Origin of the sequence: Streptomyces sp. NBC_00223 (assembly GCF_036199905.1) — a bacterium.
Classification (GTDB): domain Bacteria; phylum Actinomycetota; class Actinomycetes; order Streptomycetales; family Streptomycetaceae; genus Actinacidiphila.
The window spans coordinates 6,877,844-6,933,436 of sequence record NZ_CP108109.1 but is presented as its reverse complement, the minus strand read 5'-3'; the positions used below and the strand labels follow the sequence as shown (position 1 = coordinate 6,933,436).

Below are 55,593 nucleotides of genomic sequence, written 5' to 3'. Positions count from 1 at the left end.
CGACGACTCCGGCGATCCGGCCGCCCGACTGCTCCGCCAGCTCCAGCAGTTCACGCGTCTCGTCCAGGGAGGAGCTGGACTGGACGACGACGGTCGCGTGGATGTCGTGCGCGGCCAGGTCGGGTTCGAGCTCAGCGAAGCGGAAAGTGCGGGCGATCGGGTCGAGCGCGTCGCCGACGAGCCAGGGCTGCGGCCGCCGTTCCAGATCCCACAGATGGTGATGGGCGTCGATGCGCATCGCTCACTCCCCCACGACGGGACCGGCCCCGCCCTCGGACAGCGGCTCGCCGGACAGCCCGGCCCCGGCCGACGCCACCGGCAGCGGCACGTCCTCGTCCAGCAGCCCGCGCTCGACCAGCGCATGCCACATGGCGTCCGGGATGTCGTGCCCGAACATCTCGGCGTTGTCCCGCACTTCGGCCGGGCTCGCGGCGCCGACCACCGCCGAGACCACCGAGGGATGGGCGAACGGGAAGCGCAGCGCGGCCGCCCGCAGCGGCACCCCGAACTCCGCGCAGACGCCCGCCATGTCCTGGGCACGCCGCAGCAACTCCTCGGGCGCGGCCACGTAGTTGTAGTGCGCTCCGGGCTTGGGGTCGGCCAGCAGCCCGGAGTTGTAGACACCGCCGACGACGACCTGCGTACCGCGCCGCTCGCACTCGGGCAGCAGGTCGTCGAACGCCGTGCGTTCCAGCAGGGTCCAGCGGCCCGCGCACAGCACCACGTCGACATCGAGGTCGGCGACCAGCCGGGCCATGACGCCGCTGTAGTTCATACCGAAGCCGATGGCCTTGACCAGCCCCTGGTCGCGGAGCGCGGCGAGCGCGGGGAAGCCGGACGCGTACACCTCGCGCAGATGGTCCTCGACGTCGTGCAGGTACACGATGTCGACATGGTCCACGCCGAGGCGTTCCAGTGAGCTTTCGAGCGTGGCGCGGATGCCGTCGGCGGTGAAGTCCCAGACCCTGGCCCGGTCGGGGGTGTCGGTGAAGCCCTGGCCGTCGGGGACTTCGCCGGGTTCGAGGTCGCGCAGCCTGCGCCCGACCTTGGTGGACAGTACGTACGAGGCACGGTCCCGGCCGGCCAGCGCCCGGCCCAGCCGCTCCTCCGAGCGGCCGAGGCCGTAGTGCGGCGCGGTGTCGAGATACGTGGTGCCCGCGTCGAACGCGGCCGCCACGGTGGCCTCGGCCTCCTCGTCGGTGATGGCCTGGTAGAGGTTGGCCAGCGGCGCGCAGCCGAGGCCGAGCCGGGGCAGTGCCGGTACGGGCATGGTGAGGTGTCTCTCCTGGTTGCTCGTCGGACAGGGCAAGGGGCGTACGGGCGGCGGACCGCCGAGGGTGACGGGCCGCCGTAAGCGGACCGCCGGGGGGCGGGCCGCCGGGGGGCGGGCCGCCGGGGGGCGGGCCGCCGAAGGTGACGGCCCGCCGGCTGCGGGCCGCCGGGTGTTCAGTCCTGCTTCTCGCCGCTGGCGAAGCGGGAGATGATCAGCGCGACGATGATGATGGCACCGTAGAGGAACTTGTCCCACAGCGGCGGCACCCCGCCCAGCGTGGTCACGTTCACCACGAGTTGGAGGGCCACGACACCGGTGAGGGCGCCGAAGAGCGTGCCCCGGCCGCCGTTGAGGCTGACTCCGCCGATCACGGTGGCGGCGAAGACCTGGAAGATCCAGCCGTCGCCCTGGGTGGAGGAGACGGCGCCGTAGTGGCCGACGTAGAGGACGCCCGCGAAGGCCGCGAGCAGGCTGCCGACGGCCAGCACGATCCACGTGATGCGGTTGACCCTGATGCCCGCCGCCCGGGCGGCCTCGCTGTTGCCGCCGATGGCGTAGAGCGCGCGGCCGTGCCGCAGATAGCCGAGCGCGAGGCCGCCGAGGACGAAGAGCACCAGGCAGATCCACACCGCGGCGGGCGCCCCGAACCAGGACGCCTTGCCGAGGTAGGAGAAGGATCCGGGCACCTCGACGATGGACTTGCCCTGCGAGATGCCGTCCTGGAGGCCGCGGAGCATGGTGAGCATGCCGAGGGTGGCGATGAACCCGTTGACCCGCAGCTTGAGGATCATGAAGCCGTTGAAGCCGCCGATCAGCAGACCGACCGCCAGACAGGCCGGTATCGACATCCACCCGGGCAGCACCCCGATGCCGTGGTACGTGGCGCTGCCGCTGCTCGGCATGACCAGCCACATGGCGATCACCGGGGCCACCCCGATGGTCGACTCCAGTGACAGGTCCATCCGGCCGCAGATCAGGATCATGGCCTCGCCGAGCACCAGCAGACTCAGCTCGCTGCACTGCTGGAGCACACCGATCAGATTGTCCGAGGTCAGGAAGGCGGGCGAGACGATGAAGCCGATCACGCCCAGGACGAAGATCACCGGGAGCAGGGACAGGTCCCGGTAGCGGGCGAGCTGGAAGCGCCCGGCGGCGGTGCCCGGTGGACCCGGTACGGCCAGGTCGGCGGCGGTCAACTGGCTGGTGTCACTCATTCCTCGGCTCCCTCGTCGCCGCCCGCGGGCAGCCCTTCCATCGCCGAGACCAGGTCCCGGTCGGTCCATCCGCTGCCGAACTCGGCGATCACCCGTCCGTGGAAGAGCGCGATCACCCGGTCGCAGACCCGCAGGTCGTCCAGTTCGTCCGAGACGATGACGGCCGCGTCCCCCCGGTCGGCGACCCCCCGGACGACGCCGAGCAGCGCGTCCTTTGACTTCACGTCCACGCCCGCGGTGGGTCGGATCGCCACCAGCACCCGGGGTTCGCGGGCCAGCGCCCGGGCGATGACGACCTTCTGCTGATTGCCGCCTGACAGGTCGGCGACCGGCTGGGCGGGCCCCGAGGTCTTGATGTCCAGCGCGCTGATCATGCGCTGGGCGAACGCCCGGGTCCGTGACGGCAGGACGGTGCCGTACGGGCCGAGCTGGTCGGTCACGGAGAGGGTGGCGTTCTCCGCGACACTGCGGCCCAGCACGAGGCCCTGGCGGTGCCGGTCCTCCGGCACGTAGCCGATTCCGGCGCCCAGCGCGTGCGGGACGCTGCCCGGGCGTACCGGCCGGCCCGCCACCGAGGTACGGCCCGCGGTGGCCTTGCGCAGGCCCACCAGGGTCTCGCCGAGCGCGGTGTTGCCGCTGGCGGTGGCCCCGGCCAGGCCCAGTACCTCGCCGGGGCGCACGGCGAAGTCGATGGGCTGGAAGACGCCGTCCAGGGCGAGCCCTTCGGCGCGCAGGACGGCCTCGGCGCCTGTGCCGGGTTTCCCGGGCCCGGCTTCCGCGCCCTTGGCGTGCCAGGCGGTCGTCCCGTGCGTGGCCTCGCCGGTCATGGCCTCGACGAGTTCGGTCTTCCCGAGGTCGGCGACGGGCGCGGTCAGCACATGGCGGGCGTCACGGTAGACCGTGACGGTGCTGCACAGGTCGTAGACCTCCTGGAGGTGGTGGGAGATGAACAGGAAGGCGACGCCCTGCCGTTGCAGCTCGCGCAGCTTGGTGAAGAGCCGGTCGATGCCGGCCGCGTCGAGCTGCGCGGTGGGTTCGTCGAGGATGATGAAGCGGGCGCCGAAGGACAGGGCGCGCGCGATCTCCACGAACTGCCCCTGCTCGACGGTGAGATCACCGGCCCGCGCGGCGGGGTCCACGTCGACCCCGTACTCGGCCAGCAGATCGCGGGCCCGGGTGCGCAGCGCGGACCAGCGGATCCGGCCGTACGAGCCGCGCCGCCCGCCCCCGGCACCCGGCGCCTTGACCGGCGCCTTGCCCGCTGCCGGGTCGGCCGTCGGGCCGGCCGTCGGGCCCGCGGAGAACCTGTTGAGGAACAGGTTCTCCGCGACGGTCAGATCGGGCACCACCATCGACTTCTGGTAGACGCAGGCCACCTTGGTCTGCCACGCGGCGGTGTCACCGGCCGTGGGCGCCGGGACGCCCTGGAAGGAGACCCGGCCCGCGTCCGGGGTGTGCAGCCCGGTCAGCACGGACACCAGGGTGGACTTGCCCGCTCCGTTGCGGCCGACCAGCGCGTGCGAGTCGCCGGCCGCGACGGTGATGCCCACCCGGTCGAGCGCGACGGTCGGCCCGAACCGTTTGACGATGCCCTCGGCGTGGACCGCCGGTGGCGATGGAGCCTCGCCCATGGGTCAGCTCTTCCCGAGCTGATTGGCCCACAGACCGGCGTCGTCCACGTTGTCCTTGGTCACCAGCGGCGCGGGCAGCTGGTCCTCAAGGCCGTTGGGGATCGTGATGATCGTGGAGTCGTGGTCGGTGGGTCCGGGCGCGAACTTCTTCCCGGCCAGGGCTTCCTTCGCGTAGTAGAGGGCGTACTTGGCGTAGAGGTCGGCGGGCTGGGAGATGGTCGCGTCGATCTGACCGGCCTTGATCGCCTTGAACTCCTCGGGGATGCCGTCGTTGGAGATGATCGTGATGTGACCGGCCGTGCCCGGCGGCTTGAGCAGGTGCTTCTGCTCCAGGAGGGCGAGGGTGGGCTGGAGGAACACCCCGCCGGCCTGCATGTAGATGCCGTTGACGTCCGGGTCGGAGGCGAGCGTCGTCTGTAGCTTGGCCGAGGCGACATCGCCCTTCCAGTCGGTGGCCAGCGCGATGACCTTGATGTTCGGGTACTTGGTCTTCATACAGGACGCGAACGCCTCGGAGCGGTCACGGCCGTTGATGGAGTCGAGCGCGCCCTCGAACTCGACGACCTTGCCCTGTCCCTTGAGCTGCTCGCCCAGGTACTCGCACGCCTTCTGGCCGTACGCCTTGTTGTCGGCCCGGACCACCATGTACACCTGCCCCTTGTCCGGGCGGGTGTCCACGCTGATCACCGGGATGTTCTTCTTGGCGAGCGTGTCCAGGGTGGAGGCGATGGCGCCGGTGTCCTGCGGGGCCATCACGATGGCCTTGGCACCCTGGTTGGCGAAGTTCGTCACATTGGCGACGAGCTTGCCGATGTCGTTCTGCGAGTTGCTGCGCGGCAGCGCGGAGACCTCGCCCGCCTTGACACCCTTCTCTATGTAGCTGTTGTAGGAGTTCCAGAAGTCGCTGTCCGAGCGCGGCAGGTCGATACCGACCTTGCCGGAGGTGCCGGCCTTGCTGTCGCTGCCTCTGTTGCAGCCCGCGAGCGCGGTGACCGCGAGCAGAGTGGCACAGGCGGCCACGGTCGTCGTGCGCAGTCTCATCGTCGAGTCCTGCCCTTTCAGTTGGTTGGGTGGTCGGCGCGGTGGGGGGATGACGTGCGGTGGTACGAGATGGTGCGGCTCAGAAGTGATGCGTTCTGCCAGGTGGTCTCAGTTGCCGGCGGGTCGCAGGCGGAGTCCCTGCATTCCGCCGTCGACGGCGAGCGCGGTGCCGGTGACGCTCGCCGCCGCGGGGCTCGCCAGGTAGGCGATCGCCGCGGCGACCTCGTCGGCGCTGACCAGCCGACCCAGCGGCTGGCGGGCGTTGAGGGCCGCTCGCTCGGCGGCCGGGTCCTCGGCCTGGTCGAGGAGGCGGCCGATCCAGGGGGTGTCGGCGGTTCCGGGGTTGACGCAGTTGACGCGGACGCCTTCGCGTACGTGGTCGGCCGCCATCGCCAGGGTGAGGGAGAGTACGGCGCCCTTGGTCGCGCTGTACAGGGCCCGCTGAGGGAGCCCCGCGGTGGCGGCGATGGAACAGGTGTGGGTGATCGAGGCGCAGCCGGGCCGCGCGGCGGCGGCCTCGCGCAGGTGGGGAAGGGCCGCGCGGGCGGCCCTGACCATGCCGAGGACATTGATGTCGATGACCCGCCGCCACTCGTCGTCGGGGTTGTCCTCGACGGTGCCGATGGCGCCGATGCCGGCGTTGCTCACCAGGATGTGCAGGCCGCCGAGTTCGGCCGCCGCCAGGCCCACGGCGGCCCGTACGGCCTGGTCGGAGGTGACGTCGGCGGTCACCGGGAAGGTGCCCTCGGGCGCGCCGGCCGTGTCGCGGTCCAGGACGGCGACGCGGGCGCCGCGGGCGGTCAGCAGCGCGGCGGTGGCGGCGCCGATGCCGGAGGCGCCGCCGGTGACCAGGGCGCTCAGGCCGGCGAAGTCCTGGACGGGAGCGGCGAGAGTGGCGGGGGCGGCGGTCTGCTCGGGCTCACGGGTCTGCTCGGTCATCGGGAGAGCTCCTGTCGGGCCACCCAGACCGGGCCGTCGGGGTAGCGGTAGTCGGTGAGGGTGTCATCGGCCATGCGGGCGGAGAAGCCGGGCGCGCTGGGAGCCTGGTAGCGGCCGTTCTCCATCACCACCGGGTCGGTGAAGTGCTCGTGCAGGTGGGGAACGTACTCGATCACCCGGTCGTCCCAACTGCCGGAGACGGCCACGTAGTCGAACATCGACAGATGCTGGACGAGTTCGCACAGGCCCACACCGCCCGCGTGCGGGCAGACCGGGACGCCGAACTTGGCGGCGAGCAGCAGGATCGCGACATTCTCGTTGACCCCGCCGACCCGGGCGGCGTCGATCTGCACGAAGTCGACCGCCTCGGCCTGGAGCAGCTGCTTGAACACCACGCGGTTGGCGACGTGTTCGCCGGTGGCGACCGGGACCGGCTGCTGGGCGCGTACGGCGGCGTGCGCGAGGACGTCGTCGGGGCTGGTGGGCTCCTCGATCCAGTACGGGTCGTACGGTGCCAGGGCCTTCATCCAGTCGACGGCCTCGGCCACGTCCCAGCGCTGGTTGGCGTCCACGGCGATCCGGATGTCGGGGCCGACCGCCTCGCGGGCCAGCCGCATCCGGCGCAGGTCGTCGTCCAGGTCGCCGCCGACCTTGAGCTTGATCTGCCCGAAGCCCGCGGCGACGGCCTCCTTGGCCAGCCGGGTCAGCTTCTCGTCGGAGTAGCCGAGCCAGCCGGGCTCGGTGGTGTAGGCGGGGTAGCCGCGGGCGCGCAGCAGCGCGGCGCGCTCGGCCCGGCCGGGCTCGGCGCGGCGCAGGATCTCCAGCGCCTCGTCACGGGTGAGGGCGTCGCTGAGGTAGCGGAAGTCGACCAGGTCGACCAGTTCCTCGGGGGTCATACCGGCCAGCAGTTCCCAGACCGGGCGGCCGGCCCGGCGGGCGGCCAGGTCCCAGGCGGCGTTGACGACCGCGCCGGCCGCCATGTGCATCACGCCCTTCTCCGGGCCCAGCCAGCGCAGTTGGGAGTCGTGGGTGAGCAGCCGGTAGAAGGCGCCGAGATCACCGGTCACACTGTCCACCCCGCGCCCGACGACATAGGGTCGGAGGGTCCTGATCGCGGCGGCGACGACGTCGTTGCCGCGGCCGATCGTGAAGCAGAAGCCGTACCCCGCCAGGTCGCCGGGCGCATCCGTACGGAGTACGACATAGGCGGCGGAGTAGTCGGGGTCGGGATTCATGGCGTCCGAGCCGTCGAGCTGCTCCGAGGTCGGAAAGCGGATGTCGTAGACCTCGACCTCGGTGATGGTCGGACTCATGCACACTCCCGTCGGAAGACATCGGATCTTTTTTCGATGGTCCGATGTATAGCGGCGAAACCCGCCGTTCGTCCAGGGGGAAGTCAGAACTTTGTGGATTACAGATCGGATGTCTCGACCGTTTCGACCGTCTCCCCCTGTGGTGCGCCCGCAGACCCTGCGGTGGATCCGACGCGCGGTGATCGCCGGGACCGTGCTGTGCCTGCTGGCCGTGCTGGGGGTCGCGGCGGCGCTGCGGGCGGAGTACGCGGGCAATCCCGCCGCCGCCGGGCGCAGCCGGGGGCACGACGCGGTCTGGCTCGGCCACGCCTGGGTCGACGGCCGCGGCACCGCCGCCGACCTGGACCAACTGCGGGACCGGGTGCGGGGCACCGGTATCCACGACCTGTATGTGCACGCGGGCCCGCTGGAGCACGACGGCAGCCTCGACCCCGCGCTCTACCCGACCGCCGCGCGCTTCGTCGCCGATGTGCACCGGGTGCTGCCCGGGGTCCGCGTCCAGGCGTGGCTGGGTGACACCGTCGCCCACGGCGGCAAGCCGGGACTGCACCTCGGCGACAGCGCGGTACGCGACCGGATCCGGGCATCGTCCGGGCAGATCCTCGACGCGGGTTTCGAGGGCGTCCACCTCGATCTGGAGCCGGTCGCCGCGGGCGACGCCGGCTTTCTGCGGGTGCTGGAGTCCGTGCGCGCGCTCACCTCGGCCCGGGGCGTACCGCTGTCGGTCGCCGTTCCGCAGATCGACCCGCTGCCGGGGCTGCACAGCGTGGCCCACCTGCCGTTCAGCCATCCCAAGTGGTGGCCCCAGTCGTACTTCGCCAAGGTGGCAGAGCGCTGCGACCAGATCGCCGTGATGGCCTACGACACCGCGATGCCCGCCGAATCGCTCTTCGGCGGCTATGTCGCCCAGCAGACCGCGCTCGCGCTGGAGGTGACACCGGCCACGACCGATCTGATCATCGGACTGCCCGGCTATCACACGGACAATATGGGCCATCATGCCTACGCCGAGACCGTCGCCGCCGCCGTCCGCGGCGCCCGCGTGTCGCTGGCCCGCCACGCCCGTGACCGCGTCGCCTTCGGGCTGGCCCTCTATGTGGACTTCCACGCCACCGCCGCCGACTGGGCCGCGTACCGGACCGGTTGGGGCATCGGCTGAATCCAGGTGCGTACGGGCCACCGCCTTGGGGATCATCCTCCTGTGAACACTGCGGAAGCGCGCGCCGTACGCCGTAGGCTGGTGCCGCACGTCATGGAACAGCAGTCGGGGCGGGGACGGCACAGCCCCCTCCGGCCGGAAGGAGGCGCTGGGTGATCGAGCTCGAGGGGGTACCCGAGCTGATCGACCCGGTCATGGTGGCCGCGTTCGAGGGCTGGAACGACGCCGGGGACGCAGCCTCCACGGCGGTCGGCCACATGGACCGGGAGTTCAAGGGGGAGGTCTTCGCCGCGCTCGACGCCGAGGACTACTACGACTTCCAGGTCAACCGGCCCAGCGTGTGGATGGACGGCGGGGTACGTCGGATCACCTGGCCGACGACCCGGCTGTCCGTGGTCCGCATCCAGTCGCCCAAGCCGCGCGATCTGGTGCTGGTACGGGGGATCGAGCCCAGCATGCGGTGGCGGTCGTTCTGCAACGAGATCCTGGGGTTCGCGCACGAGCTGGGCGTCGAGATGGTCGTCGTGCTCGGGGCGCTGCTCGGCGACACCCCGCACACCCGTCCGGTTCCGGTCTCCGGGGTGACGTCCGATCCCGATCTGGCGACGGCGCTCAGTCTGGAGGAGTCGCGCTACGAGGGGCCGACGGGCATCGTCGGCATCCTCCAGGAGGCGTGCACGCACGCGGGCATCCCGGCGGTGAGTCTGTGGGCCGCCGTGCCGCACTACGTCTCGCAGCCGCCGAACCCCAAGGCGACGCTGGCGCTGCTCAACCGGCTGGAGGACCTGCTCGACCTGCGCATTCCGCAGGGCGAGCTGCCGGAGGACGCGCGGGCCTGGCAGGTCGGCGTGGACCAGCTGGCGGCGGAGGACAGCGAGGTCGCGGAGTACGTGCAGACGCTGGAGGAAGCGCGGGACACGGCGGAGCTGCCCGAGGCGTCGGGCGAGGCGATCGCGAAGGAGTTCGAACGGTATCTGCGGCGGCGTGATCCGCAGGGCGGGGGCTACGCGAGTGAGGGCGGGGACGGGGTGCCGGGCTTCCCCCACCTCCGTGACCGCCCACCGGGGCGGTCCGCCCCCTCCGACGAGACGCCGCCGTCCGGCGAGGACGACGACGACGCGCCGGACGACAACACGTAGCCCTAGTCGGGCGGCCCCCGACGACCCGCCGCCGCGCCGGCTCGGCACCGCCGGACCACGCCATCCCGCGTCCCACCGTCGCGGCGGAATGGGGGTGCCCGGCACCCAGCCGCCAGCCCGGTTGGGCACCGCCGAACCGCGTCGTCCCGCGTCCCGCCGCGGCGGCGGGAAGAGGTTGGCGTGGCCGCCAACGACCGCGTCAAGCCCCGGTCCATCGCCCACACCGACCGCCCGCCGGCTCGGCACCGCCGGGCCACGCCGTCCCGCGTCCCGCCATCGCGGCGGGAATGGGGGTGCCCGGCACCCAACCGCCATCGCGGAAAGCACCGCGCGAGTGCGCCGCCGCGCAGCGGGGCCCCGGCGGCAGCCGGTTCGGCACCGCCGGACCAGACCGTCCCGCGGCCCGCCATCGCGGCGGCGGGAAAGGGGGTGCCCGGCACCCAGCCGCCGTCGCGGACAGCGACATGCGAGGGCGGCGCGCTCGGTCACTCAACCCCCGGCGGCAGCCAGCTCGGCACCGCCGGGACACGCCGTCCCGCGTCCCGCCATCGCGGCGGAATGGGGTGGGGTGTGCTTGGACGTCCTTCCGCGGCGGGAGGGGGCGCCCGACGGTGGGGCGCCCCCGGTGGTGCGGCTAGAGGGCTACGCCCAGGAGGGCGTTGATGGCGCGGGAGGCGAGGCCCGGGGCGGCCGTGTCCGGGCCGCCGGAGGCGGACTGGGCCGCCGCCCAGCGGTCCACCGCGACCAGCGCTCGCGGCGCGTCCAGATCGTCGGCGAGCGCCTCACGGATCTCCTCGACCAGCGCCTCCGCGTCCGGCCCGTCAGGCCGCGACACCGCGGCCCGCCAGCGCCCGAGCCGGGCCACCGCCTCCGCCAGCACCCCGTCCGTCCACTCCCAGTCCGACCGGTAGTGGTGGGCGAGCAGCGCCAGCCGGATCGCCGCCGGGTCGACCCCGTCCCGCCGCAACGCCGAGACGAAGACCAGATTCCCCTTGGACTTCGACATCTTCTCGCCGTTGAGCGCGACCATCCCCGCGTGCACGTACGCCTTGGCGTACGGATGCTCCCCGGTGAGCGCCTGCGCGTGCGACGCGCCCATCTCGTGGTGCGGGAAGGCCAGGTCGGACCCGCCGCCCTGGACGTCGAACCCCATCCCCAGATGGTCCAGCGCGATGGCCACACACTCGATGTGCCAGCCGGGGCGCCCCCGGCCGAGCGACCCGCCGTCCCAGCTGGGCTCCCCCTCGCGGGCGGCCAGCCACAGCATCGGGTCCAGCGGGTTCTTCTTGCCCGGGCGGTCCGGGTCCCCGCCGCGCTCGGCGGAAAGGATGCGCATCGTGGTCGCGTCGAGATTCGCGACCTTGCCGAAGTCCGGGTCGGCCTCGACGGAGAAGTAGATGTCGCCGCCGAGCTCGTACGCCGCGCCGGCGTCCCGAAGACGTTCGATCAGCGGGACGATGCCGGGTATGGCCTCCACCGCGCCGATGTAGTGGGTGGGCGGCAGCATCCGCAGCGCGGTCATGTCCTCGCGGAACAGAGCGGTCTCGCGCTCGGCGAGCGCGGTCCAGTCCTCGCCGGTGGCGACGGCGCGCTCCAGCAGCGGGTCGTCGACGTCCGTGACGTTCTGCACGTAGTGGACCTGTCGCTTCGTGTCGAGCCACACGCGCTGGACGAGATCGAACGCGTTGTAGGTGGCCGCGTGTCCCATGTGGGTGGCGTCGTAGGGAGTGATCCCGCAGACGTAGATACGGGCCACGGGGCCGGGGTCGACGGTGACCGGTGCACCGGTCGACGTGTCGTGGAGACGAAGTGGGCGTCCGGTGCCCGGAAGGGCGGGGACGTCGGAAGCGGGCCAGGCATGCATGTCTTGAGGTTAACCGGGCGGCTCACCGTCAAAACGACCGGGAGCAGGGCAGATGCCCTCCCCCGGCGCTCCGGCGTGCTCCGGAGCCCCTCGCGTCACACCGGGCAGAGGCGTCCCGCGCGGGCGCTCACACCGGCGGCCAGGGGATCGAGGGCCACCGCCCGCCCGGCGCCGGGTGCACGCCGGTCTCCAACAGCCGGTCCACCCTGGCCCGCAGCGCGGCCGTCTCCGCGGCCGTCAGCAGCCCGCCAAGGCGCTCCCCCAGCTCCCCCGTCAGATCGGCCGAGAGCTTCCCCAGTACGGTCACCGCCTCGGCCGGCAGCGGCTCCCCGACCCACCCCCACAGCAGCGTGCGCAGCTTGTCCTCGGTGTGGAAGGTCACTCCGTGGTCGATGCCGTAGATCCGCCCGTCGGCCGCCGGGAGCAGATGGCCGCCCTTGCGGTCGGCGTTGTTGATCACGGCGTCCAGGACGGCGATCCGCCGCAGCCGTATGTCGTCGGCGTGCACGAGCAGCGCGGTGCGGCCCTCCGCGACCTCGGCCTCGACCACGGCCTTCCAGCCGGGCGCGGGCTCCAGTTCCTCGGTGAGCGCGAGCAGCGCGTTCTCCTCGTCGCCCGCCGCCTCGATCCACAGCTGCACCATGCCCTCGCCGTACGGCCCGTCGCGCAGCACGGTGGGCGGGACCAGTCCCCAGCCGGTGGCCTCGGAGACCAGATACGCGGCGACCTCGCGCTGGGCGAGGGTGCCGTCGGGGAAGTCCCAGAGGGGTCGCTCGCCCCTGACGGGTTTGTAGACGCACGCCACGGTCCGCCCCTCGTGGGCGGCCTCGCAGTACAGCACGGCGTTGGACGCGTCACGCACCTGGCCGCGTACGGTCAGCTCGCCATGGGCGAGCGGGGCCGTCCCGGAGGTCAGGCCGACCTCCGGTACCCGTTCTGACGCGGGCATACGTGTCCTTCCGGGTCCAGGGGGAGGCTGCACAGCGGGCAGGGCGGGCGTCCGGCGGAGACCACGTCGAGGGCGCGCTTGGCGAAGGAGCGGGCCTGGGCGCCGGTCAGCAGCACACGCAGCAGCGGGGGGCCGTTCTCGTCGTCCTGGAGCAGCTCTTCCTCGGCCGCCTCCAGGTCGTCGTCGTCCTCGCCGACGAGTTCGACCAGGGCCTGCGCCTCGATGACCATGCGCTCATGGGCGCCGTCCCAGGCCAGCGCCATGGTGCCGACCCGGAACTCCTCCTCGACGGGCACGTCGAGCGGCGCGGAGTCGGCGAGTTCGGTCGGGGCGACGGCGGGCACGGGGGCGTTGCCTCCGGTACGTCGCACCACTTCGTCGAGCAGCTCGTCGATCCGCTCGGCGAGGGCGGCCACCTGGGTCTTCTCCAGCGCGACGCTGGTGGTCCGGCCCGCGGCCGTGGCCTGCAGAAAGAACGTCCGCTGACCCGGCTGACCGACTGTTCCGGCCACGAAACGGTCGGGGTGTTCGTAGAAGAAGACCTGACGGGGCACGCCTTGCTCCGTTTACTCGTCTGAACGGCTGTTTGCCTGTGCGGTGGTGTGGTTCTCAGCGGATGAGCTGCCGGTCACCCACCCTACTGCGGAAGCTGATCACACCGTGCCGGTGGAGCCGCCCACCACCGCGTCGCCGGAGGCCGCGGCGGTGTCCTTGCCGGGGGGCGGCAGCAGCCCGGTGAGGTCGCCGGTGTCGCCGAGCCTCAGCAGGAAGGGGCGGTGCGGGGTGTAGCGGACCACGGTGACCGAGCAGGGGTCGGTGCCGATCCGCTGGAAGAGGTCGAGATGCAGCCCGAGGGCGTCGGCGACCAGGGACTTGATGACGTCTCCGTGCGAGCAGACCAGGTAGGTGGCGTCGGGGCCGTGCTCCGCCTCGATCCGCGCGTTCCAGTCGCGTACGGCGTCGACCGCGCGGGACTGCATCGCCCGCATCGACTCGCCCTCCTCGCCGGGGAAGACGGCGGCGGAGGCGTGCCGCTGGACGGTGGCCCACAGCGGTTCCTCGGCCAGTTCGGAGATCTTGCGGCCGGTCCAGTCGCCGTAGTGGCACTCGCCGACCCGTTCGTCGGTGTGCAGCGGCAGTTCGGGACGGGTGTCGAGCAGCGGGCCGACCGTCTCCCGGCAGCGCTGGAGCGGGCTGCTGACGACGGCGGCGAGCGGCAGGGCGGCGAGCCGGGCGGCGAGCGCGGTCGCCTGGGCCCGGCCGGTGTCGTCCAGGGCGACGCCAGGACTCCAGCCGGCCAGCACTCCGTCGGCGTTGGCGGTCGACCGGCCGTGCCGGACGAGGATCACGGTGGGCATGCCCGCCACCGTAACCCTTCCCGGGCGCGGGCGTTGTGCTGGGTGACGGCCGTGGCGGGGAAGATCCCCCCGAGCCCCCACCACGGCCGCGGAATTCGCGCGATCCGCCGTCTCCGGCGGCTCCTTGCTGTCTTGCCCCCTGGGTAAGGTGCACACGGGGTCGAGGGAGACCTCGGGAGTTGGGATCGCGAAGCAGGTGGAGATGTTCAGCAAGGCGACGAGGAGCCGTCCGCCGGCCGAGGCCGGAGCGGGCCCCGCGGGGGCGGACTGGTCTCCGTACGGACGCCTGGAGGACGCCGCCAGGGTGTATTTCCTCCATCCCCAGGTCGCGCTCGACGCGATCGGAGGGGTGCTCGGGCGGCGCCGGGTGCGCGGCTTCACCCTGGAGCGGGTGGTGGACCTCACGGAGGCCGGCGCCTCGGTGTGGCAGGAGGCGGCGGTCTGCGACGGACGGCGGCTGATCCTGTGGCACAGCGAGGAGTTGGCGGACGACAAGGCGCCGGGCGGGACCGTACTCGACTCCTCGGTCCAGGTGCTGCCGCTGAACTCCATCGGGCATGTGGGGATGCGGACGCTGGTCGGGCGGGACGAGCGCGGGCGGCGGGTGGACCGCGGGGTGTATCTGGTGCTGGCCACGGCGATGCCGCACGAGCTGAGCGCGGTGGCCGCCGATCCGGACTCGCCGCTGCCGGTGGCCTCGGCGCGGTTCCGCCCGGAGGCGTTCAGGTTCAGCAAGTCGCTGGACGACGGCGGGGCAGGGCAGATAGCCCGGCTCATCGATTTCGGGCGGCTGCTGGGGCGGTTGATCCCCAGCGGGTGAGAGGGCCGATCCTCTGCGGGTGAGGGGGCCCGGGCGCCGGGCCGTGGTGCCCGGCCGGAGCCGGGGGTGCCGGGCCGGGGCCAGACGCCGGGGTGCCGGCCAAGGCCGAGGCGGGGTGCCGGGGTGCCGGCCGAGGCGGGGCGCCGGGGTGCCGGCCGAGGCGGGGCGCCGGCCAAGGCCGAGGCGGGGTGCCGAGGCGCCGGGCCCGGGCCGGGGCCGGGTGTCGTGCGAGCCCGCCGGGCGCCCGTGTCCGGGCCGCCGCTGTACGGGCCCGCGACCGGCCCCGCCGTACGTCCGCGCGGGTGTCGGGCGTTGCTACGCCAGTCCGGCCTGCTCCAGGGCCTCGACGCCCGCCCGCAGGCCCGCCACCCGCTCGTCCAGGGTGAAGCCCGCCGGGGCGAGCGTGAGGGTGGTGACCCCGGCGGCCGCGTACTCCCGCATCCGGTCGGCGATCCGCTCGACCGGGCCGAGCAGGCAGGTGGAGTCGATGAGTTCCTCGGGCACGGCGGCCGCGGCGCCCGCCTTGTCGCCGTCCAGGTACTTGTCCTGGATCTCCGCGGCCTGCCGCTCGTAACCCATGCGCTGGGCCAGCTGGTTGTAGAAGTTCTGCTTGCGGCTGCCCATGCCGCCGACGTAGAGCGCGGTGTACGGGCGGAAGAGGTCGGCCAGCGCGGAGACGTCCTCGCCCAGCGCCAGCGGCAGCGTCGGGCAGATGTCGAAGCCGTCCAGGGTCAGGCCCGCCTTCTCGCGGCCGGTCCTGATGTGACGGACCGCGGTGTCCTCCAGATGCGCGGCGGAGGGGAAGATCAGCAGGGCGCCGTCGGCGATCTCGCCGGTCTGCTCCAGGTTCTTGGGGCCGATCGCGGCGATGTAGAGCGGGATGTGCTCGCGTTCGGGGTGCACGGTCAGCTTGATCGGCTTGCCCGGGCCGCCGGGCAGCGGCAGCGTCCAGTGCTCGCCCGCGTAGCTCAGCCGTTCGCGTGACATCGCCCTGCGGACGATCTCGACGTACTCGCGGGTGCGGGAGAGCGGCTTGTCAAACTTGACGCCGTACCAGCCCTCCGAGACCTGCGGCCCCGACACGCCGAGGCCCAGCCGGAACCGGCCGCCGGACAGCGAGTCGAGGGTGGCGGCGGTCATCGCGGTCATCGCGGGGGTACGGGCGGGGATCTGGAAGATGGCCGAGCCGACGTCGATCCGCTCGGTCTGCGCGGCCACCCAGGCCAGCACGGTGGGGGCGTCCGAGCCGTACGCCTCGGCGGCCCAGCAGACCGCGTAGCCGAGCCGGTCCGCCTCCCGCGCGACGGCCAGGTTGTCGCCGTCCATGCCCGCGCCCCAGTAGCCGAGGTTGATCCCGAGCCGCATACCGCTCCCCTTTGTCGAGTCCGCCGGTTCTGCCGGTTCTCACGATTTACTGACGAGTAACGTCGCTGTCCCTCCGGACTGTAGCGCTCCCGCGCGGCGCGGGCCCCTGTCACGTACGTCACTGCTGCCCATGAGGCGGTGCGGGCAGTAACCTCAGCGCCCATGGAGCATAGGCACCTCGGCCGCACCGGGTTGCGCGTGTCCCGCCTCGGGCTCGGCACGCTCACCTGGGGACGGAACACCGGCGAACGCGACGCCGCCGACCAGCTGAAGGCGTTCTGGGACGTCGGCGGCACGCTGATCGACACGGCCGACGTCTACGCCGACGGGGGCGCCGAGTATCTGCTCGGGCGGCTGATCGAGGATCTTGTGCCGCGCTCCGATCTGGTGATCGCGACGAAGGCGGGCAGTGTGCCCGACCCGTACCGGCGGTTCGACACCTCGCGCGGGCATCTGCTCTCCGCTCTGGACGCGTCCTTGCAGCGGCTCGGCACGGATTACGTCGACCTGTGGCAGGTGCACGCCTTCGATCCGGGTACGCCGATGGACGAGACGCTTCAGGCGCTGGACATCGCGGTCGCCTCGGGCCGGGCGCGGTACGTGGGGGTCTCCAACTTCTGCGGCTGGCAGCTGGCGAAGGCGGCGGCCTGGCAGCTGGCCGGGCCGGGGCGTACGCCGCTGGCCAGTACGCAGATGGAGTACTCGCTGCTCCAGCGCGGCGTCGAGCGGGAGGTGCTGCCCGCGGCCGTCGACCTCGGGGTCGGGCTGCTGCCGTCCTCACCGCTGGGGCGCGGGGTGCTGACCGGCAAGTACCGCAACGGGACGCCGGCGGACTCGCGCGGCGGCTCGGAGGACATGGCGGCGTTCGTCGCGCCCTATCTCGACGAGACGGCCCGCCACATCGTGGACGCGCTGGCCATAGCGGCCGACGGCCTGGCCGTCTCCCCGCTGCAGGTCGCCCTGGCGTGGGTGCGGGACCGGCCCGGCGTCACCTCGCCTATCATCGGCGCGCGCAACGCGCAGCAGTTGACGGCGGCGTTGTCAGTGGAGGCGCTTACGCTTCCCGAAGAGATCTGCCTGGCGCTGGACGATGTCTCGGCGCCGCTGCACCGCTATCCGGACCACGACTGGAGCACGCTCTGAGCCGTGGCCGGCCGCTCCACGGAGGCTCCGCTGTGACCGACATGTCCTCGCCGGACGGCGCATCGACCGCGCGTACGGGGGTCCCTGCGGGGGCTTCTGTGTCCGGGGACGCGCCCGAGGCCGCGTCTGCGCCCGGGTCCGTGTCCGCGTCCGCGCGGAAGCAGGTGGACCTGGCCGGTCTGGCGGCGGCGATGCGCTCGATCGAGCGCGGGGAGAACCCTGTGGCGCCCGCGCCGCGGGGCGACCCGGCGGAGGCGCGGCGCAAGCGCCGCGAGGCGATGGCGGCGGAGGCCGCGACCCTCCAGGCCGCGGAAGCGGCCGAGGCCGCCGGCCTCCCCGCCCCGGGAACGAACCCGAACTCCGCCGACGGCGAGCCCGGCTCGGGTACCGACACCACGCCCGTCGGCGGCGACGGAACCGACTCCGCGCCGAACCCCACCGACGACCCTGCCCAGTCGGCCGACGCTGGCCGCACGGCGGGCGCGGGGGCGGGAGACACCGTCGCGGCCGACGCGGGCCCGGACGCGACACCCGGGGCAGCCCCCGACGGCGACCCCGCGCAGGCAGCGGGCATCGGCCCCGCAACGGATGCACGTACGGGGGACATCCAGTCGGCCGACCTCAACGGGCGTACGGCGCAGCCGGCGGACGCCGGTGATGCCGAATCGCGCGCTGGCGACGGACCCACAAGCGGCGGATCCGGAACGGATCCGGACGGCGGACCCGAAGTTGAGGCGGGCGGGGCCGACCCCCGGGCAGACCTCTACGGCGACCCCGCTCGGGCGGCGAGTGCCGGAAACGGGACAGGCACGCGTACTGGGGACAGCCATGCGGCTGGGGCCGGCGAGCAGACGGCGCAGTCGGCGAGCGCCGGCCATGAGGCCGAATCGAGCGCGGACAGCACGCCCCCCCGCCTCAGCGGAACCGGTTCGGGGACGGAAGCTGACAGCGGACGTGGGGCCGGCCCCAAGACAGACCCCGACGTCCACCCCGCGCAGGCGGCGGGTGCCGACGGCGCGGCGGGCGCGCGTACAGGAGACGGACGGGTAGCCGGACTCAATGGGCGGGCAGGGCAGTCGGCGAGCGCCGACCGCGGTGCCGGGTTGGACGCGGGCGACCCGCATGCGAGTGGCGGCCGGGCCGGGGCCGACCCCCGGGCAGACCTCGACGGCGACCCCGCGCGGGCGGCGAGTGCCGAAAACGGGACAGGCACGCGTACTGGGGACAGCCATGCGGCTGGGGCCGGCGAGCAGACGGCGCAGTCGGCGAGCGCCGGCCATGAGGCCGAATCGAGCGCGGACAGCACGCCCTCCCGCCTCAGCGGAACCGGTTCGGGGACGGAGGCTGACAGCGGACGTGGGGCCGGCCCCGGGACAGACCCCGACGTCAACGCCGCGCGGGCGGCTGGGGCCGGTGGCCTTGCGCAGGCGGCTGGGGGCGGGGGCGGCGGGCGGAGGGGCGGCCCCGGGGATGTGCGGGCCGTTGAGGAGGCGCGGGGGGTGCTCGCGGGGGGCGGGGCGCCCGGCGAGCTCGCGGAAGCGGCCGTGCGGCTCCTCGGCGAGCGCGCGGCCGACGCGCTGCGCGCCGACCCGTGGCTGGTCCTCGGCCTGGACGGCGTACGGCCCGAGCAGGCCGACGCCTTCGCGCGGGCCGTACTCGGCGCGCAGTGCGGCCCCGGCGACGAGCGGCGCGGACGCGCACTGGTCGCCCACCTGATGGAGAGGGCCGCCGAGCAGGGCCACACCGCGCTGACCACCGACGCGCTCAAGGCCGCCCTGACCCGGCACTCCGTGCCCGACCCGGACGCCGCCGTCGCCGCCGCCGTCGAGGACGGCCGGGTGCTCGTCTTCCGCGCGGAGGGCGACCTGCCGGACGTACCCGAGGACTCACCGGAGGAAGCCGCCGTACCGCTGCTGCTGGGCCTGGACCGTTACGCGCTCGCCGAGGAGAGCCTGGCCGACGGCTGCGTACGGCTGCTGCGCACCCTCGAAGACCCCTCCGACTGGGCGGGGGCCGCCGCACCCTCGCCCTCCGCCGCGGAGCTGATCCGGGCCGCCGCGGGCAGCGGCCTGGTGCTGCACACCGGCGGCGAGGCGGCCCGCGCAGAACCGGCCGCGCTGGTGACCGCGGCGCGGGCCGCGGGCCTGCGGGCGTACGCGGCGGCGTACACCGAGAACGGGCGCCGGCGCCTGGCCGCGGCCGTCGGCGAGGACGCCGCGCTGACCGTCGAGGGCCTGCTGTCCGCCGACGGAGGCCCCGGCCGGGCCGGGGACGGCAGCCTCGCGCTCGACCTGCTGGCCGTGCTGGACGCGCCGCAGCTGTCCGTGGAGGAGGCCGCGACCCTCGTGGAGGCCGTGCCGGACGGCGCCCGGCTGGTGCTGAGCGGTGACCCGTACACGATGTGGTCCGCGGGCGCGGGCCGCGCCTTCGCCGACCTGCTGGCCAGCGGGGCCTTCCCCCGGGTCACCTCCCGCACCCCCGACCCGGGCCCGATCGGCGAACTCGTCTCGTGCGTCGGCGAGGGCGAGCTGACGCCGGTCGACGCCCCGGGCAAGGAGGTCGTGGTCGTCCCGGTGCGCGACCCGCGCGAGGCCGTGCACCGTACGGTCCAGCTCGTCGCCGACTCGGTACCGCGGGCGTTCGGCGTGCCGCCGGGGCAGGCCCAGGTGATCACCCCGGCGCACGGCGGCCCGGTCGGCACCCGCGCGCTCAACGCGGCGCTCAAGGAACGGCTCAACCCGGGCCCCGGCCGGTTCGGCGGCTTCGACCCGGGCGACCGGGTGGTCCATGTCCCGGCCCCCGGCCGTACGTTCCCGGGGGTGGTGGTCGGCGCGGAGGCCGGCGGGCTGCGGCTGGAGTGCGAGCGGGGACCCGTACTGGTCCCGCGCGAGGACGTGGCGGCGACCGTACGGCACGGCTGGGCGGTCACCGGCCACCAGGCGGCGGGCATCCGCTGGCCCGCGGTGGTCGTGGTCGTCCCCGGCGACGCGGGCCCGCTGCTGACCCGCTCCTGGGTCTACACGGCCTTCTCCCGGGGTGAACGGCATCTGTCGGTGGTGCAGGGCGCTGACCAGGGTCTGGCGGCCGCGGTGGCGGATCCGGCGGCCAAGGGGCGTACGACGAGGCTGAGTTCGGTGCTGCGGGAGCTGGCCGCGGAGTCCTGAGCGTGGTGCGGGGGGACGTCCTCCCCCCGCACCACGGACACGGCCGGACCGCCGGGCCGTACGGCCCCGCCCTCGGGGCTCAGTCCGGGTCGAGCACACCCAGCTCGTCGTCGAAGACCGCGCTCACGTCGAAGCGGCAGATCACCTGTTCCGGATCGGCCTGGTCGAAGGGCGCGTCGAGCCACTCCCCCGCGTCCGCGGGCTCGGCCGCGCAGACCCACATCGTGGAGTCGCCCTCCTCCAGCCCGAACTCCTTGTGCCGCTGGGCGATCTCATCGGGTTCGTACTCCCCGAAGACCACGCCGACGGCCGCGGTGACCGTCGAGCTCACCGGGGCATCGGCCTCGGCGGCCCTTCTGGCCTGGGCGATGAGCCGGTCGGGGTCGACGACGGTGTAGTCGCGGCGGATCAGCACGCTGATCGCCTCCGGGTCCTCGGACCCGGTGTACTCCGGCATCGTGTCGCCGCCGGGCACCTCGAACGGGGTCACCTCGTCGTAGGTGTCGTACAGCAACTCGTCATAGGTCTCGGCGGCCAGCGCCAGCGAGTTGAAGGCCGCGAGGACGGCGGGGTCGGCGTCGTCGGTACGGTTCTCGATCGCGTCGAGGTGACGGTCGAGCGCGGCCTTGACCGCCTCGACTGCGGCACGGACCTCGGCCACGGTGGGCTGCACGTCATCAGACATGGAGCAGACGCTATCCGCACCGGGGCGTTGCCCGCACAATAGATGCGATGCCGGAATACGAATTCAGAGAGATGTACGTGCCGCGCGGGGTCTCCCGCAAGGACGCGACGCGGCTGTTGACGGACGAAGCCGAGTACGGGCACTGGGAGTTGGACCGGGTCCGGCTGTTCCCGGACGGGAGCCGGCGGGTGCGGCTGCGGCGCCGGATCATCCGCCAGGTGCGGGCCACTTGGTGAGACCACCGTGACCGGACGGCCTTCCGGCCGCCCGGTCACGATCATCCGATTACCGCTACCGCTACCGCACGACTACGGTCGTCGGCCGCTACCCGGCGTGCCGCCGGGGTGACGCGGCCGACCCGTAGGTGCTGTGTGCCGCGTCAGCGCTGTGCGGCGCGGCCGCGACGGTAGAGCACCGTGCCACCGAGCAGTAGACCGCCGGCGGAGGCGGCGGCGAGGCCGAGGCCGTCCGCGCCCGTGTGGGCGAGGGTGGGGGTGCCGGGGCCGGTGTGCGAGACCGGGGTTCCGGGCGTGGCCGGGGTGCCGGGGTTGGCGGGCGTACCAGGCGTACCGGGAGTTCCCGGGGTGCCGGGCGTACCCGGGGTTCCCGGAGTCCCGGGGGTGCCGGGCGTACCCGGAGTCCCGGGGGTACCGGGCGTACCCGGAGTCCCGGGGGTACCGGGCTGGCCCGGGTGACCGGGGTGCCCTGGGTGTCCCGGGTGGCCGGGCCAGCCGGGGTGCCCGGGGTGGCCCGGATGTCCGGGGTGACCCGGCGTACCGGGGTTGCCCGGGGTGACCGGCGTGACCGGTGTGCCCCCGTGCTCCTCGTTCCCGCACGAGTTGCCGAACGCCGGGTTGAGCAGCGCCACGACGTCGACGCTGTTGCCGCACGCGTTGACCGGCACGTCCACCGGGGCCTGCACGTTGTTGCCGGACCCGACGCCCGGCGACGAGGACGTAACCCCGGCGGCGGTGGAGCCGCCCCCGAACGTACCGCCGCCGCCCGAGGACGTGTTGGCGCACTCGTTGCCGAAGGCGGGGTTGAGCAGACCGATCACATTGATCGTGTTGCCGCACAGGTTCACCGGAATGTGTACCGGGACCTGGACGACATTGCCGGACAGCACACCCGGCGAACCGGCGGCCACACCCGCGGCGCCGGCGTCGGCGTAGGCCAGACCTCCCGTCGCGGCGAGCACACCTCCCGTGGCCACCACGGTGAGCAGGCCCTTCTTCGCGACCTGTCGCATAGCTTTCCTACCTTCGATTTCGACCGGAGTGGCCCGTCACACCTGTGCATGCAAGTCCCCCGGAGATGGCGAGCGGCCCCGGAGCGCGGCGAAGCGCCCGGGGCCCGCCCGGCTTCGGCCGGCGAGCGGCCGGCGCGGGACTACTGGTTGACGCAGACGTTGCCGAAAGCGGGGTTGAGCAGACCGACGACGTCGATCGTGTTGCCGCAGAGGTTGATCGGCACGTGCACCGGGATCTGGACGACATTGCCGGAGAGCACACCGGGGGACTTCACCGCGGCGCCCTGGGCTCCGGCGTCGGCGACGGCCATACCGGCGCCCGCGAGCACCAGACCGCCCGTGGCAGCCGCAGCCGCGACGACCTTCTTCATCATGGGATTTCCTCCTCGTGGGGCACCTGTGTGATCCCGACCGCGGACCACACACGTCGTAACGACCCGGAGGAAATAGAGCTACGAAAGCATTGGATCATTCACCCGTACCGACGAAAAATGCCACCGATACGGGTACATATGGACGAACGGTCAGCTGTTGTCGATGAAGCGATCGAGTACGCGCACCCCGAAGCGCAGCCCCTCGACCGGGACCCGCTCGTCCACGCCGTGGAACATCCCGGCGAAGTCCAGCTCGGGCGGGAGCTGGAGCGGCGCGAAGCCGAAGCAGCGGATGCCCAGGTCGTCGAAGGACTTGGCGTCGGTGCCGCCGGAGAGCATGTACGGGACCGCGCGCGCGATCGGGTCCTCGGCCTTGAGCGCGGACTGCATCGCGTCGACCAGCGAGCCGTCGAAGTCGGTCTCGACCGCCTTGTCGCTGTGCAGCGACTCGCGCTTGACCCGCGGGCCGAGGATGCGGTCGAGGTCGGCCAGGAACTCCTCCTCGTACCCGGGCAGGAAGCGGCCGTCGACGTGCGCGGTGGCCTGGCCGGGGATGACGTTCACCTTGTAGCCGGCGCCGAGCATGGTCGGGGCGGCGGTGTTGCGCAGCGTGGTGCCGATCATCTTGGCGATGCCGCCGAGCCGGGCGAGGGTGGACTCCATGTCCTCCGGGTCCAGCTCGGTGCCGAAGGCGTCGGACAGCTCGTCCAGGAAGCCGCGGACCGACTTGGTGACCCGGACCGGGAACTCGTGCCTGCCGAGCCGCCCGACGGCCTCGCACAGCTCGGTGATCGCGTTGTCCTTGTTGGTCATGGACCCGTGCCCGGCGGTGCCGTCCACGGTGAGCCGCATCCAGTGCATGCCCTTCTCGGCGGTCTCGATCAGATAGAGCCGCAGATTCTCGTTGACGGTGAAGGAGAAGCCGCCGACCTCGCCGATCGCCTCGGTGACGCCCTCGAAGAGGTCGGGGTGCTTGTCGACGAGGTGCCGGGCGCCGTACGTGCCGCCGGCCTCCTCGTCGGCGAGGAAGGCCAGCACGATGTCCCGGGGCGGCTTGCGGCCGCTGCGCAGCCGGTCGCGGACGACCGCGAGGGTCATCGCGTCCATGTCCTTCATGTCGACCGCGCCGCGGCCCCAGACGCAGCCGTCGGTGACCTCGCCGGAGAAGGGGTGGTGGGTCCAGTCGTCGGGGTTGGCGGGCACGACGTCGGTGTGCCCGTGGATCAGCAGCGCGGGACGGGACCGGTCCTCGCCCTCGATCCGCGCGACGGTGGAGGCACGGCCCTTGTGCGACTCGAAGATCCGCGGTTCGAGGCCGACCTCGGCCAGCTTCTCCGCGACGTACTCCGCGGCGGCCCGCTCACCCGGGCCCGAGTGGTCGCCGTAGTTGCTGGTGTCGATCCGGATGAGTTCGCTGCACAGGTCGACGACTTCGTCCTGACCTGTGACCCTCGCGGTGTCCGTCCTGTCCGGCGCCGACTCGCTCACGCTGTCTCCTCGTTTGTTCCCTGCTGGTTCCGTGCCGTGCCCGCGCACCGAGGTGGCGGCGGCCGATACCCTGCCCATCCTCCCCCGGGACCCCCGCGACCCCCAAGACCCGCCACCCCCTATCCCGCGCGGGCCCGGTCCCGGGGGCCGGCCGGGGAGCCGGTCGCAGGGGAGCCGACCGCCGGAAACCGGTCGCGGCGGCCTGTCGCGGAGCCCGCCCGCTGGACCCGGTCCCGGGGCTCGCTCCCGGGGCCGGGCGGACCGTCCCCGGCCACTTCGGCGGCGTGATCGAGCCCTCAGGATCTTTGCTATGGTTTACCTCGTCGCCACGGCCCAGAGGCCGCGGTGACACACCCGGTCCGGGTGGCGGAATGGCAGACGCGCTAGCTTGAGGTGCTAGTGCCCTTTATCGGGCGTGGGGGTTCAAGTCCCCCCTCGGACACAGTGAGAAACCCCGGCGATGCCGGGGTTTTCTGCTTTTCCGGCCGCTTCCGCTCCCCCGCCGGGGCCGACCCGGGTGGGCCGGGCGACCCGGGTGGGCCGGGCGAGCCGGGTGGGCCCCTCCGGCGGCAGGATCAGGCGGCCAGGCCCGCGCGTTTGGCCATCGCGGTCAGCTCGGGCCTGGAGCGCTGGTGGAGGACGAAGAGGACCCGGAGCACTTCCCGGCTCATCGGATGGATCTCCGACATCTGCGGAGCGACGTCGAAGGCCCGCTTGAGCGCTTCCTCCGCGCCCGTCAGGTCCTTCGTCGCCAGCCGGGCCCGTGCCACGTCGATGTACAGCCGACCGACGCGGTTCGGCTTGAGGTCGGCGGGGGGCGTGTCCACCAGCGGGGCCGACATCTCCGCGGCCTTGTCCGGCTGGCCCAGTTCGACGTAGGCGGCGAGTTCGTAGAGCGCCGTGTTCGCGGCCCCGAAGGTCAGATGGTGGGCCAGTACGTCGCCCCGGAGCCGGGCGGCCAGCGCGCGCGCCTTGCGCAGGTGGTCGTCGGTGGCGTTGCGGTCCTTGTTCCGTGAGGCCAGCACGACGCCGCGCAGATGCAGGGAGCCGAGGTGGACGATCCGGGTCAGGCCCTCGGACTTGGCGGCCTCGTAGCGCGCGATGGCCCGCTCCACGATGGCGAGGCCGTCCTCGTACTGGCCGGCCGACTGGTACGTACCGGCCTCGTTCCAGGCCGCGGCCGCCTCCGCCTGCGGGTTCCAGGTCTGCTCGGCGGCCCAGAACTGCCGGGAGACGATCATGTCCGCCAAGTCGGGCTGGCCCAGCCGGTGGACGACCGCGTAGGCGGCGCTGTAGACGTCGGCGACATGGCCCCAGGCCGTCGCGTCCCCGTCCGAGGCAAGGGCGTTGGCGGTCGCCCGGCCCAGGAGCGCGGGCAGCATTCTGAGGAGTTCCAGATAGCGCGCGTCGGAGCGCAGCGTGGCGGCCTGCTTCAACTCCTCGGCGAGGGCCGCGGGCGAGGGCTGGTCCTCGCGCGGGAGGGTGTGCCGCCGTACGGCGCCGCGCAGGTCGTTCAGCAGATCCGACTGCTCGGAGGGGCCCAGGAAGGGCTGGCCGTAGATACGGGCGGTGGTGACGTGCATCGCCCGCGCGATCGCGGCCACGACCGGTGGAGTGGCGGGCCGTTCCCCCACCTCGATCTTGCTGAGGTAGGACAGGGAGATGCCCGCTTCACGAGCGAGCTTGGCCTGGCCCATCTGGCGCGCCTTGCGCAGTACGGCGATGTTCTCACCGGCCGCAGGTGTGCTCTCCATGCCCTCACTCTTCCATGACCACACCTGTCGCTGCATCAACTGATCGTCCGTACGAAGGGGTTGTGCAAATCTTGTGTCAACTGATCTTGGTTAGGGGGAGTTGTCTGGGTACGAGCAGTGAACCATGCCGAGGGAGGGCCAGTGCCCGAACCACACCAAAGCAGGCTGAACCTCGCCTGTGAACCCTCCGCCACCCGGTACGCCCGTGAACACGCGAAGGACATACTGCTGCGCTGGGGTGTGCCGCGTACCGTAACGGACGACGCGCTGCTCATCGTTGACGAGCTGGTCACCAACGCCGTACGGCACGCCGGGTCCGCCGCCGAGCCGTTCGACCCGCGGCGCGGTCAGCCGAAGGTCCGCGGGTGCGCGCTGTCGCTGTGGATCGTCAACGGCGAACTGCTGATCTCGGTCTACGACCAGAACAACCAGCGGCCTGTGCTGCGGGAGTTCTCGCTCGACGCCGAGAACGGTCGCGGTCTCCAACTGGTCGCCGGACTCAGCGGCGGCGCCTGGGGATACACCTTTCTGCCCGCCGAGCCCGGCAAGCTGATCTGGGCGAAGCTGACGATCCCGGGCGGCACGCCCCCGTACGGGACATCGGTCGACGCGGGCCAACCCGCGCCCGATCCGGGGGCGTTCGGACACGACGTCCCGCAGCCGCGCCGCGCTCGCGGGACGTCCGCCGAGGCCCGCCACGTCGGCGGGGTCGGCCTCCGCCTCCCGGTCCCGCACTGAACCCCGGGCCGGGCGGACCGTCACCACCGAGCTGGACGACGACGGCATTCCCGACCAGCGGACGGCCGACGCGGCGGACTCCGTCTCCTACGCCACGGCCGGCTGGTCGGCGGCCTCGGCCGCGGTGAGCGGCGCCGCAGGTGCGGCGGCGACCACGCCGGTCGTACTGCGCCGCCGTCGGCCGCAGTCCTGAGCCCGGCCTCGGGTCCAGGTCTGCCGGGGCGGACGCCCGTACGTCCGACCCTTTCGGCGCGGGGCCCGCTCGGGCGCGCCGCCCCCGCCCAGGAGGGGTCAGGTGGGATCAGGCCGGCGGCGTCTCGTCGCGCTCGATCGCGAGGATGGCCAGCAGGTCGGCCACGGTGGAACCGGAGTCCGCGGGGTGGCGAAGGGCCGTCCCGGAGGGAATCTCGTAGCGGTTGGACCGGCCGACGCGGGTGTGGGTGAGATACCCGTCCGTCTCCAGATCGGTGATGATCTTCTGAACGGCACGCTCGGTGAGCAGGCACCGTACGGCGATGTCGCGGACCCGGATGCCGGGGTCCTGGGCGATCGCGGCGAGCACGCGGGCGTGGTTGGTCAGGAACGTCCAGCCGGAACGGGGTGGTGGCTCGGATTGATCCATGGCCTCATCGTACGGTCAGCTGTTCAGGAATGACCAAGGGTGAATCAGAATTCATGTATCCCTTGACGTGTACGGCGGTAGCGACCAGTCTGGAACGGTCAGCGCGCTCCGAACACGAGGGACCTCGACATGACCGGACCGGACGGCCACACCCGCGGCGGCATCTGCGACGGCCCCGGCGCGTCGTGTCGCCCGGAGCCGTCGGCCCGGCCCGGGAGCGTGGTCTACGACCCCAGCGGCGCGCTCTTCGTCCGGCTGATCCGGGCGGGCGACCGTACCCGGGCCGTCGTGGTCGGCGAGGTCGACCTCGCGAGCGCGCCGACGCTGGAGGGCGCGCTCCACGACGCGCTCCGACGGTGTCCCGGCGCGCTGTACCTCGATCTGGAGCGGGTCGCCTTCTTCGACTGCGCGGGACTGAACGTCCTGCTGCGGACCCGCGCGCTCGCCCGGCGGACGGGGGCGGCGCTCACGGTCTCGGCGGCGGGCCCCGCGGTGGAACGCGTCCTCTCCCTGACGGGCACGCGCCCCCTCTTCGCCCCGCCGGACACCTCGCCCGCCGAGGACGCCCCCGTCCCCGGCCGCTTCACCCCGCCCTTCTCCACCTTCGAACACCACCTCCACACGGTCCCCCACCACCCCCCAGCCGCCTGACCCCCTCCCCCCACTCCGCCCAGCCCTCCCACGCGGCGACGAGGCGGGGCTTCACGTCGTGGTCGGGGGAACGACGGCGACGGAGGTGCGGGAGTCGGGGCCGAGCCGAGAACGACGTGGGCGGTCGTGGCCGGGACTGGTTCTTACGCGGCCGGGTCGTCCAGGTTGACCGGGGTGAAGTCGGTCAGGGTCATGAGGAGTTGCGTGGCGCGGACCCAGGGCAGGTACGGGTCGCCAAGGCGGAACTTCGAGGCGTCGACCGCGACGGGTGCGGGACGGCCGGGTACGTACAGGGCACCGGTCACGCCGTAGCGGGTGAACGCCCGTACCCGCAGGGTGGTGAACGCAGGCCGCAGATGCGGGCACGCCGTGGTGGAACGGATGGCGCACGGCCGGCACACCGGCGGGTGAGCGGTGCGCTCGTCCCCGGGCCGTAGCTCACTGGGGTCGGCGTCAATGAGCCACAGCACGCCGTCGGTGGTGCGGTCGGCGGGTCCGCCGCAGATCTGGCACCGCAACTCGGCCATGCACAACCGCTGCCGCAGCGTGTGCACCTTCCCGAACTCCGGGGTCCCCTTCCCCGGCTGCGACGGCGTCCGCGTCCACAACACCCCCTCTCCATCCCGGTCGAACGACCGCTCATCGGCGTACCCGACCCCCCGCCCGCCCTTCCGCACCACCATCGGCATGCGCGCATCCCGCTCCCCACTCCACCGCACAACAAACGGCACCGCGTCCCGCCGTTGCGCGGAGGATCGGGAGCTGCTGCGGGCTACTGTGCGTTCACTTGCCCGATTTCGGGCATGCTGCTTCGCGCTCATGGCATTTCTTTCTCAGGGAAGTACATCCGAAATGGGGCAAGGGGGGGTGCCGTGCTACGCATCCCCCGCCCGCAGAAGAGTCGACCGGCTGACCGCCGCGCTGGCCCAGTCGACGGGCACTGGCTCGATCAACCAGGAGACCCGACTCTCTCCTCGTCCGGTGGACCGTCGAGCCGTATCGGATTTGTCAGATCGATGCCGGTCACCTCGACCCGTATCGGCGCCCCCGTCCGCCGGACGGCCACCCCTCACGGGGCCCGGCCCTGCCGGACCGCATTGATGATCAACCGGCCGGACAGCAGTGCCAGGTCACCTAGCGCGTCCTCGGAGTGCGGTACACCCCAGACACTGACCACGACGACGTTCCGGCGCTGAGCTGCGGAGTCCGCGCCTCCGGCATCGGCTCGGAATCCGCAGGCACGCGAAAGGGCAGGCGTCATCGCAGCCGGCCTCTCGTGAGGGGTAGACGGCGGCAGGTTCTCGCTTGCCGGAATCACCGTTTCAGATCGGCCGAGAACTGTCCGCTGTGGGTGTCGGAGAAGAGGAGGGTGGACTCGGCGAGGATGTCTCGGCCGGCCTCGCTCTTGTAGATCACGTCGACGCTTCCGAAACGGGCTTCGTGGTAGTCGAGACCGAGTCGGGCGGCCGCCTGGCGGACCGAGGGCTCGTCAGGCCCCTCGATTTCCAGGAAGGTGGGCAGGTCGGGCCAGGTGTCGAAGTCGAAGGCGACATCGCCCAGTTGCCATTCCTCGCGGAAGTTCTCCTGGTAGCGGATCTCACGCAGCCCCACACCGCGCAGGATCTCGGCCATGGCGTTCAAGTCGCCGACTTCGGTCTCGATCTCGGTGGTGCCGTGGATCGAGTCGGCGTCGGTGACCTGCTTGAGGGTGAGCGTGGCGCGCGTTCCTTCGCTGCGCAGACGGACCCACTGAGAGCCGTCGAGGGCATCGCTCTCGAAAATCTTCCGGGTGAGCAGCGTTCGGGGGAATACTTGGACCGCACCCATGGCCACCAATTTCTCTTGAATGCCGACCACATCGACGGCCAGGAACTTGGCTTCGTACTCGTGCTTCATGACTGCTTCTCTGCCTTTCGGTGATCACTTGGCGAGGCGGGTCGCAAGGAGCGGGTCCATGCAGTGGATCCGGTCGCGCGGTCGGCTGATGCGGGCGGTTCAGCCAACCGGCGGCTCGGCGGCCTCATGGCGGCCTCCCCAAGGGGCGATGGTAAGGATGGTGGTGACGACCTGCTCCGGAGAGCGCTCCGTCGTGTCGACGCGGTACATCGGGAAGAGTGCATACTCGTTCGTGATGTGCCCGGACGTGTCCTCCGCGAGTTCGTCCCAGCGCGAGACCGGCTTACGACGAGCGGCGAGCCGGCGTTGACGCTCCTCACGGCCGCAGACGAGGTGGTAGGTGACGGGCTGCGGCAGGTCGGGCGGCAACGTGACACGGAGGCGACTGCCGAAGGCGCGGTGGTTGGCCAGGCAGCGGGCGAAGTAGCTGTCCACGACCACGGGAGTCCCGGCGGACAGATGCCGACGGATGTCGTCGGTGGCGGTGAACAGCGCCGAGAGGTAGAAGGCCATACGCGCCTCCACGTTGTCCCGGACATCGACTTCCCGACGCACCGGCTGGTAGATCGTCGGCACCGTGGGGACGAGTACCGCCCCGCGGGCCACCGCCAGCAGCGGCGCGACTGTCGACTTCCCGGTGCCGCGTAACCCTTCCAAGCTCTCGAACAGCGGCTGTTCAGGCACGGGAGTAGACCACGCCGGGCACGGCGAGGGCGATCTCATCGGTGGCGGAGGGCCGGTGGATGATATGGCCGGTCCGCTTGTCGTACCAGAAGGCGTGAGCGTCTCGTCCCACAGCCTTGCACGACATGGACAGCGCGCCGCGGGGGTCCGCTTCGATCCTCGGGATCGCCTGAGACCGGCCTTCGGGCTCACAGGTGTCCGGGGCGCCTTCCTCCGAGAGATCCTCGTCCACGATGACCTCGATGGTCAGCTTTGCCGTCCGGAGCTGGTCACGCAGGCGGCCGTACGAAGTCCGGTCGGTGACGAACAGCTCGGGGTGGTGGGCCGCGTTGCCGACCGGACGCATGCAGTGGAGCTTCAACTGCCGTGCGCCGTATTCCTGGAGGGTTCGCGCCAGCGGCAGAACGTCTTCGATGTTGCGGGCGTTGACCGTCATCGTCGCGCCGGTGGGGATGCCGAGGTCACGGGCGTGCGCCAGGGCAGACAGAGCGGCCTGGTAGCTGCCGATCTTGCGGATGGCGTCGTTGGTCGCTCCGTTGCCTTCCAGCGAGATCCGCAGCAGGTCCAGATGCGCGGCGATCTCGGTGAGGCGGCGTTCGATGCGGTAGCCGTTGGTGCAGATCTCCACGTGCAGGCCCAGCTCCTGCTTGGCGTAACGGACCACTTCGGCAAGGTCCTTGTGGACGAACGGCTCGCCGCCGAGAAGGTTGACCGCTTCCGTGCCGTACTCCTTGTGCATCAGCCTCATCAGAGCGATGGCCTCTTCGAGGGTGAAGGCGTCGGCGTACTGGAGTCGTTCGCCGTGGAAGCAGTGCCGGCAGGCGAAGTTGCAGCGGTAGAGCAGCTGCAGGTACAGCATCCGGATTGTCCGGATACCGGTGATTTCCGTGATCACGTCGGGTCCTCCTGGGCGTGTTCCCTGGTTCGGGCCCTGACGATGGCTGGACGGTACGGGACCGCGTCACCGCGTTGAGGGACGGTCCGAGGACGTCCCGGGACGTTTTCAGTCCCGCTCCATGTCTCCCAACAGGCGCAGGACGTGCTCGGTCCTCGTCAGGTCCGGCAGGACGACGGACGCGCCGGCCGTGGCGAGGGCGGACGGGCTGTCGACGCCGGTGGCCACGGCGATGACGCGCGCGCCCGACACCTGAGCGGCTTCGACGTCCCTTGGGGTGTCGCCAATCAGGACGACCGGGGTGTCGGCCGGAAGACCTCGCTGGAGCCGGACTCGGCTGCGGGCCACGTCCACCAGGTGCGGACGCTCCTCGGCGTCGGCTCCGTACGCTCCTACGGCCAGGTCCAGCAGGGGGTCCAGGCCGAAGGCCGAGAGCTTCACCCGGGCGTTGGCGGCGATGTTGCCTGTCAGCACCGACGACACCCAACCGGGCTGTGTGGCAACGGCCTTGAGGATTTCCGCTACGCCGGGCAGCACCGAACCCCGGCTGCGGAGTTCCCCCAGCCGATCCTCCCCCGCCCGGGTGAGCGCGGCCTCGACCTCGGGCCATGCGGGCTCCGCGACGTCGTTGCGCCGGAACATGCCGCGCATGATGAGGCGGTCCGTGCGGCCCTCGGTGACAGCGGCCCACATTGCACGCCTTTCGGTCACCGCCTCGAAGGCGGCGGCGTAAATCTCTTTGCTCACACCGGCGTTGTCGATGAGCGTGTGATCGATGTCCCACAGAACAATGAGCGCCATAGAGCCAGCGTAAGCGCCGTGGGGGAACGGCCGATTCCGCTGTGGGCCAGGCGAACCGGCTTGCCGTCCCGTACCGCTCTCGGCTTGTATGTGCTCTGTGAACGAGCGACTCCACTCCGTACTCGCCCAGCGCGGGGTCACACCGGAGTTACTCGCCGAAGCCTGCGAAGTCGACCCGAAAACGGTCGGCCGGTGGCTCGGTGGACGTATTCCGCACCCACGGCACCGCTATCGCGTCGCTCAGCACCTGCGCGTCGAGGAGACCTTCCTCTGGCCCTCGCCTCAGCCCCTCAGCAGAACGGCAGCGGGCGCCAAAGGTACCGAAATGATCGGCACTTACCAGAACCGGGCCAGCGTTCCCCGGGATATGTGGCTGTCCCTGCTCCAACAGGCCGACGAACAGATCGACGTGCTGGTCTTCTCCGGAACTTTCTTCGCCCAGAGCAACCCGCACGTCGCCCGGATGCTCGCCGACCGCGCCGCCGCGGGAGTCCGCGTACGGCTCTGCTTCGGCCTGCCCGACGGCCACGCGGTCGCCAACCGGGGCCGCGAGGAAGGTATCGGCGACACCCTGGCCGCCAAGATCCGAGCCTCGCTCTTCTATTACCGCGCGCTGCCGGCCGTGCCCGGCTGTGAAGTCCGCCTTCATGACACGACGCTCTACAACTCCCTCTTCCGTTACGACGACACGCTGCTGGTCAACCCGCATGTCTACGGTCAGCCCGCCAGCGCCAACCCCGTCCTTCACCTCAAGTGGTCTGGCGACGGGGGTTGGTTCGACGACTACGCTCACAGCTTCGACGCCGTCTGGGCGAGCGCGCGCCCCTGGACACCCGACCAGGAGGGAATCCACACGCATGGGCAGGACTGAGTACTACCACGACCCCGACGCGCCCAAGGCCAATACCCTCATCCCCGCCAGCAACCTCCTGGTCGTGGATCCCGCGGGCGCGATCCTGCTCCAGCGGCGCCGCGACACCGGCCAGTGGGCCCTGCCCGGAGGCGCCCAGGACATCGGCGAGACCGCCGCCCAATGCGCTGTCCGCGAGTGCCTCGAAGAAACCGGCATCACCGCGGAGATCACCGGCTTCCTCGGTATCTACACCAACCCGGATCACATCGTCGCCTACACCGACGGCGAAATCCGACAGCAGTACGAGAACACGTACATCGGCCGACCGGTCGGCGGCGAACCCACCGTCAACGACGAAGCCGACGGCGTCCGCTGGATCACTCCCGCAGACCTCGACAGTTACGACATCCATCCCAGCATGCGCCAACAAATCGGCGACTACCTCGCCGGCACCTACCCCTACCTCGGCTGACCCGCCGCCAAGGCCGCCTCGACACGCCCGACGGCCGCGAAAATCTCCGGCGCTGCCCGAAGGATGAAACGGCCCACAATGCTGCCGGCCTCGTATCGACCGACGATCTCCGCCACCCGCTCCCGCGCGCTCGTGGGCTCGCCGGACGGCGTCGTCGTCATGTCGCAGTACACCAGCGCGTCCACCAGCGACCGGTCCTCCAGCAGCGGGAACTCCGCCTCCAGCACCGGCCTCAGTCCCCGCTCCTCCGCCTCCAACAGCGCGAACGTGTGATTGGCCACCAGCCGCGTCACGCGCTCATCAGCACCGTGTTCGTCACGCAGAAATCGGGCGCCGTCCAACGGGTGGAACCCGGTGAGGGCCAGCCGAGGCGCGTAACCGACGTCGTGCAGAACGGCTGCCGACGTGAGCAGTTCGGTGCGGGGACCCATGATCTGCGTCAGCCCAGCCGCCCGCGTGGCCACGCCTTGCGAGTGGGCCCACCTCCGAGGCAGCGCATCGGCCAACTCGGTCTCGGCGACCCGCCACGCCCATGTCATGAGACCTCCCTGGTGATCACGCGGTGGCATGCCGTATACGTAGCCGCGTTGTGCCAGGCTCGCACACGGAGGTGCCTGGGCGGGTGTCGGCAGGCGAGGGGGCAGGGGGCGGTGGGGGCGGTGGTGATCGCGGCGGGCGTCGGGCTGGTGGTGGTCGGCGTGGGTGGGGCGAGCGTCGCGCTTCATGCACTGTTGCTCGGGCGGCTTCCGGGGCGGTGGCTGGGGCGGGGCGTGCGGCGGCCCAGGCTGTGGGGTGCGGGCGCCGCGCTGATCGTGCTCAGTTGGCCCTTCGGCTCCCCCCTCCCTGCTCGCCGTGGGGGCCGGCCTCGTGGCCCTCGGGTACGTGGTCAAGGCGCCCTGGTAGCGGCACCGGACCGACGCCCTGCACCTGCCGGAGGTCACCGTCGGCACGGGTGTCATTCCGGTCACCGGCAGCGGCCCGGCCCCCTTCGGCGACGGCACGCCGGAACCCGCGTAGGGGGCGGCCGCAAGCCCAAGAGCGTCCGGCGGCACTCAGCCCTCGCCGACCCCCGCGTCGGGCAGCTCGTTCAGCTGCGCCTTGGTCAGGCGCACCCGCACCGCCTCGCCGACCCGCGTCACCTCGCTCATCGGGATGGCGACGGTCTTGCGTCCCCACAAGTGGCCCTCGCTGAGCAGCACATGCGTCACGCTGTGGTCCCGTTCGTCCACGACCAGGCCGTGCACCCGGCCGATCTCGCCGTCGGACGCCTCGACCCGCTCGCCCCTGCGGATCTGCACCTCACCGGCCGGCACCCGCTCGTGGATCGTCGTCGGCCGGTCCTCGTACCCGGGCGCCACGATCACCGGCGCGCCCATGCCGAGCACACCGGCGTTGGGCGCGAAGAACGGCCAGACGAACAACTCGTCGGGCCGGTAGCCGAGTTGGTCGCCGCTGCCGGGCAGGAACTCCGTCTCCTCCGCGGTCTCCAGCGAGACGAACGCCTCCACGTCGCAACTCAGCGCGATCCCGTCGTCCCGCTCCGAGGCGAGTTCGACGGGGACCAACCGCTTGGCCCCCGTGGGAGGTTGGACCACCAGGTGGGTGAGCGTGGACTTCACCGGATCGACCACCACCCGGTCCAGCCGGCCGCAGTCGCCGTCCTCGCAGCGGACTTCGGTGCCAATGGCGTACTGGGCTGTGGCGCTCATGCGCGCTCCCCTGGTCGGCTCGGCCGCCCGGTCGACAGGCGCTGTTACGGCCCGTCTTCCCGGTAAGCGAGCGCCGACGCACCCGCGCGAAGCCTTACCCGTACGACCCCGCCGTCGTCGACGCGCCCGTCCCGGCGCCCTGGCCGAGCCCCGGCGGCACCGACCCCTCACTGGCCAGCTCCAGCGCCACCTTGGTCCACCCGGACTCGCGCCGGTCGAACGTCCGGTACGCGTCGATCGCGCTCCTGACGTCGGACCAGCGGGTGATCAGCGGTGTCGGGTCCAGCTGGCCGGAGGCCACGAGGTCGACCAGGTGGGGAATGTAGCGCCGGTGGTTGCAGTTGCCCGCCTTGAGCGTGAGGTTCTTCATGAACGCCTCGCCGAAGGGGTAGTGCTGCACCTGCGGCGGATAGACGCCGACCGTACCGATCGTGCCGGCCTTGGCCACCGCCCGGACCGCCCAGCGGGCCGCGAGCGAGGGCGCGTCACCGGGGATCCAGGTGTCGCCGTCGGGGTGCCGCTCGGGCGCGGCCTCGTCGCGCTCGTGGCGGAACTGCTCGGCCTGCCCGGCCAGCGCCTTGGCGGCGGGCCCGTGGGCCGGGCTCTGCGCGTCGACGCCCACCGCGTCGATCACCCGGTCGGGGCCGATACCGCGGGTCAGCTCCAGAATCGCGTCGACCGGGTCCTCGGCGTTGAAGTCGACGGCCTCGGCGTGCTGGCGGCGGGCCAGTTCGAGCCGGTCGGCGACGCCGTCGACCACGATGATCCGCCCGGCGCCACGCAGCCGGGCGCAGCCGACGGCCGCCTGCCCGACCGGCCCCGCGCCCATGATCACCACGGTGTCGCCGCTGCCCACCTCGGCGAGTTCGGCGCCGAACCACGCGGTCGGGTAGATGTCGGAGAGCAGGATCGCCTGGGCGTCGTCCACGCTCTCCGGCAGCGGTACGAGGCCGACATGGGCGTACGGGATCCGGGCGTACTCCGCCTGGAGGCCGTCGAGTCCGCCGGCCGACTCGGGGCCGCCGAAGAAGACCGTGCCCGCGCGCGGCCCGCCGGGGTTGGCGTTGTCGCACTGGGCGTAGTAGCCGGCCCGGCAGTAGCTGCACGTGCCGCAGGCGACCGTGGAGGGGACGACGACGCGGTCGCCCCGCCGCAGGTTGCGTACGCCCGCGCCGACCTCCTCCACGACGCCGACCGCCTCGTGGCCGAGGATCCGGCCCTCGCGCATCCCGGGCATGGTCCCGCGCACGAAGTGCAGATCCGTGCCGCAGATCGCCGACGAGGTGATGCGGACGATCGCGTCGGTCGCGTCCTGGATCTTCGGGTCGTGCACGTCCTCCAGTCGGATGTCACCGATGGCGTGCCAGACAACGGCCTTCATGAGCGCTCCTCTGTCCTCGTGCGGGGGGGTGAACGCACTTCGGGTGCCCGGACGCGTCCTGGAGAAACGGCACACCCCCGGACGGCCCACCCCGCTCGCGGAACAGCCCGCGACGCCCTATCCTGGCCCCCGCCCACGCCCGGCCGCCGTCAGCCCACGCCCACGCCCGCCCGCCCCGAGCGCCCGCCCAAGCCGGGCGCCGTCAGCGCCCCCGCACCCCCTCGACCACCACCCGCACACTCCGCACCCGCGCGTCCGCCGCGTCCGGCACCACCATCCCCGCCTCGACACCGGAGCGCAGATAGCCGATCACCTCGGCGTTGAGCCGCTCCCCCGGCAGTACGGCCGGAATGCCCGGCGGATACGGGGTCAGCATCTCGGCGGCGACCCGCCCGGCCGCCTTCTCCCACGGGACCTGCTCGACCGGCCCGAAGAACGCGTCGCGCGGCAGCATGTCCTGCGCCAGCCGCAGCTGCCCCGGGTCGGGCACGGCGACGACCGGCCGGGTGGGAAAGGAGCCGGCCTGCCGGGACAGGTCGCGCAGGGCCGCCAGCAGCCGGCCGGCGCTCTCGTCGTCGTCCGCGTGGGTGAGCTGGGCGCTGATCCGGCGGTGGTCGCTCAGGTGGAGGTTGATCTGATGCTGATCACGCATCCAGTCGGCGGCCTGGTAGCCGCTGATGCCCAGGCCCGCGAGGTCGACGAAGACCTGGAGCGGGTCCAGGTCGAAGGCGCGCCCGGGGCCGCAGAAGTCCGCGCCCCCGTTGACCCGCATGCCGCCGATCTCGCCGATCGCGGCCCTCACCCGCCGGGCCAGCGTCAGCGCGTTCCCGAGCAGTTCCTCGCCGTGCTGGACCATCTGGCGCCGCCAGCCGTCGAGCCCGGCGAGGACGAGCACCGACGGGCTGGTGGTGCCCAGCAGGTCGGCGCGGCTCTTGAGGGTCGCGGGGGTGACCCGGGAGCCCTGGAGGTGGAAGACCGAGCCCTGTTCGAAGCCGGAGCCCATCTTGTGCACCGAGGTCACACAGACGTCCGCGCCCGCGTCCATCGCCCAGGCGGGCAGCGCGGGGTGGAACGGCAGATGCGCGCCCCACGCCTCGTCCACGATCACCGGCAGGTCCCGGTCGTGGCAGAGCCGGACGATCGCGCCCAGATCGGCGGTCGCGCCGTACGGGGTCGGGCTGGTCACCAGGGCGCCCCGGGCGTCGGGGTGCGCGGCGAACGCCGCCTCGAACGCCTCGGGGGCCGGTGGGTGCGCGAGGTGCAGTTCGGGGTCCCACTGCGGGTCCACCCACACCGGGCGGATGCCCGCGAGGATCAGGCCGGAGACCACGGACTTGTGCGCGTCACGGCTGATGACGAGTTCTTCGTGCGGCCCGGCCACCGCCAGCATCGCGGCCTTCACCGACAACGAGCTGCCGCAGGTGGAGAAGAAGGTGTGCTCGGCGTGGACCGCGTCGGCCATCAGCGCCTCGGCCCGCGCCAGCACGTCCCCGGACGAGGTCCGGTCGTCGAGCCCCGCGACGGCCAGCACATCGGCGCGGAACGGCTGCGACCCCAGCGCCCTGACCACGCGCGGATCGGCGCCCCGGCCCTGTTTGTGGCCGGGCGGGGTGAAAGCCAGTTGGCGGGTGGCGTGGTAGGCCGCCAGGGCCTCCAGCACCGGTGCCTGCTCGTGATCCATGACGGGCCTCTGCCCGGGGTTCAGCCGGGAAAACGGTCCGTCCGGGTGACGGCGGCGCCCGAAGTACTCTCGAAGTGCGGCTGCCCGGTCCGCCTACTCGCGGGCGCCGCCCACCGGCCGGACGGAACGGTCGGGCCCGGCGGGGCGGTCCTTTCTCGGATCGCGCCTCCGATCACGGCTCGGGCCCGCCGCTCCTGGAAGGTCAGGCGTCTCGACCTCCGGCGGCAGGTCACGGATGAGGTGCGGGGTACGGCGTTGGTTGGTCATGGGCTTCGCCTACCCGGCTTGTCCCGGTAGTCACCCGTTCGCTGCCATCCGGGCCCTGCGCTCCAAACCACCCAAGTGCGGTCGGCCCGGCAGCCGCCCCGGCCGGCTCCCTCCTCCGGCCGGGGCGACGTACTGGCTGTCCCGCGAACGCCGACCCCGGGGACCTCAGCCCCGGGACGTCAGACCTGCGACTTCAGCGACTCGGTGAAGCCGGTGACCGGGCGTTCCTGGGGCTCGCCGTCGACGCTGATGTCAACGGCCTCGTTGTAGAAGGCGACGAGACCGCAGATGGCCTCGACGGCGGGCAGCGGCTCGGGGTAGCTCCAGGCGATGTTGGGCGGCGTCGCGCTGCCCTCGCCCGCGTCGGTCAGGGACCAGTACTCGGCCGTGCCCTTGTACGGGCAGCCGGTGTGCAGATCCGTCGGCGTGAACAGATCGAACCGTACGTCCTCGCGCGGAAGGTAGTAACGCGTCGGCAGCCGCGTCTCGAAGAGCAGTACGGGCCGCCGGCTCTCGGCGACCAGCACGCCGTCGATCTCCACCCGCACATGACGGCTGCCGGTCAGCGCGTCGATCCGCTTGTACGGGTCACGGGGATGGATGAAGATCTCCTCTTCCTCCTCGTACCAGTGGTCAAGTCCCCGTCCCTGGGCGCGGAACCACTCGAAGGCGATGTACGGCGCCAGCTCCTCCCCGGGGAAGGTCCACGCGGCCCCGGCGGAGGTCTCGCCGTCCAGCACCAGGTCGTAGAAGAGCTGCGAGCCGCTGTGCGCGCCGAGTTCGGGGTCGGCGGCCGGGCGCAGCAGTTCGGTGCGGACGTCCTCGCGCGGGAAGGCGTAGAGCGGTACGGGCCGGCCCGGCTCCCAGACCAGGATCGGGCGGCGGCTGTCGACGACGGTGGTGCCGCCCTTGACGCCGCGCACCCGGCGCTCGCTCGGCTCCCAGGTGAGGACGTTCTCCGGCAGCGGCGCCCGCAGCTCGACACCCACAGCCGCGTCCTCCACCGTCTCGGCGGCGGGGTCAACCGCCCCTGTACGGGCGCTCACTGGGCCAGCTCCGCGATGTACGGGCGGCCCTCGCGCCAGGCGGCGACCTGCTCCGGGCGGCCGAAGACCTGGAGGTACTCCTCGACGCTGCCGGATGCCTGCTCCCAGATCGAGACCGGCTCGAAGTCCGAGTCGTCGGGGTCGGCGAACGGCGGCAGCGGCTCGACCACGCTGTCCAGGGTGGGGTAGAGGAAGACCGCGGAGGACCGGCGGGTCACCGTGCCGCCGGAGACCACCCGGTGCCGGCCCGGACGCAGCCGTCCCTCGGTCCAGTTGGTGAGCAGCGACCCGGTGAAGACCTGGAGTGCGCCGGGCAGGATCGGCACGGACTGCCAGCTGCCGTCCGGGCGTTGGCCCTGGAGTCCGGCGTAGTCGCCCTCCTGGTGCAGGACGGTGACCACGGAGCCGTCGGCGTGTTCGAGCAGCAGCAGCTTCTCGTCGTCGGCCGCGGTGTCGGTGTGGGTCCAGGTCGGGTAGTCGTTGACGACGAAGGTGGAGTAACCGTCCTCGTCCACCGGGAAGGTGTCGTCCGGGACGCCCAGCACCCGTGCGTACAGCGCCAGTACGCGGCGGCCGACGGCGGCCACGGCGTCGCGGTAGCGGAACGCGGCCGCACGCAGGGCCGGTTCCTGCTCGGGCCAGACGTTGACGTGGGCGAAGAGCTGGGCCTGCTCGGCGGTGAGTCCGGCGGCGAGGGCGTCCTCGGGGTTGTCGTACTGGCCGATGTTGATGCGTTCCAGCTCCAGCCGGCCGAAGTCGTCGGGCCACTGGCGCCAGCCGCGGGAGGGGTGGCCGGTGGGGCTGGCCAGCTGCTCCTTCTCGGCGCGCGGCAGGGCGAGCACCCGGCCGACCGTGGTGTGGAACTCGTCGATCACCTCCTGCGGCACACCGTGGTTGACGACCTGGATGATGCCGATCTGCTCGGCGGCCGCGCGTACGGCGGCGAGCAGTTCTTCGGGGGCGTCGTCGGCAAGCGCGGCTTGCAGGTCGACGACGGGGATGTCTACGGACACGGTGATCTCCTTGTTGCGAGGGGCGGGCCGGTGCTTTCGGTGGGGTGGACGGTGGGAACGCGCGCTGGGCGCGGGGCCGTTGGGCGCGGTGGGTCGCCGGGCTCGGTCTCGGAGGCCGGCCGGTCAGGGGAGCAGGTCGCGCAGCAGGGCGGCGAGGGCGGCGGGACCCGGCTCCACGGTGACGGTCTCGCCGTCCTTCACCTCGGCGGTGAACCGGTCGGCGGCCGTGTCGTCGAGCGGACCGCCGGCCGTACGGACGAGCAACGGCGCCGGCAGGGCGGCCAGTCGCTCCCACAGGGTCTCGTCGTCCAGCGTGGCGGGCGCGTTGTCCGGCAGGTCGCCCAGCCGGTGCCGCCAGGCCCACCGGCCGTCCGGCCCCTGGACGGTCTCCTGCCGGACCGTACGGTCGTCCGCCGCGCCGCGGCGCTCGGCCAGCCAGGCGCGGGCCTCCTCGGGGTCGGCGAAGTCCGGGCTGGCGGTGGGCCAGGGGTTGCCGAGCGCGGCGAGCGCGCCGGGCAGCGTGTCGACCAGCACGACGCGGCCGAGCCGGCCCGGTGCCTTGGCGCTCGCGGCCACGGCCGTGAGGGCGCCGAGTCCGGTGCCCACGACGGGAGTTCCGGCCGGGGCGAAGGAGTGCGCGGCCTCGACGAAGGAACCGGCGAGCCGCCGGGGGCGGTAGTCGCCGCGCTGGCGGGCGCTGGACCTGCCGTGTCCCGGCAGGTCCACGGCGACGGCCGGGCGGCCGAGTTCGAGCAGGACGGCGTCCCAGGCGCGGGCGCTCGACCCGGCGTCGTGCAGCAGCAGTACGCCGGGGGTGTCGGCGTGCCAGAACACGCCGCTGACATGGCCGCCCGCGGTGACATTGAGCCAGCGGCGCTGGATCACCGGCGGGGTGAAGTCCGCGGGCCGGCCGTCGAGGAGGTCGGCGAATTCCTGGGCCGGGGTTGCGGCCGGGGTGGCGGCGAGGGGCTGGGTCACAGGGCGCTCCCGTGGTCTGGTCGGACGGTGGAGGGGGTGGTCGTCGGCGGTCAGGGGAGGGGGTCGGGTACGGCGGCGGTCGGGACCTCGGTCGGGGTCGGGGTCGCGGCCGTTGTCGGGACCTCTGTCGGCGCACGCCACACCGGCAGCGCGTCGACGTCGAGGTGGCAGTGGACGACATGGCCGGGCCCGACCGTGCGCGGCGGCGGGACCTCCCGGTCGCACAGCCCGTCGATCCGGCGCGGGCAGCGGTCGGCGAAGCGGCAGCCGGCCCCGGCGCGTACCGGACCCGCCGGCCGCGGGGCCGTGTCGACCGGGCCCATGGCCCGCGAGGCGGCCGCCACCAGCACGGCGGTGTAGGGGTGCGAGGGCCCGTGCAGGACATCGGCGGCCGGGCCGTTCTCGACGACCGCGCCCCGGTACATGACCGCGATCCGGTCCGCGAGGTAGCCGACGACGGCCAGGTCGTGCGAAATGAAGAGGTACGACGTGCCGGTACGGTCGCGCTGCTCGGCCAGCAGCTCCACGACCCCGGCCTGCACGCTCGCGTCCAGGGAGGACACGGGCTCGTCGCAGACCACGAGGTCGGGCGACCCGGCGAAGCTGCGGGCGATGGCGACCCGCTGCTTCTGCCCGCCGGAGAGCCGGTCCGGCCTGCGGTCGAGCAGATCGGGGTCGATCCGGGTGCGCTCGGTGAGCCGGTCCAGCGCGCCGGGGCCCTCCGGACCCGCCAGCGTGGCCAGCGCCCGGGTCAGCACCGTGCGTACGGTGTGGCTGGGGTTCAAGGTGGCGTCCGGGTTCTGGAACACCATCTGGATACGCCGACGGTCGGCATCGCTCCGCCGGGCCAGCCTGGACGCCAACTTCTTTCCGTGCAGCCGCAGTTCGCCCTTGCCGTCCGGGCCGAGTCCGGCGACCGCGCGGGCCAGCGTGGTCTTGCCGCTGCCGGACTCGCCCACCAGGCCGAGGACTTCACCCTCATGGATCGTCAGGTCGACGTGATCGACAGCCGCGGTGCGGCCGTACGACCGTACGAGGCCGCGCAGTTCGAGCAGCACGGGACGGTCGTCCTGTTCCCGCCTTGCCGGAGTGGTGCCGGGTGACGCGGGGACGGTCGCGCCGCCGGGGCCCGGGTGGAGGCAGCGCACCGAGCGGCCGGGGACGGCGGCCGGGTCGAGCGCGGGTTCGGCGGCCCGGCAGGCGTCCTCGGCGCGCGGGCAGCGCGGGGCGAACGCGCAGCCGGTCCCGGTGGCGCCGGGCCGCGGCAGCCCGCCGGGGATCGGGCGCAGCCGCCGCTCCCCTCGGCTGACGCCGAGCCGCGGTACGGCGGCGAGCAGCGCGGAGGTGTACGGGTGGGCGGGCGTGTCCAGCACCGGCCGAACCGCGCCCACTTCGACCAGCCGCCCGGCGTAGAGGACGCCGACCCGGTCGCACAGCCGCCCGACCAGGCCGAGGTCGTGGCTGACGAAGACCACGGCGGCGCGCAGTTCACCGCGCAACTCGGCCAGCAGGGAGAGGACTTCGTGCTCCACGGAGGCGTCGAGGCCGGTGGTGGGCTCGTCCAGGACGAGCAGCCGGGGTTCGACGGCCAGTGCGGCGGCGATCCCGACGCGCTGCTGCTGGCCGCCGGAGAGTTCGTGCGGGTAGCGGCGTACGAGGGTGTGCGGGTCCGGCAGGCGTACCTGGCGGAGGAGTTCGAGGGTGCGGGCCGACGCCTGGGCTCGGGTCAGGCCGCGCAGCCGCAGGATCTCGTCGAGCTGGGCGCCGATCCGCATGGTCGGGTCGAGCGAACCGGCCGCGTCCTGGTGGACGAAGGCCAGCCGGCCGGCCCGCCAGCGCCGCAACTCACCCGCGCCGAGGGCGAGTACGTCGGTGCCGTCGAGCCGTACCTCGCCGCCGAGCACATGGCCGCCGGGGGCGAGGTGCCGCGCGAGGGCGTACGCCAGGGTGGACTTGCCGCAGCCCGACTCGCCGACCAGCCCGAAGATCTCGCCGGGCGCGACGGAGAAGCTCACGTCGTGCAGCACCTGCGCGGCGCCGCCTGGCCCGTCGTACGCGACGCCCAGCCCATTGACCCGCAGTCCCGCCGTGTCCGGGCCACCGGGGTACGCGTCGGCGACAGACGGGCCGCCGGGGACCGGCGCGACACGGCCCGAGGACCCGCGAAGGCCGGGACCGCCGGTGACCGGCTCACCCGCGTGCGGCGTGGCGGCGGCAGACAGCGGCCCCGCGGCCGAACCGCCGGAGGCGGGTTCTCCCGGCCCCGGGACAGGAGGCACGCGCGTGCCCACGACGGACGGTTCGTCCGTGGCTGCGGCGCCCGCACCCGCGGACTCCGGGCCGGCGACGGCCGGGCCGTGGGGGCTCTGGTCGTCCGCGCCCCCGGCGGGGGCCACACGCAGGCTCATCGCGTCGCGTCCTTTCCGTTTCTGAGGGTGTCCGCGACCAGCGCCACGCCCACCACCAGCGAGGCGATGGCGAGCGCGGGCGACAGCACCGTCCAGGGCGCGTTCTGCAGCCAGATCCGGTTGTCGGAGATCGACGCGCCCCACTCGGGCGAGCCGGGCGGCTGCCCGAGCCCGAGGAAGGAGAGCGTGGCCGCCGCGAACACCGCGTTGCCCAGCCGCGAGGTGGCCTCGACCAGCACGGTGGCCCGCACATTGGGCAGGAGTTCGCGCAGCAGCAGCGACCAGCCGGGCTCACCGCGCAGCCGGGCCGCGGCCACGTACGGCTTCTCGCGCTCGACCAGCACCGCCGCCCGTACGCTGCGGGCCACCAGCGGTACGAAGGCCGCCGCGATGACCAGCAGCAGCACCAGCACCGAGTGGCCGAGCAGCGCCACGAAGAGCACGGCGGCGATGACCGCGGGGAAGACCGCGACCGCGTCCACCAGCCGCATCACGACCTCGTCGAGCCAGCCGCCGCGCGCCCCCGTGACCAGGCCGACCGCCGTGCCGACGACGATCGCGAGCGCGGTGGCGGCGGGCGCGACCTCCATCACCGGCCGTGAACCGGCCAGCATCCGGGAGAAGACGTCGCGCCCGAACTGGTCCGTGCCCAGCCAGTGCGCGCCGCTCGGCCCGAGGAAGCGGTCGTGCGGCACCTGTGTGTCGGGGGCGTACGGCACCAGGTGCGGCCACAGCAGCGCCACCACCGCCCAGGCGGCGACCACGGCCGCGCCCGTGAGCAGCGTCAGCGGCGGCCGCGACCGGACCCGGGAGAGCGGCGCGGGAGCCGTGACCGCGGTCATGCCGTCTCCCCCAGCCGGACCCGGGGGTCGAGCAGCCGGTAGACCAGATCCGCCAGCAGCACCACCAGCATGTAGAGCACCCCGAGCACCATCGCCGTGGCCTGGAGCGTCGGCAGATCCTTGTCGACGGCCGCCTGGAGCAACAGGGCGCCGATTCCGGGGTAGTTGAAGAGCAGTTCCACCACGACGATCCCGCCGAGCAGATACTGCAACTGCACCCCGAGCGCGCTGGTGGCGGGCACGACCGCGTTGCGCAGCACATGCCGGAGCACGATCCGCGGACTACTGAAGCCGCGCAGCCGGGCGGCCCGCACCTGGGCGCTGCCCAGGACGGCGATGGTGCCCGCCCGTACATGCCGGGACACGTACCCCAGGCAGACCAGGACGAGTGCGGCCGTCGGCAGCGCGAAGTGCCGCAGCGTCTGCCAGGTGCCGCCCGCGCCGGGGTCGGTCTGCGCGGAGGCCGGCAGCCAGTGCAGCCGTACGGAGAACACCAGCAGCAGCACGATCCCGGTGACGAACTCCGGTGTCGCGCCCAGCGCCAGGCCCGCGGTGCTGATCAGCCGGTCCAGCGGCCGGTCGTGGCTGAGCCCGGCGAGCACCCCGAGCCCGAGCGCGACCGGGACCAGCACCGCGAACGCGGTCAGCGCCAGCGGCAGCGAGTGCCCGAGCCGGTCGAGCAGCAGCCCGCGCACCGGGGTGTGCAGCGTGTACGACGTGCCCCAGTCGCCGGTCACGAAGTGGCCGAGCCACCGCGCGTACTGGCTCAGCAGCGGCCGGTCCAGGCCGAGTTGGTGGTCGAGCAGGCGTACGGACGCGTCGCTGGCCTCCCGGCCGAGCACCACCCGGCCGACGTCGCCGGGCAGGATCTGGGTGGCGGCGAAGACCAGGAAGGACAGCGCGAACAGGGTCACCGGGACGGCCGCGAGTCTGCGCAGCAGGAAGTGCCTCATCGGGTGCCTCCGGTCAGACCTGGGAGACCGAGCTGAAGTCCACGAACTGGCTGGGGTGGGCCTGGACGCCGGTGAACTTCCGGCTGTCGTAGGCCCGTACGGCGCCGGTCCAGTAACTGACGACGATCGGCACGTCCTCGTGCAGCGCCTTGGCGATGATCTCGGCCTGGGCGCGGCGCTCGGCGTCGGTGGTCGCGGCGTCGTAGGCGTCGGCGGCCGCGTCCAGGGCCTTGTTGGCGTACTTCGAGCCGTTCCAGACACCGCCGCTCTTGACCATGGGCGTGATGAACTGGCTCGGCACCGGGCGGCCGGCCCAGCCGACGAGGTTGGCGGTGGTGAACAGCCAGGGGGTGTCCTTGGCCTGGTCGCCGCCGTAGAAGTCGTTGGAGGAGCGCTGGTCCAGGTCGACGGTGATGCTGGCCTGCTTGAGCTGGCTCTGGATCGCCACCGCGTAGTCCTTGGACGGCGGTTCGAAGGTGAGGGTGAAGCGCAGTTCGCTCACGCCCGCGGCCTTGAGCAGTTCGGTGACCTTGGCACGGTCCAGGGCGCGCTGCTCGATGTCCTTGGGCGCGGCGGAGAACAGCGGCGCCAGCAGGTGGTCGTTGCCGAGGTCGCCGATGCCCGCGCCGACGCCCTCGCGCAGGGCGGGCCGGTCCAGTGCGTACGCGACGGCCTGCCGTACCTCCTTGCGGTCGAAGGGCGCCCGGTCGACCCGCAGGGTCAGTACGGTGACGCCGGTCCCCTTGACCTGGTCGACGGCGATGCCCCCGGCCGCGGCGAGCGGCTGCACCAGGGCGGCCCGGCTGAGGAGTTGGACGTCGATGCCGCCGCTCTGGAGCGCGACCAGATCGGCCTGGTCGTCGGCGTAGAAGGAGACGTTCACGCCGTCGAGGTAGGGCTTGGGGGCGTCCCAGTAGGTGGGGTTGCGGGTGAAGGTGGCGCCGGTGGAGACGTTGTAGCTCTTGAGCAGGAAGGGGCCGGTGCCGATGGCCTTCTCGGTGAAGTCACCGGCGTAGTCCTGCTTGAGGATCACCGCGTTGTAGTTGCCCGCCGAGACCAGGTAGGGGAAGTCGGAGAAGGGGCGCTTGAGGGTGAAAACGACGGTGGAGGGGTCGGGGGCGGCGACTCCGCCCTGTTCCAGGACGGTCGAGAAGGCCGACAGCGCCGAGGACTTGTTCTTCGGGTCGAGCAGCCGGTCGAAACTCGCCTTCACCGCCGCGGAGTCCAGCGCGGTGCCGTCGGAGAAGGTGACGCCCTGGCGCAGGGTGAAGGTCCACACCGTGCCCTCGGTGTCGGACTTCCAGGAGGTGGCCAGCTTCGGTACCAGCGTGAAGTCCTTGTCCAGCCAGACCAGATACTCCGTGACCAGCTGGATCAGGGCGATCGCGGTGCCGTCGTAGGCGGTGACCGGGTCGACGGCGGTGGGCGGCGGGGGCGAGCCCGCGCGCAGGGTGCCGCCGCGTCTGACCGGGCCGGTGCTGTTCTTGCCCGAGGGTCTGTCCGCGGGCGCGCCCGACGTACCCGATCCGCAGGCGGCGAGCAGGGCGGCGAGCGCGCTGCCGGCGCCCGCGGTGAGCAGGCCGCGGCGGGAGAGGTGCGGCAGGGCGTCCTGCCAGCGCTGGGGGCCGGCGGCGGGGTCGGTGGTCTGTGGCATGAGGGTCTCCGGGGTGGGCGGGCCGGCCCGGCGGCCCGATACAGGGCGCGGGCACGGGAGTCGGGGGCCGCGTACGGCGCGGCGGGGCGCCCGGGCGGGGCGGCGCGGGGCGGTGAGGAGGGCGTACGGGAGGTGAGGCGGCCGCGACGGCGTGCCGTGGGGGCGGCCCTCGGTTCAGTGGGACGCGACGGCCGGGAACGGGCGTCGGTTCACCGGAACGGGCGGCTCAGGAGCAGCGGGTGGCTTCGGAGCACGGTGGCTCGGCGCACGGTCGGCTCAGGAGGGAGGACAGCTCAGAAGCGCGGACACACGCTCGCACCGACGCGCTGAAGGTCCACGTGGAGCCTCCGGGTCAGTGCAGTGGTCCTGGTCACGGGTTCATTCAAACAGCGGACCGGGTGGCCCACAACGGCCGAGGTGTTTCAGATTCGAGACGGAACGCCGCGGTGTGCCGTACGGCTCCCGTACGCTGGGCCCGTGCCAGCCGCCGTCGCGAGCCGCCCGTGTGTCACCGCCCTGTGTTGTCGCCTTCGAGGCGAGGAACGGACAGGACGGCGTCATCGCGCGGGGCACGGGAGCGGTCGGACATGCGGTCGGAACACACCATCACGCAGGTGGCCCCCTCGGGGCCGTACGACGGGCGGCCGGGGGCCGGCGAAGGCCCTCCGGTGGCGCGGGACAGCGGGCCGCCCGCGCGTCAACCGGTCGTCACCGTCGAGGAGTTGCTGCGCCGGGCGCGGGCGCGGCTGATCCGGCTGACCCCCGAGCAGGCCGCGTGCGAGCAGGCCGAGGGGGCGCTGCTGGTGGACATCCGCTCGGAGATGCTGCGCCGCGCCCACGGCGAGATTCCCGGCTCGCTGGTCCTGGAGCGCAATGTGCTGGAGTGGCGGCTCGATCCGCTCAGCGACTCGCGGATCGAGGAGGCCGTCGACCACGCGCTGCGGGTGGTGCTGATCTGCCCGCAGGGCTACATGTCCAGCCTGGCCGCCGCCACACTGCACGAGCTGGGCCTGTCCCGGGCGACCGATGTGATCGGCGGCTTCGAGGCGTGGGCGGCGGCGGGGCTGCCGGTCGTTCCCGGGCCGACCATGCCCGGGTCGTACGCCGCCGCGTCGCCGTCCGTGTTCAGCCTCGACCCGGCGCGGCAGCGGCTGCTGGTGGACGGCTCCCCGGTGCCGCTGACCCGGCTGGAGTTCCGGCTGATCAGCGAACTCCTGCGGAGCAACGGGCGGGTGGTGAGCCGCGAGGAGCTGCGCGCGAGCATCGGCGACTGGTCGGGCAGCCGCAGCCGGTCGGTGGACCTCCACGTCCACCGCATCCGCCGCAAGCTCGAACCGCACGCGGCGACCCTCCTCACCACGGAACGCGGCGTAGGCTTCCGCCTCCGCGCCCGCCCGGCCTGAGGCCCGGTCCCGCTCAGGGCGCCGGGGGCGGCGAAGCGCCGGCGGGAAGCCGTCCGGCAGCCGCTTGACCGCTCCGAAGTCGAATACGGCCGGCCGCCCGTCGGCCGGCACACGGAAGGTGCCCGGGTGCGGGTCGGCGTGCAGACGGCCCGCGCGGGCGGGGCCGGAGAAGAGGAAGCGGGCGTGGCGCGGGCCGACCGCGTCCCGGGGTTCGGACAGTGCCGGGCCCGGCGGTGCGCGTCGGCACGGCCGACGGGTTCGCGATACTTTTCGCAACCGGCGGTACGACGGGTGCGGCCGGAAGGCGGAAGGCACGGCGGACGATGACGGAGGACGGACGGCGGGAGACGGCCGCGGACGGACGGCGAGACGCGGCGGCGGACGGGACGGAGGACGCGCGCGAGCCCGTCGGGGCCGGGGGCGCGCACGAACCCGGGCCCGGCCGCACCACGCTGGCCGAGGTCGCCCGCCAGGCCGGTGTCTCCGTCTCCACCGTGTCCAAAGTGCTCCACGAGCGCTCCGACGTCGCCTCCCGCACCCGCGCCAAGGTGCAGCGCCTGCTGGCGCAGCACGGCTATCTCGCCCGCAGCCGCCCCGCGCCCAACGCCCTCGCGCCCGGCGGTCTGATCGACTTCGTCGTCAACGAACTCGGCAGCCCCTGGGGGGTCGAGCTGGTCCGGGGCGCCGAAGAGGCCCTGCACGCGGTCGGGATGGGCCTGGTGGTCTCGGCGACACAGGGCCGCGGCCGGTCCGCGCGGCAGTGGCTGGACTCGCTGGCGACCCGCCGTACCCGGGGCGCGATCCTGGTCGTCCCCGGGCTGTCCGAAGGGGAACTGGCCCAACTGCGGCGGCTCGGCATCCCGTTCGCGCTCATCGCGCCCGCCGAGGAGCCGCCGGCGGGAGTGCCGTGGGTGGGGGCCACCAACTGGCCGGGCGGGCTGGCCGCCACCCGTCATCTGATCCGGCTCGGCCACCGCAGGATCGCGGTGATCGGCGGCCCGCCGGACCGGCTGGCCTCCCGCGCCCGGGTGGACGGCTACCGCGCCGCGCTGGAGGAGGCGGGACTGCCCTACGACCCCACGCTCGTCCGCCACGGCGACTTCACCCCCGAGCCCGCCCTGCGGCACGCCCTGGACCTGCTGCGGCTCCCCGAGCCGCCGACGGCCATCTTCGCGGGCAGCGACCAGCAGGCCCTGAGCACCTACCGCGCGGCCGCGACGCTCGGGCTGCGGGTCCCCGACGACCTGAGCGTCGTCGGCTTCGACGACCTGCCCTTCGCGCAGTGGGTCACCCCGCCGCTGACGACCGTACGGACCCCGCTCGCGGACATGGCCGCGCTCGCCGTCCGGATGGTCCTCCAACTCCTCGCCGGGGAGCGGCCGGAGACCACCCGGGCGGAGGTCGCGAGCGAACTGGTCGTACGGGAGAGCAGCGGGCCGCCGCCGGCCACGGGGTGACCTCGGCGGCCCGCCGCCCTGCTCAGGACTGCGGCAGCACCGCGGCGGGGTCCATCCAGAACAGCTCCCAGTGGTGGCCGTCCAGGTCGTAGAAGCTCCGGGTGTACATCGGGCTCTCGTCGACGGTCTCCTTCGCCGTCTCCGCGCCCGCCGCGAGGGCCGCCTCCGCGATCCGGTCGACCTCCGACTTGCTCTCCAGGGCCAGCGCGATGATCGCCTCGGTCGAGGCGGAGGTGTCGGCGACGGCCTTCTTGGTGAAGGTCGAGAAGTACGGCTCGACGAGCAGCATCGCGTAGATCGTGTCGCTGATGACCATGCAGGTCGCGTTCTCGTCGGTGAACTGCTGGTTGAAGGTGTAGCCCAGCGCGGTGAAGAACTCGACCGACCTGTCGAGGTCCTTCACGGGGAGGTTGACGAAGATCATGGTGGACATGCGAGGCCTGCCTCTGTTCGGTGCCGTGTCGTACGGTTCACCGGGGTAGACCGGGGCGCCGCGCGAAACTCATCGCTCCCCGGCCAGCAAAGTGTCGACGACCCGCCCGAAGACCAGCCGGCCCACCCGGGCGGTGAGGCCGTCGAGGGCGCGCGGCACCCACCGCACCCGCAGTTCCTCGCACCACCGCACCCGCGAGCCGTCGCCGTACGGCGCCACGTCGATCTCCGCCCAGCCCGTGACGACCCGGCCGGTCTTCTCCAGCCGGCACCGCCCGCGGCCGTCCCCGGCGATCGGCGGCTGCCACACGGTGACCCGCATCGGGTCGTCGAAGCCCAGGCGGCCGACGCCGGTCCGCGCGACGAACTCCGTACCGACCCCCGACGGCGGCGGCGTCGTCACGGTGATCCGCGTCAACGGCACGGTCGCGGTGTGCCGCTCCCAGGCGGTCATCCGCCGCCACGCCTCCCCGGCGCCCAGCCCGCACTCCCGCACCACCGCATAGGGCGCCATACGGTCACCTTATCGAGCCGGGTCCACCAAATCTCAGCCCGCGCGGCGTTCGAGGGCAGAGTCGATGCAAGGCGACGCGGGTCGGCCAAAACCAAGCCCGCCCGGCGCTTGAGGGCAGAATCAGCCCGGCCGGCGCTTGAGGCCCGAGCCCGCCCGGCGCGTGAGGGCGGAATCAGCCCGCCCGGCGTTCGAGGGCAGCGCCGCCGTGCCCGGCGAAACGTTCCGCTCTACCAAGCGGCCGGCGCGTAGTCCTTGAGGAAGCACCCGTAAAGATCCTCCCCCGCCTCCCCCCGCACAATCGGGTCGTACACCCGCGCCGCCCCGTCCACGAGGTCGAGCGGCGCGTGGAACCCCTCCGCCGCGAGCCGCACCTTGTCCGGGTGCGGCCGCTCGTCCGTGATCCACCCGGTGTCCACCGCGGTCATCAGGATGCCGTCGGTCTCCAGCATCTCCTGCGCGCTGGTGCGCGTGAGCATGTTGAGCGCGGCCTTCGCCATGTTGGTGTGCGGGTGGCCCGGCCCCTTGTAGCCGCGGCTGAACTGCCCCTCCATCGCGGAGACGTTCACCACGTACTTGCGCCGTGCTGCCGCCGCGGCCATCACCGGCCGCAACCGGCTGACCAGCACGAACGGCGCCGTCACATTGCACAGCTGCACTTCGAGCAGTTCGACCGGGTCGACCTCGCCGACCGTCTGCACCCAGGTGTTCGTCGGGTCGAGGTCGGGGACGAGCCCGCCCGCGTCGATCGCCGTACCCGCCTCGATCCTGGCGAGCGAGGCGGAACCGCTGACCAGGGCCAGTTCGGTGACGTCCCGCGCGCTCAGCGCCTCGCCGCGCGGCGAGGGCAGCGCCACCGCCGTCTGCGCCCCGGAGCCGAACGCGCCGAACACCTCGGAGGCGGGCAGCTCGCCCGCCGGCAGCGGCGCCGCCTCGGCCGCGACCAGCTCGCTGTAGGCGCGCGGGGAGCGCCGTACGGTCTGCGCCGCGTTGTTGATGAGGATGTCGAGCGGACCCTGCGCGGCCACCGAGTCGGCCAGCGCGACGACCTGCGCCGGGTCCCGCAGGTCGATGCCGACGATCTTGAGCCGGTGGATCCAGTCGTCGCTGTCCGGCATGGCCTTGAAGCGGCGGATCGCGTCGTTGGGGAAGCGGGTGGTGACCGTGGTGTGCGCGCCGTCACGCAGCAGCCGCAGTGCGATGTACATACCGATCTTCGCGCGGCCGCCGGTGAGCAGCGCCCGCCGCCCGGTGAGGTCGGTACGGGCGTCGCGCCTGGCCCGGTTCTCGGCGGCGCACGGCGGGCACAGCTGGTGGTAGAACGCGTCGACCTCGCGGTAGCGGGTCTTGCAGGTGTAGCAGGACCGGGGCCGCTCCAGGATTCCGGCGATCTCCGTGCTGACGGAGGTGGTGAGCTGGACGCCGAGGGTCTCGTCGTCGATCCGGTCGGCGGCGCCGGTCGCGGTGGCCTCGGTGACGGCCCGGTCGTTGGCGGTCTTGGCCGCCCGGCGCTCCTGCCGGCGGCGCTGCTTGACCATGCGGTAGACGCCGGCGGTGGCCCGCCGTACGGCGATGGCGTCGGGGTGGTCGACCGGCAGCTCGTCCAGCTCGGCGAGCACGGCCAGGCAGATCTCCATCCGGCCGGGGTCGATCCCGGGCCCGAGGTCCCCTTCGGGGCCGGAATCCGGCCCGGGGTGGTGAAGGTCCTGCGCTGTCGCCGTCATCCCGCCGCTGCTCTCCGTGTCGCGCCCGGTCCGTTCCGGCCCGGCCTGGTCTTGGGGGGAACTTTACGTTTGAACAGCGGACAGCTCCAAATGACCGCCGGGCGTCAGCAAAGGCGGACGTCCGGCTGCGGCGCCGGTTACCCTCGGGGCGTTTCCGCGATCTTTGGAGGTCCCGTTGAGCAGCGCCGATCCGCTCGCCGTCCCGCACGACGCGCCCTTCGGGGTGCGCAATCTGCCGTACGGCCTGTTCAGTACGGCCGCCGGCTCCCGGCGGCGGCTCGGGGTGGCCTACGGGGACCACGTGCTGGACGCCGGGGCCGCCGCCCTGGCCACCGGCGCGGACGCCGACCTCGCCGCGCTGCTGGCGGCGCCCTCGCTGAACCCGCTGCTCGGCGCGGGCCGCCCGGTGTGGACCCGGGTGCGGGCCGCGCTCACCGCGTGGCTGACCGAGGAGCGGCACCGGGCGGCCGTCACGCCCTGCCTCGTACCGCGCGCGGAGGTGACGCTGCACCTGCCGTTCGAGGTCGCGGACTACGTCGACTTCTACGCCTCCGAGCACCACGCGACGAACGTCGGCCGGATCTTCCGCCCGGACGACGAGCCGCTCACGCCGAACTGGCGGCACCTGCCGATCGGCTACCACGGCCGCGCGGGCACCGTCGTGGTGTCCGGCACCCCGGTGGTCCGCCCCTGCGGCCAGCGCAAGGCCCCCGCGGACCCGGCCCCCACGTACGGCCCCTCTCTGCGGCTCGACATCGAGGCCGAGCTGGGCTTCGTCGTCGGCACACCCTCGCCGCAGGGCTCCCGGGTCGCGCTCGCGGACGCCGACGACCATGTCTTCGGGGTGTGCCTGCTCAACGACTGGTCGGCGCGCGACCTCCAGGCGTGGGAGTACGTGCCGCTCGGCCCGTTCCTCGGCAAGTCCTTCGCCACCTCGGTCTCCCCCTGGGTGGTGCCGCTGGACGCCCTCGCGCACGCCCGTACCGCGCCGCCGGCCCGTGACCCCGAGCCGCTGCCGTATCTGGACGACCGCGCGGCCCGGCCGCCGTACGGTCTGGACCTCGCGCTGGAGGTGCGGCTCAACGGCCACCTCGTCGCCCGCCCGCCCTTCGCCGCCATGTACTGGACGTACGCGCAGATGCTCGCGCACCTGACGGTGAACGGCGCGAGCCTGCGGACCGGCGACCTCTACGCCTCCGGCACGATCAGCGGTCCCGAGCCGGAGACCAGGGGCGCGCTGATCGAGCTGTCCTGGAACGGTGAGCAGCCGCTCGACCTGCCCGACGGCACCCGGCGGAGCTATCTGGAGGACGGCGACGAGGTGGTGATCACCGCGACGGCCCCGGCGGGCCCGGACGGCGTACGGATCGCGCTCGGCGAGGTCGCGGGCCGGATCGAGGCGGCCCGGCCGTAGCGCCTGGGGTCATGGCTCGCTTCTGGCTGCCTTGCGCAGGGCGCGCAGCCGGTGCATGACGTCGCTGCCGCCGCGCCCGAAGTGGTCGTGCAGCGCCCGGTACTCGCCGTGGAGCACGGAGTACGCCTCGGCGCGCCCGGGGTCGGGGGTGTAGGCGGCCCGGCGGACCCGGCCCATGGCGGCCGAGGCGGTCCGCAGATCGGGATGGGCGCCGGCCGCGACCGCCGCGTGGACGGCGGCGCCGAGGGCCGGGCCCTGCTCGGAGTCGAGGACGTCGACCGGGCGGCCCAGTACGTCGCTGTAGGTCTGCATCAGAAAACGGTTCTTGAGCAGCCCGCCCGCCGCGGTGATCCCGGTGACGGGCACCCCCGCGTGCTCGTACGCCTCCACGATGGTGCGCGTGCCGAAGGCGGTCGCCTCGATCAGCGCCCGGTAGATGTCCTCCGGGCGGGTGTCGAGGGTCAGTCCGACGACCATCCCCGACAGGTGGTGGTCGACCAGGACCGAGCGGTTGCCGCTGTGCCAGTCGAGAGCCAACAGGCCGTGCGCGCCGACGGGTTGGGCGGCGGCCTTCTCGGTGAGCAGTTCGTGCACCGAGATGCCGAGGTCGCGCGCCTGCCGGGCGTAGGACTCGGGTACGGCGGTGCGCGCCGCCCACGCGAAGATGTCGCCCACGCCGCTCTGCCCGGCCTCGTACCCCCACAGCCCCGGCGCGACCCCGTCCCGTACGGCGCCGCACATGCCCGGGACTTCGGCGCGGGCCTCGGAGTTGACGATGTGACAGGTGGAGGTGCCCATGATCGCGAGCAGCCGGCCGGGCTCCAGGGCCTGGGCGGCGGCGCTGGTGACATGGGCGTCGACGTTTCCGGCGGCGACGGGGATGCCGGCGGGCAGGCCGGTCTCGGCGGCGGCGCGGGGGGTCAGGGTGCCGGCGCGGGAGGCGGGGACGGAAAGGGCCCGGCCGGGGGCCAGTTTGGTGGTGAAGTCGGCGAAGTCCGGGTGCAGGGAGGCGAGAAAGGCGGGGCTCGGGTAAGTGCCGTCCTGGTAAAGGCCCTTGTACCCGGCCGCGCACAGATTGCGGCTCTCCGCTCCGGTCAGCTGCCACACGATCCAGTCGCCCGCCTCGATGAAGCGGTCGGCGGCCGCGTAGATCCCGGGGTCCTCCCTGAGCAGTTGGAGCGCCTTG

At 72.8% G+C, this 55,593-nt stretch carries 52 protein-coding genes, 1 tRNA gene and 1 pseudogene (2 of these 54 only partly in view); 14 read left to right on the top strand and 40 right to left on the bottom strand.

Features of this window, described 5'->3' with window-relative positions:
* The 7 genes from OHA30_RS29625 to OHA30_RS29595 all read right to left on the bottom strand — a co-directional run.
* Window positions 1–238, bottom strand: the beginning of a protein-coding gene (locus tag OHA30_RS29625) for an amidohydrolase family protein (protein WP_328916937.1). It extends 611 nt beyond the left edge of the window; the window shows 238 of its 849 coding nt (coding positions 1–238); the start codon lies at window positions 236–238; its stop codon lies off the left edge, out of view.
* Window positions 239–241: 3 nt separating this feature from the next.
* The gene (locus OHA30_RS29620; RefSeq protein ID WP_328916936.1) at window positions 242–1,270 is read right to left on the bottom strand and encodes an aldo/keto reductase; all 1,029 of its coding nucleotides are present in this window, start codon (window positions 1,268–1,270) and stop codon (window positions 242–244) included.
* Between the two features lie 176 nt (window positions 1,271–1,446).
* Window positions 1,447–2,487: an ABC transporter permease gene (locus tag OHA30_RS29615; RefSeq protein WP_328916935.1), complete on the bottom strand. Its 1,041-nt coding sequence runs from the start codon at window positions 2,485–2,487 to the stop codon at window positions 1,447–1,449.
* A complete protein-coding gene (locus OHA30_RS29610) occupies window positions 2,484–4,118 on the bottom strand; it encodes a sugar ABC transporter ATP-binding protein (protein WP_328916934.1) in 1,635 nt (544 codons plus the stop codon). Before OHA30_RS29610 ends, OHA30_RS29615 begins: the two co-directional genes overlap by 4 nt.
* Window positions 4,119–4,121: 3 nt before the next feature.
* Window positions 4,122–5,159: a sugar ABC transporter substrate-binding protein gene (locus OHA30_RS29605; RefSeq protein WP_328916933.1), complete on the bottom strand. Its 1,038-nt coding sequence runs from the start codon at window positions 5,157–5,159 to the stop codon at window positions 4,122–4,124.
* Between the two features lie 108 nt (window positions 5,160–5,267).
* A complete protein-coding gene (locus tag OHA30_RS29600) occupies window positions 5,268–6,098 on the bottom strand; it encodes an SDR family NAD(P)-dependent oxidoreductase (protein WP_328916932.1) in 831 nt (276 codons plus the stop codon).
* Window positions 6,095–7,411, bottom strand: coding sequence for an L-fuconate dehydratase (locus tag OHA30_RS29595; protein WP_328916931.1), 1,317 nt, complete (start codon window positions 7,409–7,411; stop codon window positions 6,095–6,097). Before OHA30_RS29595 ends, OHA30_RS29600 begins: the two co-directional genes overlap by 4 nt.
* A gap of 139 nt (window positions 7,412–7,550) precedes the next feature.
* On the opposite strand from OHA30_RS29595, the gene OHA30_RS29590 reads away from it, so the two are divergent.
* Together OHA30_RS29590 and OHA30_RS29585 are read left to right on the top strand one after the other, a co-directional pair.
* Window positions 7,551–8,570 carry a hypothetical protein gene (locus OHA30_RS29590; protein ID WP_328916930.1) on the top strand — a complete coding sequence of 340 codons (1,020 nt, stop codon included), beginning with the start codon at window positions 7,551–7,553 and terminating at the stop codon, window positions 8,568–8,570.
* Between the two features lie 152 nt (window positions 8,571–8,722).
* Complete coding sequence (locus OHA30_RS29585; RefSeq protein ID WP_328916929.1) at window positions 8,723–9,709, top strand: PAC2 family protein; 987 nt, start codon at window positions 8,723–8,725, stop codon at window positions 9,707–9,709.
* A 634-nt stretch (window positions 9,710–10,343) separates the two neighbouring features.
* Here OHA30_RS29585 and mshC read toward each other — a convergent pair.
* From mshC to OHA30_RS29565, 4 genes are all read right to left on the bottom strand, one after another.
* Window positions 10,344–11,573, bottom strand: a complete 1,230-nt coding sequence (gene mshC / locus OHA30_RS29580) for a cysteine--1-D-myo-inosityl 2-amino-2-deoxy-alpha-D-glucopyranoside ligase (protein WP_328916928.1) — start codon at window positions 11,571–11,573, stop codon at window positions 10,344–10,346.
* Between the two features lie 127 nt (window positions 11,574–11,700).
* Window positions 11,701–12,522, bottom strand: coding sequence for an SCO1664 family protein (locus OHA30_RS29575; RefSeq protein ID WP_328916927.1), 822 nt, complete (start codon window positions 12,520–12,522; stop codon window positions 11,701–11,703).
* Window positions 12,486–13,076, bottom strand: coding sequence for a DUF3090 domain-containing protein (locus OHA30_RS29570; RefSeq protein ID WP_328916926.1), 591 nt, complete (start codon window positions 13,074–13,076; stop codon window positions 12,486–12,488). Before OHA30_RS29570 ends, OHA30_RS29575 begins: the two co-directional genes overlap by 37 nt.
* A 99-nt stretch (window positions 13,077–13,175) precedes the next feature.
* The gene (locus tag OHA30_RS29565) at window positions 13,176–13,880 is read right to left on the bottom strand and encodes a histidine phosphatase family protein (RefSeq protein ID WP_328916925.1); all 705 of its coding nucleotides are present in this window, start codon (window positions 13,878–13,880) and stop codon (window positions 13,176–13,178) included.
* A gap of 202 nt (window positions 13,881–14,082) precedes the next feature.
* Between OHA30_RS29565 and OHA30_RS29560 the strand changes: the two genes are divergently transcribed.
* Window positions 14,083–14,700: a hypothetical protein gene (locus OHA30_RS29560; RefSeq protein WP_328916924.1), complete on the top strand. Its 618-nt coding sequence runs from the start codon at window positions 14,083–14,085 to the stop codon at window positions 14,698–14,700.
* Between the two features lie 315 nt (window positions 14,701–15,015).
* Here OHA30_RS29560 and OHA30_RS29555 read toward each other — a convergent pair whose 3' ends face one another.
* Window positions 15,016–16,065, bottom strand: a complete 1,050-nt coding sequence (locus OHA30_RS29555) for an LLM class F420-dependent oxidoreductase (protein ID WP_328916923.1) — start codon at window positions 16,063–16,065, stop codon at window positions 15,016–15,018.
* A gap of 162 nt (window positions 16,066–16,227) precedes the next feature.
* Here OHA30_RS29555 and OHA30_RS29550 point away from each other — a divergent pair, with 162 nt between their 5' ends.
* On the top strand, window positions 16,228–17,208 hold the full coding sequence (locus tag OHA30_RS29550; RefSeq protein ID WP_328916922.1) for an aldo/keto reductase: 981 nt from the start codon (window positions 16,228–16,230) through the stop codon (window positions 17,206–17,208).
* Window positions 17,209–18,311: 1,103 nt separating this feature from the next.
* Window positions 18,312–20,372 (top strand): helix-hairpin-helix domain-containing protein, encoded by a 2,061-nt coding sequence (locus tag OHA30_RS29545; RefSeq protein ID WP_328918047.1) that lies wholly within the window; start codon window positions 18,312–18,314, stop codon window positions 20,370–20,372.
* Window positions 20,373–20,451: 79 nt separating this feature from the next.
* On the opposite strand, the gene OHA30_RS29540 is transcribed toward OHA30_RS29545, so the two are convergent.
* A complete protein-coding gene (locus OHA30_RS29540; protein ID WP_328916921.1) occupies window positions 20,452–21,057 on the bottom strand; it encodes a hypothetical protein in 606 nt (201 codons plus the stop codon).
* Window positions 21,058–21,104: 47 nt separating this feature from the next.
* Between OHA30_RS29540 and OHA30_RS29535 the strand changes: the two genes are divergently transcribed.
* Window positions 21,105–21,293, top strand: a complete 189-nt coding sequence (locus tag OHA30_RS29535; RefSeq protein ID WP_328916920.1) for a DUF5703 family protein — start codon at window positions 21,105–21,107, stop codon at window positions 21,291–21,293.
* Window positions 21,294–21,436: 143 nt separating this feature from the next.
* Here the strand turns inward: OHA30_RS29535 and OHA30_RS29530 are convergent, their stop codons facing one another.
* The 3 genes from OHA30_RS29530 to OHA30_RS29520 all read right to left on the bottom strand — a co-directional run bounded on the left by OHA30_RS29530 (window position 21,437) and on the right by OHA30_RS29520 (window position 24,168).
* Window positions 21,437–22,306: a chaplin gene (locus OHA30_RS29530; protein WP_328916919.1), complete on the bottom strand. Its 870-nt coding sequence runs from the start codon at window positions 22,304–22,306 to the stop codon at window positions 21,437–21,439.
* A gap of 140 nt (window positions 22,307–22,446) precedes the next feature.
* Window positions 22,447–22,680 (bottom strand): chaplin ChpH, encoded by a 234-nt coding sequence (gene chpH, locus OHA30_RS29525; RefSeq protein ID WP_328916918.1) that lies wholly within the window; start codon window positions 22,678–22,680, stop codon window positions 22,447–22,449.
* A gap of 150 nt (window positions 22,681–22,830) precedes the next feature.
* Window positions 22,831–24,168: a M20/M25/M40 family metallo-hydrolase gene (locus OHA30_RS29520; protein ID WP_328916917.1), complete on the bottom strand. Its 1,338-nt coding sequence runs from the start codon at window positions 24,166–24,168 to the stop codon at window positions 22,831–22,833.
* A 357-nt stretch (window positions 24,169–24,525) separates the two neighbouring features.
* Between OHA30_RS29520 and OHA30_RS29515 the strand changes: the two genes are divergently transcribed.
* Window positions 24,526–24,610, top strand: a tRNA-Leu gene (locus tag OHA30_RS29515).
* A gap of 133 nt (window positions 24,611–24,743) precedes the next feature.
* Here OHA30_RS29515 and OHA30_RS29510 read toward each other — a convergent pair.
* Window positions 24,744–25,922 (bottom strand): helix-turn-helix domain-containing protein, encoded by a 1,179-nt coding sequence (locus OHA30_RS29510; RefSeq protein ID WP_328916916.1) that lies wholly within the window; start codon window positions 25,920–25,922, stop codon window positions 24,744–24,746.
* A 141-nt stretch (window positions 25,923–26,063) separates the two neighbouring features.
* On the opposite strand from OHA30_RS29510, the gene OHA30_RS29505 reads away from it, so the two are divergent.
* Window positions 26,064–26,660: an ATP-binding protein gene (locus tag OHA30_RS29505; RefSeq protein WP_328916915.1), complete on the top strand. Its 597-nt coding sequence runs from the start codon at window positions 26,064–26,066 to the stop codon at window positions 26,658–26,660.
* A gap of 301 nt (window positions 26,661–26,961) precedes the next feature.
* Here the strand turns inward: OHA30_RS29505 and OHA30_RS29500 are convergent, their stop codons facing one another.
* The gene (locus OHA30_RS29500; protein ID WP_328916914.1) at window positions 26,962–27,282 is read right to left on the bottom strand and encodes a helix-turn-helix transcriptional regulator; all 321 of its coding nucleotides are present in this window, start codon (window positions 27,280–27,282) and stop codon (window positions 26,962–26,964) included.
* A gap of 129 nt (window positions 27,283–27,411) precedes the next feature.
* Between OHA30_RS29500 and OHA30_RS29495 the strand changes: the two genes are divergently transcribed.
* Window positions 27,412–27,933, top strand: coding sequence for an STAS domain-containing protein (locus OHA30_RS29495; RefSeq protein WP_328916913.1), 522 nt, complete (start codon window positions 27,412–27,414; stop codon window positions 27,931–27,933).
* A 143-nt stretch (window positions 27,934–28,076) separates the two neighbouring features.
* Here the strand turns inward: OHA30_RS29495 and OHA30_RS29490 are convergent, their stop codons facing one another.
* The 5 genes from OHA30_RS29490 to OHA30_RS29470 all read right to left on the bottom strand — a co-directional run bounded on the left by OHA30_RS29490 (window position 28,077) and on the right by OHA30_RS29470 (window position 32,209).
* Window positions 28,077–28,544 (bottom strand): hypothetical protein, encoded by a 468-nt coding sequence (locus OHA30_RS29490; RefSeq protein ID WP_328916912.1) that lies wholly within the window; start codon window positions 28,542–28,544, stop codon window positions 28,077–28,079.
* 703 nt (window positions 28,545–29,247) lie between these two features.
* Window positions 29,248–29,829 carry a class IV adenylate cyclase gene (locus OHA30_RS29485; protein WP_328916911.1) on the bottom strand — a complete coding sequence of 194 codons (582 nt, stop codon included), beginning with the start codon at window positions 29,827–29,829 and terminating at the stop codon, window positions 29,248–29,250.
* 99 nt (window positions 29,830–29,928) lie between these two features.
* Window positions 29,929–30,513 (bottom strand): AAA family ATPase, encoded by a 585-nt coding sequence (locus OHA30_RS29480; protein ID WP_328916910.1) that lies wholly within the window; start codon window positions 30,511–30,513, stop codon window positions 29,929–29,931.
* A complete protein-coding gene (locus OHA30_RS29475) occupies window positions 30,506–31,372 on the bottom strand; it encodes a radical SAM protein (RefSeq protein WP_328916909.1) in 867 nt (288 codons plus the stop codon). Before OHA30_RS29475 ends, OHA30_RS29480 begins: the two co-directional genes overlap by 8 nt.
* Before the next feature lie 144 nt (window positions 31,373–31,516).
* Entirely contained in the window at window positions 31,517–32,209 is a 693-nt protein-coding gene (locus OHA30_RS29470; protein ID WP_328916908.1) for an HAD family hydrolase, read from the bottom strand.
* A gap of 97 nt (window positions 32,210–32,306) precedes the next feature.
* Here OHA30_RS29470 and OHA30_RS29465 point away from each other — a divergent pair, with 97 nt between their 5' ends.
* Together OHA30_RS29465 and OHA30_RS29460 are read left to right on the top strand one after the other, a co-directional pair.
* On the top strand, window positions 32,307–33,080 hold the full coding sequence (locus OHA30_RS29465; RefSeq protein ID WP_328916907.1) for an XRE family transcriptional regulator: 774 nt from the start codon (window positions 32,307–32,309) through the stop codon (window positions 33,078–33,080).
* Complete coding sequence (locus tag OHA30_RS29460) at window positions 33,067–33,534, top strand: NUDIX hydrolase (protein WP_328916906.1); 468 nt, start codon at window positions 33,067–33,069, stop codon at window positions 33,532–33,534. The genes OHA30_RS29465 and OHA30_RS29460 overlap by 14 nt, the downstream gene beginning before the upstream one ends.
* Here the strand turns inward: OHA30_RS29460 and OHA30_RS29455 are convergent.
* The 12 genes from OHA30_RS29455 to OHA30_RS34105 all read right to left on the bottom strand — a co-directional run bounded on the left by OHA30_RS29455 (window position 33,522) and on the right by OHA30_RS34105 (window position 47,840).
* Complete coding sequence (locus tag OHA30_RS29455; RefSeq protein WP_328916905.1) at window positions 33,522–34,073, bottom strand: HD domain-containing protein; 552 nt, start codon at window positions 34,071–34,073, stop codon at window positions 33,522–33,524. The two genes, OHA30_RS29460 and OHA30_RS29455, sit on opposite strands and share 13 nt — an antisense overlap.
* Before the next feature lie 513 nt (window positions 34,074–34,586).
* Window positions 34,587–35,243, bottom strand: a complete 657-nt coding sequence (locus tag OHA30_RS29450) for a PRC-barrel domain-containing protein (RefSeq protein ID WP_328916904.1) — start codon at window positions 35,241–35,243, stop codon at window positions 34,587–34,589.
* Window positions 35,244–35,337: 94 nt separating this feature from the next.
* Entirely contained in the window at window positions 35,338–36,624 is a 1,287-nt protein-coding gene (locus tag OHA30_RS29445; protein ID WP_328916903.1) for a zinc-dependent alcohol dehydrogenase, read from the bottom strand.
* Between the two features lie 202 nt (window positions 36,625–36,826).
* Window positions 36,827–38,305 carry an aminotransferase class I/II-fold pyridoxal phosphate-dependent enzyme gene (locus OHA30_RS29440; protein WP_328916902.1) on the bottom strand — a complete coding sequence of 493 codons (1,479 nt, stop codon included), beginning with the start codon at window positions 38,303–38,305 and terminating at the stop codon, window positions 36,827–36,829.
* A gap of 446 nt (window positions 38,306–38,751) precedes the next feature.
* Window positions 38,752–39,561 (bottom strand): DUF427 domain-containing protein, encoded by an 810-nt coding sequence (locus OHA30_RS29435; RefSeq protein WP_328918046.1) that lies wholly within the window; start codon window positions 39,559–39,561, stop codon window positions 38,752–38,754.
* A gap of 53 nt (window positions 39,562–39,614) precedes the next feature.
* Window positions 39,615–40,631 carry a 2-oxoglutarate and iron-dependent oxygenase domain-containing protein gene (locus OHA30_RS29430; RefSeq protein ID WP_328916901.1) on the bottom strand — a complete coding sequence of 339 codons (1,017 nt, stop codon included), beginning with the start codon at window positions 40,629–40,631 and terminating at the stop codon, window positions 39,615–39,617.
* Window positions 40,632–40,754: 123 nt separating this feature from the next.
* Window positions 40,755–41,609 (bottom strand): alpha/beta fold hydrolase, encoded by an 855-nt coding sequence (locus OHA30_RS29425; RefSeq protein WP_328916900.1) that lies wholly within the window; start codon window positions 41,607–41,609, stop codon window positions 40,755–40,757.
* Window positions 41,610–41,659: 50 nt separating this feature from the next.
* Window positions 41,660–44,017, bottom strand: a complete 2,358-nt coding sequence (locus OHA30_RS29420) for a dipeptide ABC transporter ATP-binding protein (RefSeq protein ID WP_328916899.1) — start codon at window positions 44,015–44,017, stop codon at window positions 41,660–41,662.
* Window positions 44,014–44,859, bottom strand: coding sequence for an ABC transporter permease (locus OHA30_RS29415; protein ID WP_328916898.1), 846 nt, complete (start codon window positions 44,857–44,859; stop codon window positions 44,014–44,016). The genes OHA30_RS29420 and OHA30_RS29415 overlap by 4 nt, the downstream gene beginning before the upstream one ends.
* Window positions 44,856–45,812, bottom strand: a complete 957-nt coding sequence (locus OHA30_RS29410) for an ABC transporter permease (protein WP_328916897.1) — start codon at window positions 45,810–45,812, stop codon at window positions 44,856–44,858. The genes OHA30_RS29415 and OHA30_RS29410 overlap by 4 nt, the downstream gene beginning before the upstream one ends.
* Before the next feature lie 13 nt (window positions 45,813–45,825).
* A complete protein-coding gene (locus OHA30_RS29405) occupies window positions 45,826–47,466 on the bottom strand; it encodes an ABC transporter substrate-binding protein (protein WP_328916896.1) in 1,641 nt (546 codons plus the stop codon).
* A gap of 293 nt (window positions 47,467–47,759) precedes the next feature.
* On the bottom strand, window positions 47,760–47,840 hold the full coding sequence (locus OHA30_RS34105) for a putative leader peptide (RefSeq protein ID WP_443045135.1): 81 nt from the start codon (window positions 47,838–47,840) through the stop codon (window positions 47,760–47,762).
* Between the two features lie 213 nt (window positions 47,841–48,053).
* On the opposite strand from OHA30_RS34105, the gene OHA30_RS29400 reads away from it, so the two are divergent.
* Window positions 48,054–48,869 carry a winged helix-turn-helix domain-containing protein gene (locus OHA30_RS29400; RefSeq protein WP_328916895.1) on the top strand — a complete coding sequence of 272 codons (816 nt, stop codon included), beginning with the start codon at window positions 48,054–48,056 and terminating at the stop codon, window positions 48,867–48,869.
* Window positions 48,870–48,926: 57 nt separating this feature from the next.
* Here the strand turns inward: OHA30_RS29400 and OHA30_RS29395 are convergent.
* Window positions 48,927–49,184, bottom strand: a pseudogene (locus tag OHA30_RS29395) (AarF/UbiB family protein); the annotation flags it as partial.
* Between the two features lie 8 nt (window positions 49,185–49,192).
* Between OHA30_RS29395 and OHA30_RS29390 the strand changes: the two are divergent.
* Window positions 49,193–50,326, top strand: coding sequence for a LacI family DNA-binding transcriptional regulator (locus OHA30_RS29390; RefSeq protein WP_328916894.1), 1,134 nt, complete (start codon window positions 49,193–49,195; stop codon window positions 50,324–50,326).
* A gap of 22 nt (window positions 50,327–50,348) precedes the next feature.
* On the opposite strand, the gene OHA30_RS29385 is transcribed toward OHA30_RS29390, so the two are convergent.
* The 3 genes from OHA30_RS29385 to OHA30_RS29375 form a co-directional block, all read right to left on the bottom strand.
* On the bottom strand, window positions 50,349–50,759 hold the full coding sequence (locus OHA30_RS29385; protein WP_328916893.1) for a VOC family protein: 411 nt from the start codon (window positions 50,757–50,759) through the stop codon (window positions 50,349–50,351).
* A 69-nt stretch (window positions 50,760–50,828) separates the two neighbouring features.
* Complete coding sequence (locus tag OHA30_RS29380; RefSeq protein WP_328916892.1) at window positions 50,829–51,272, bottom strand: SRPBCC family protein; 444 nt, start codon at window positions 51,270–51,272, stop codon at window positions 50,829–50,831.
* A 227-nt stretch (window positions 51,273–51,499) separates the two neighbouring features.
* Window positions 51,500–52,993 (bottom strand): SDR family NAD(P)-dependent oxidoreductase, encoded by a 1,494-nt coding sequence (locus tag OHA30_RS29375; protein WP_405785066.1) that lies wholly within the window; start codon window positions 52,991–52,993, stop codon window positions 51,500–51,502.
* 175 nt (window positions 52,994–53,168) lie between these two features.
* Here OHA30_RS29375 and fahA point away from each other — a divergent pair, with 175 nt between their 5' ends.
* Entirely contained in the window at window positions 53,169–54,407 is a 1,239-nt protein-coding gene (gene fahA / locus OHA30_RS29370) for a fumarylacetoacetase (protein ID WP_328916891.1), read from the top strand.
* Between the two features lie 9 nt (window positions 54,408–54,416).
* Here the strand turns inward: fahA and araB are convergent, their stop codons facing one another.
* Window positions 54,417–55,593, bottom strand: partial view of a ribulokinase gene (araB, locus tag OHA30_RS29365; RefSeq protein WP_328916890.1) — the 3' portion only. 500 nt of this gene lie beyond the right edge of the window; 1,177 of the gene's 1,677 nt are visible here — the last part of the coding sequence; its start codon lies off the right edge, out of view; it ends in the stop codon at window positions 54,417–54,419.

Excerpts from the sequence above, each read along its gene's own strand:
- OHA30_RS29620 (WP_328916936.1), bottom strand. The coding sequence starts at position 1,270 with ATGCCCGTACCGGCACTGCCCCGGCTCGGCCTCGGCTGCGCGCCGCTG.
- OHA30_RS29615 (WP_328916935.1), bottom strand. The coding sequence starts at position 2,487 with ATGAGTGACACCAGCCAGTTGACCGCCGCCGACCTGGCCGTACCGGGT.
- OHA30_RS29610 (WP_328916934.1), bottom strand. The coding sequence starts at position 4,118 with ATGGGCGAGGCTCCATCGCCACCGGCGGTCCACGCCGAGGGCATCGTC.
- OHA30_RS29605 (WP_328916933.1), bottom strand. The coding sequence starts at position 5,159 with ATGAGACTGCGCACGACGACCGTGGCCGCCTGTGCCACTCTGCTCGCG.
- OHA30_RS29600 (WP_328916932.1), bottom strand. The coding sequence starts at position 6,098 with ATGACCGAGCAGACCCGTGAGCCCGAGCAGACCGCCGCCCCCGCCACT.
- OHA30_RS29595 (WP_328916931.1), bottom strand. The coding sequence starts at position 7,411 with ATGAGTCCGACCATCACCGAGGTCGAGGTCTACGACATCCGCTTTCCG.
- mshC (WP_328916928.1), bottom strand. The coding sequence starts at position 11,573 with ATGCATGCCTGGCCCGCTTCCGACGTCCCCGCCCTTCCGGGCACCGGA.
- OHA30_RS29575 (WP_328916927.1), bottom strand. The coding sequence starts at position 12,522 with ATGCCCGCGTCAGAACGGGTACCGGAGGTCGGCCTGACCTCCGGGACG.
- OHA30_RS29565 (WP_328916925.1), bottom strand. The coding sequence starts at position 13,880 with ATGCCCACCGTGATCCTCGTCCGGCACGGCCGGTCGACCGCCAACGCC.
- OHA30_RS29560 (WP_328916924.1), top strand. The coding sequence starts at position 14,083 with ATGTTCAGCAAGGCGACGAGGAGCCGTCCGCCGGCCGAGGCCGGAGCG.
- OHA30_RS29555 (WP_328916923.1), bottom strand. The coding sequence starts at position 16,065 with ATGCGGCTCGGGATCAACCTCGGCTACTGGGGCGCGGGCATGGACGGC.
- OHA30_RS29550 (WP_328916922.1), top strand. The coding sequence starts at position 16,228 with ATGGAGCATAGGCACCTCGGCCGCACCGGGTTGCGCGTGTCCCGCCTC.
- OHA30_RS29540 (WP_328916921.1), bottom strand. The coding sequence starts at position 21,057 with ATGTCTGATGACGTGCAGCCCACCGTGGCCGAGGTCCGTGCCGCAGTC.
- OHA30_RS29535 (WP_328916920.1), top strand. The coding sequence starts at position 21,105 with ATGCCGGAATACGAATTCAGAGAGATGTACGTGCCGCGCGGGGTCTCC.
- OHA30_RS29530 (WP_328916919.1), bottom strand. The coding sequence starts at position 22,306 with ATGCGACAGGTCGCGAAGAAGGGCCTGCTCACCGTGGTGGCCACGGGA.
- chpH (WP_328916918.1), bottom strand. The coding sequence starts at position 22,680 with ATGATGAAGAAGGTCGTCGCGGCTGCGGCTGCCACGGGCGGTCTGGTG.
- OHA30_RS29510 (WP_328916916.1), bottom strand. The coding sequence starts at position 25,922 with ATGGAGAGCACACCTGCGGCCGGTGAGAACATCGCCGTACTGCGCAAG.
- OHA30_RS29500 (WP_328916914.1), bottom strand. The coding sequence starts at position 27,282 with ATGGATCAATCCGAGCCACCACCCCGTTCCGGCTGGACGTTCCTGACC.
- OHA30_RS29495 (WP_328916913.1), top strand. The coding sequence starts at position 27,412 with ATGACCGGACCGGACGGCCACACCCGCGGCGGCATCTGCGACGGCCCC.
- OHA30_RS29485 (WP_328916911.1), bottom strand. The coding sequence starts at position 29,829 with ATGAAGCACGAGTACGAAGCCAAGTTCCTGGCCGTCGATGTGGTCGGC.
- OHA30_RS29475 (WP_328916909.1), bottom strand. The coding sequence starts at position 31,372 with ATGCTGTACCTGCAGCTGCTCTACCGCTGCAACTTCGCCTGCCGGCAC.
- OHA30_RS29470 (WP_328916908.1), bottom strand. The coding sequence starts at position 32,209 with ATGGCGCTCATTGTTCTGTGGGACATCGATCACACGCTCATCGACAAC.
- OHA30_RS29460 (WP_328916906.1), top strand. The coding sequence starts at position 33,067 with ATGGGCAGGACTGAGTACTACCACGACCCCGACGCGCCCAAGGCCAAT.
- OHA30_RS29455 (WP_328916905.1), bottom strand. The coding sequence starts at position 34,073 with ATGACATGGGCGTGGCGGGTCGCCGAGACCGAGTTGGCCGATGCGCTG.
- OHA30_RS29450 (WP_328916904.1), bottom strand. The coding sequence starts at position 35,243 with ATGAGCGCCACAGCCCAGTACGCCATTGGCACCGAAGTCCGCTGCGAG.
- OHA30_RS29445 (WP_328916903.1), bottom strand. The coding sequence starts at position 36,624 with ATGAAGGCCGTTGTCTGGCACGCCATCGGTGACATCCGACTGGAGGAC.
- OHA30_RS29440 (WP_328916902.1), bottom strand. The coding sequence starts at position 38,305 with ATGGATCACGAGCAGGCACCGGTGCTGGAGGCCCTGGCGGCCTACCAC.
- OHA30_RS29420 (WP_328916899.1), bottom strand. The coding sequence starts at position 44,017 with ATGAGCCTGCGTGTGGCCCCCGCCGGGGGCGCGGACGACCAGAGCCCC.
- OHA30_RS29415 (WP_328916898.1), bottom strand. The coding sequence starts at position 44,859 with ATGACCGCGGTCACGGCTCCCGCGCCGCTCTCCCGGGTCCGGTCGCGG.
- OHA30_RS29410 (WP_328916897.1), bottom strand. The coding sequence starts at position 45,812 with ATGAGGCACTTCCTGCTGCGCAGACTCGCGGCCGTCCCGGTGACCCTG.
- OHA30_RS29405 (WP_328916896.1), bottom strand. The coding sequence starts at position 47,466 with ATGCCACAGACCACCGACCCCGCCGCCGGCCCCCAGCGCTGGCAGGAC.
- OHA30_RS29400 (WP_328916895.1), top strand. The coding sequence starts at position 48,054 with ATGCGGTCGGAACACACCATCACGCAGGTGGCCCCCTCGGGGCCGTAC.
- OHA30_RS29390 (WP_328916894.1), top strand. The coding sequence starts at position 49,193 with ATGACGGAGGACGGACGGCGGGAGACGGCCGCGGACGGACGGCGAGAC.
- OHA30_RS29385 (WP_328916893.1), bottom strand. The coding sequence starts at position 50,759 with ATGTCCACCATGATCTTCGTCAACCTCCCCGTGAAGGACCTCGACAGG.
- OHA30_RS29380 (WP_328916892.1), bottom strand. The coding sequence starts at position 51,272 with ATGGCGCCCTATGCGGTGGTGCGGGAGTGCGGGCTGGGCGCCGGGGAG.
- OHA30_RS29375 (WP_405785066.1), bottom strand. The coding sequence starts at position 52,993 with ATGACGGCGACAGCGCAGGACCTTCACCACCCCGGGCCGGATTCCGGC.